The sequence below is a fragment of the Erysipelothrix urinaevulpis genome, assembly GCF_009828835.1.
GTDB classification, from domain to species: Bacteria; Bacillota_I; Bacilli_A; order Erysipelotrichales; family Erysipelotrichaceae; genus Erysipelothrix; species Erysipelothrix urinaevulpis.
The window spans coordinates 288,358-334,936 of the sequence record NZ_WTTB01000002.1; the positions used below are offsets into that span (position 1 = coordinate 288,358).

The 46,579-nt window shown below is 33.6% G+C and carries 51 protein-coding genes and 1 tRNA gene (1 of these 52 cut by a window edge); 13 read left to right on the forward strand and 39 right to left on the reverse strand.

Annotated features, from left to right (window positions below):
• On the reverse strand, window positions 1-1,111 hold the 5' portion of the coding sequence (locus GVV10_RS03445) for a pyridoxal phosphate-dependent aminotransferase (RefSeq protein WP_159519617.1). It extends 20 nt beyond the left edge of the window; 1,111 of the gene's 1,131 nt are visible here — the first part of the coding sequence; the start codon lies at window positions 1,109-1,111; its stop codon lies beyond the left edge, outside the window.
• The gene (locus GVV10_RS03450; RefSeq protein ID WP_159519619.1) at window positions 1,086-1,478 is read right to left on the reverse strand and encodes a hypothetical protein; all 393 of its coding nucleotides are present in this window, start codon (window positions 1,476-1,478) and stop codon (window positions 1,086-1,088) included. The genes GVV10_RS03445 and GVV10_RS03450 overlap by 26 nt, the downstream gene beginning before the upstream one ends.
• Window positions 1,479-1,539: 61 nt before the next feature.
• On the opposite strand from GVV10_RS03450, the gene GVV10_RS03455 reads away from it, so the two are divergent.
• From GVV10_RS03455 to GVV10_RS03465, 3 genes are all read left to right on the forward strand, one after another.
• Window positions 1,540-2,814 (forward strand): D-alanyl-D-alanine carboxypeptidase family protein, encoded by a 1,275-nt coding sequence (locus GVV10_RS03455; RefSeq protein WP_159519621.1) that lies wholly within the window; start codon window positions 1,540-1,542, stop codon window positions 2,812-2,814.
• Window positions 2,815-2,902: 88 nt separating this feature from the next.
• The gene (locus GVV10_RS03460) at window positions 2,903-3,619 is read left to right on the forward strand and encodes an ABC transporter ATP-binding protein (protein WP_159519623.1); all 717 of its coding nucleotides are present in this window, start codon (window positions 2,903-2,905) and stop codon (window positions 3,617-3,619) included.
• Window positions 3,616-5,292: a hypothetical protein gene (locus tag GVV10_RS03465; protein ID WP_159519625.1), complete on the forward strand. Its 1,677-nt coding sequence runs from the start codon at window positions 3,616-3,618 to the stop codon at window positions 5,290-5,292. The genes GVV10_RS03460 and GVV10_RS03465 overlap by 4 nt, the downstream gene beginning before the upstream one ends.
• A 29-nt stretch (window positions 5,293-5,321) precedes the next feature.
• On the opposite strand, the gene trmD is transcribed toward GVV10_RS03465, so the two are convergent.
• From trmD to pyrR, 7 genes are all read right to left on the reverse strand, one after another.
• Complete coding sequence (gene trmD / locus GVV10_RS03470) at window positions 5,322-6,035, reverse strand: tRNA (guanosine(37)-N1)-methyltransferase TrmD (protein WP_159519627.1); 714 nt, start codon at window positions 6,033-6,035, stop codon at window positions 5,322-5,324.
• Window positions 6,035-6,532, reverse strand: a complete 498-nt coding sequence (gene rimM, locus GVV10_RS03475) for a ribosome maturation factor RimM (RefSeq protein WP_159519629.1) — start codon at window positions 6,530-6,532, stop codon at window positions 6,035-6,037. Before rimM ends, trmD begins: the two co-directional genes overlap by 1 nt.
• Before the next feature lie 37 nt (window positions 6,533-6,569).
• Window positions 6,570-6,818, reverse strand: a complete 249-nt coding sequence (locus GVV10_RS03480) for a KH domain-containing protein (protein ID WP_159519631.1) — start codon at window positions 6,816-6,818, stop codon at window positions 6,570-6,572.
• Window positions 6,819-6,820: 2 nt separating this feature from the next.
• On the reverse strand, window positions 6,821-7,093 hold the full coding sequence (rpsP, locus tag GVV10_RS03485; protein ID WP_159519633.1) for a 30S ribosomal protein S16: 273 nt from the start codon (window positions 7,091-7,093) through the stop codon (window positions 6,821-6,823).
• A 72-nt stretch (window positions 7,094-7,165) separates the two neighbouring features.
• Entirely contained in the window at window positions 7,166-8,104 is a 939-nt protein-coding gene (locus GVV10_RS03490; RefSeq protein ID WP_159519635.1) for a 3'-5' exoribonuclease YhaM family protein, read from the reverse strand.
• Window positions 8,094-10,067 (reverse strand): glycosyltransferase, encoded by a 1,974-nt coding sequence (locus GVV10_RS03495; RefSeq protein ID WP_159519637.1) that lies wholly within the window; start codon window positions 10,065-10,067, stop codon window positions 8,094-8,096. Before GVV10_RS03495 ends, GVV10_RS03490 begins: the two co-directional genes overlap by 11 nt.
• A gap of 56 nt (window positions 10,068-10,123) precedes the next feature.
• Window positions 10,124-10,630, reverse strand: a complete 507-nt coding sequence (pyrR, locus tag GVV10_RS03500) for a bifunctional pyr operon transcriptional regulator/uracil phosphoribosyltransferase PyrR (protein ID WP_159519639.1) — start codon at window positions 10,628-10,630, stop codon at window positions 10,124-10,126.
• A gap of 83 nt (window positions 10,631-10,713) precedes the next feature.
• Here pyrR and GVV10_RS03505 point away from each other — a divergent pair.
• A tRNA-Trp gene (locus GVV10_RS03505) sits at window positions 10,714-10,787 on the forward strand.
• A 160-nt stretch (window positions 10,788-10,947) separates the two neighbouring features.
• Here the strand turns inward: GVV10_RS03505 and GVV10_RS03510 are convergent.
• From GVV10_RS03510 to GVV10_RS03520, 3 genes are all read right to left on the reverse strand, one after another.
• Window positions 10,948-11,211, reverse strand: a complete 264-nt coding sequence (locus tag GVV10_RS03510) for a hypothetical protein (protein ID WP_201289976.1) — start codon at window positions 11,209-11,211, stop codon at window positions 10,948-10,950.
• Window positions 11,212-11,288: 77 nt separating this feature from the next.
• Complete coding sequence (locus GVV10_RS03515) at window positions 11,289-11,756, reverse strand: DUF4352 domain-containing protein (protein WP_159519643.1); 468 nt, start codon at window positions 11,754-11,756, stop codon at window positions 11,289-11,291.
• A 66-nt stretch (window positions 11,757-11,822) separates the two neighbouring features.
• Window positions 11,823-12,839 carry a serine/threonine-protein kinase gene (locus GVV10_RS03520; protein WP_159519645.1) on the reverse strand — a complete coding sequence of 339 codons (1,017 nt, stop codon included), beginning with the start codon at window positions 12,837-12,839 and terminating at the stop codon, window positions 11,823-11,825.
• Between the two features lie 34 nt (window positions 12,840-12,873).
• On the opposite strand from GVV10_RS03520, the gene GVV10_RS03525 reads away from it, so the two are divergent.
• On the forward strand, window positions 12,874-13,296 hold the full coding sequence (locus GVV10_RS03525; RefSeq protein WP_159519647.1) for a hypothetical protein: 423 nt from the start codon (window positions 12,874-12,876) through the stop codon (window positions 13,294-13,296).
• 72 nt (window positions 13,297-13,368) lie between these two features.
• Here GVV10_RS03525 and nox read toward each other — a convergent pair whose 3' ends face one another.
• Complete coding sequence (gene nox, locus GVV10_RS03530; RefSeq protein ID WP_159519649.1) at window positions 13,369-14,703, reverse strand: H2O-forming NADH oxidase; 1,335 nt, start codon at window positions 14,701-14,703, stop codon at window positions 13,369-13,371.
• Between the two features lie 215 nt (window positions 14,704-14,918).
• Here nox and GVV10_RS03535 point away from each other — a divergent pair, with 215 nt between their 5' ends.
• Together GVV10_RS03535 and GVV10_RS03540 are read left to right on the forward strand one after the other, a co-directional pair.
• On the forward strand, window positions 14,919-16,088 hold the full coding sequence (locus tag GVV10_RS03535) for an amidohydrolase family protein (protein ID WP_201289977.1): 1,170 nt from the start codon (window positions 14,919-14,921) through the stop codon (window positions 16,086-16,088).
• Between the two features lie 85 nt (window positions 16,089-16,173).
• Window positions 16,174-16,698: an ankyrin repeat domain-containing protein gene (locus GVV10_RS03540; RefSeq protein ID WP_201289978.1), complete on the forward strand. Its 525-nt coding sequence runs from the start codon at window positions 16,174-16,176 to the stop codon at window positions 16,696-16,698.
• Window positions 16,699-16,718: 20 nt separating this feature from the next.
• On the opposite strand, the gene GVV10_RS03545 is transcribed toward GVV10_RS03540, so the two are convergent.
• The 6 genes from GVV10_RS03545 to GVV10_RS03570 form a co-directional block, all read right to left on the reverse strand.
• Window positions 16,719-17,540, reverse strand: a complete 822-nt coding sequence (locus tag GVV10_RS03545) for a hypothetical protein (protein WP_159519655.1) — start codon at window positions 17,538-17,540, stop codon at window positions 16,719-16,721.
• Window positions 17,537-18,064, reverse strand: coding sequence for a VanZ family protein (locus GVV10_RS03550; protein ID WP_159519657.1), 528 nt, complete (start codon window positions 18,062-18,064; stop codon window positions 17,537-17,539). The genes GVV10_RS03545 and GVV10_RS03550 overlap by 4 nt, the downstream gene beginning before the upstream one ends.
• 90 nt (window positions 18,065-18,154) lie before the next feature.
• Window positions 18,155-18,754 carry an NAD(P)H-dependent oxidoreductase gene (locus GVV10_RS03555; protein WP_159519659.1) on the reverse strand — a complete coding sequence of 200 codons (600 nt, stop codon included), beginning with the start codon at window positions 18,752-18,754 and terminating at the stop codon, window positions 18,155-18,157.
• A gap of 29 nt (window positions 18,755-18,783) precedes the next feature.
• Complete coding sequence (locus tag GVV10_RS03560; protein ID WP_201289979.1) at window positions 18,784-19,206, reverse strand: MarR family winged helix-turn-helix transcriptional regulator; 423 nt, start codon at window positions 19,204-19,206, stop codon at window positions 18,784-18,786.
• A 63-nt stretch (window positions 19,207-19,269) separates the two neighbouring features.
• On the reverse strand, window positions 19,270-20,418 hold the full coding sequence (locus GVV10_RS03565) for a hypothetical protein (RefSeq protein WP_159519663.1): 1,149 nt from the start codon (window positions 20,416-20,418) through the stop codon (window positions 19,270-19,272).
• A gap of 16 nt (window positions 20,419-20,434) precedes the next feature.
• Window positions 20,435-21,262, reverse strand: a complete 828-nt coding sequence (locus GVV10_RS03570) for a Cof-type HAD-IIB family hydrolase (protein ID WP_159519665.1) — start codon at window positions 21,260-21,262, stop codon at window positions 20,435-20,437.
• Window positions 21,263-21,395: 133 nt separating this feature from the next.
• On the opposite strand from GVV10_RS03570, the gene GVV10_RS03575 reads away from it, so the two are divergent.
• The 4 genes from GVV10_RS03575 (at window position 21,396) to GVV10_RS03590 (ending at window position 25,776) form a co-directional block, all read left to right on the forward strand.
• Window positions 21,396-22,091: an ABC transporter ATP-binding protein gene (locus tag GVV10_RS03575; protein ID WP_159519667.1), complete on the forward strand. Its 696-nt coding sequence runs from the start codon at window positions 21,396-21,398 to the stop codon at window positions 22,089-22,091.
• A 688-nt stretch (window positions 22,092-22,779) separates the two neighbouring features.
• The gene (locus GVV10_RS03580; protein ID WP_159519669.1) at window positions 22,780-23,709 is read left to right on the forward strand and encodes a hypothetical protein; all 930 of its coding nucleotides are present in this window, start codon (window positions 22,780-22,782) and stop codon (window positions 23,707-23,709) included.
• Window positions 23,710-24,180: 471 nt separating this feature from the next.
• Window positions 24,181-25,134, forward strand: a complete 954-nt coding sequence (locus GVV10_RS03585; protein ID WP_159519671.1) for a GHKL domain-containing protein — start codon at window positions 24,181-24,183, stop codon at window positions 25,132-25,134.
• 9 nt (window positions 25,135-25,143) lie between these two features.
• Window positions 25,144-25,776 carry a DUF421 domain-containing protein gene (locus tag GVV10_RS03590; protein ID WP_159519673.1) on the forward strand — a complete coding sequence of 211 codons (633 nt, stop codon included), beginning with the start codon at window positions 25,144-25,146 and terminating at the stop codon, window positions 25,774-25,776.
• Window positions 25,777-25,814: 38 nt separating this feature from the next.
• On the opposite strand, the gene GVV10_RS03595 is transcribed toward GVV10_RS03590, so the two are convergent.
• From GVV10_RS03595 to GVV10_RS03610, 4 genes are read right to left on the reverse strand one after another with little or no spacing between them, the layout of a single operon-like run.
• The gene (locus GVV10_RS03595; RefSeq protein ID WP_236261857.1) at window positions 25,815-26,093 is read right to left on the reverse strand and encodes a DUF503 domain-containing protein; all 279 of its coding nucleotides are present in this window, start codon (window positions 26,091-26,093) and stop codon (window positions 25,815-25,817) included.
• A gap of 22 nt (window positions 26,094-26,115) precedes the next feature.
• Window positions 26,116-27,123 carry a hypothetical protein gene (locus GVV10_RS03600; protein WP_159519677.1) on the reverse strand — a complete coding sequence of 336 codons (1,008 nt, stop codon included), beginning with the start codon at window positions 27,121-27,123 and terminating at the stop codon, window positions 26,116-26,118.
• A complete protein-coding gene (locus tag GVV10_RS03605) occupies window positions 27,120-27,911 on the reverse strand; it encodes a permease prefix domain 1-containing protein (RefSeq protein ID WP_159519679.1) in 792 nt (263 codons plus the stop codon). The genes GVV10_RS03600 and GVV10_RS03605 overlap by 4 nt, the downstream gene beginning before the upstream one ends.
• Window positions 27,912-27,950: 39 nt before the next feature.
• A complete protein-coding gene (locus GVV10_RS03610) occupies window positions 27,951-28,295 on the reverse strand; it encodes a PadR family transcriptional regulator (protein WP_159519681.1) in 345 nt (114 codons plus the stop codon).
• A gap of 114 nt (window positions 28,296-28,409) precedes the next feature.
• On the opposite strand from GVV10_RS03610, the gene GVV10_RS03615 reads away from it, so the two are divergent.
• A complete protein-coding gene (locus GVV10_RS03615; RefSeq protein WP_159519683.1) occupies window positions 28,410-29,117 on the forward strand; it encodes a CorA family divalent cation transporter in 708 nt (235 codons plus the stop codon).
• 33 nt (window positions 29,118-29,150) lie between these two features.
• On the opposite strand, the gene GVV10_RS03620 is transcribed toward GVV10_RS03615, so the two are convergent.
• From GVV10_RS03620 to GVV10_RS03690, 15 genes are all read right to left on the reverse strand, one after another.
• Complete coding sequence (locus tag GVV10_RS03620; protein ID WP_159519685.1) at window positions 29,151-31,049, reverse strand: heavy metal translocating P-type ATPase; 1,899 nt, start codon at window positions 31,047-31,049, stop codon at window positions 29,151-29,153.
• Complete coding sequence (locus GVV10_RS03625; protein ID WP_159519687.1) at window positions 31,042-31,347, reverse strand: ArsR/SmtB family transcription factor; 306 nt, start codon at window positions 31,345-31,347, stop codon at window positions 31,042-31,044. Before GVV10_RS03625 ends, GVV10_RS03620 begins: the two co-directional genes overlap by 8 nt.
• A 103-nt stretch (window positions 31,348-31,450) precedes the next feature.
• On the reverse strand, window positions 31,451-32,518 hold the full coding sequence (locus GVV10_RS03630; protein WP_159519689.1) for an endonuclease/exonuclease/phosphatase family protein: 1,068 nt from the start codon (window positions 32,516-32,518) through the stop codon (window positions 31,451-31,453).
• Window positions 32,519-32,618: 100 nt separating this feature from the next.
• Window positions 32,619-33,053 (reverse strand): GNAT family N-acetyltransferase, encoded by a 435-nt coding sequence (locus GVV10_RS03635; protein ID WP_159519691.1) that lies wholly within the window; start codon window positions 33,051-33,053, stop codon window positions 32,619-32,621.
• A gap of 23 nt (window positions 33,054-33,076) precedes the next feature.
• Window positions 33,077-33,829 (reverse strand): ABC transporter ATP-binding protein, encoded by a 753-nt coding sequence (locus GVV10_RS03640; protein WP_159519693.1) that lies wholly within the window; start codon window positions 33,827-33,829, stop codon window positions 33,077-33,079.
• Window positions 33,826-34,716, reverse strand: coding sequence for an ABC transporter permease (locus GVV10_RS03645; RefSeq protein WP_159519695.1), 891 nt, complete (start codon window positions 34,714-34,716; stop codon window positions 33,826-33,828). Before GVV10_RS03645 ends, GVV10_RS03640 begins: the two co-directional genes overlap by 4 nt.
• A gap of 2 nt (window positions 34,717-34,718) precedes the next feature.
• Window positions 34,719-35,678, reverse strand: a complete 960-nt coding sequence (locus GVV10_RS03650) for an ABC transporter substrate-binding protein (protein ID WP_159519697.1) — start codon at window positions 35,676-35,678, stop codon at window positions 34,719-34,721.
• A gap of 286 nt (window positions 35,679-35,964) precedes the next feature.
• On the reverse strand, window positions 35,965-36,783 hold the full coding sequence (locus GVV10_RS03655; RefSeq protein WP_268892247.1) for a ZIP family metal transporter: 819 nt from the start codon (window positions 36,781-36,783) through the stop codon (window positions 35,965-35,967).
• An 85-nt stretch (window positions 36,784-36,868) separates the two neighbouring features.
• Window positions 36,869-38,095, reverse strand: coding sequence for an MFS transporter (locus tag GVV10_RS03660; RefSeq protein ID WP_159519702.1), 1,227 nt, complete (start codon window positions 38,093-38,095; stop codon window positions 36,869-36,871).
• A 110-nt stretch (window positions 38,096-38,205) separates the two neighbouring features.
• Window positions 38,206-39,363, reverse strand: coding sequence for a helix-turn-helix domain-containing protein (locus tag GVV10_RS03665; protein WP_159519704.1), 1,158 nt, complete (start codon window positions 39,361-39,363; stop codon window positions 38,206-38,208).
• A gap of 102 nt (window positions 39,364-39,465) precedes the next feature.
• Window positions 39,466-40,311 (reverse strand): GNAT family N-acetyltransferase, encoded by an 846-nt coding sequence (locus GVV10_RS03670; protein ID WP_159519706.1) that lies wholly within the window; start codon window positions 40,309-40,311, stop codon window positions 39,466-39,468.
• Between the two features lie 196 nt (window positions 40,312-40,507).
• Window positions 40,508-41,737 (reverse strand): aminopeptidase, encoded by a 1,230-nt coding sequence (locus GVV10_RS03675; RefSeq protein WP_159519708.1) that lies wholly within the window; start codon window positions 41,735-41,737, stop codon window positions 40,508-40,510.
• Window positions 41,738-41,812: 75 nt separating this feature from the next.
• Window positions 41,813-42,409: a histidine phosphatase family protein gene (locus tag GVV10_RS03680; RefSeq protein ID WP_159519710.1), complete on the reverse strand. Its 597-nt coding sequence runs from the start codon at window positions 42,407-42,409 to the stop codon at window positions 41,813-41,815.
• 13 nt (window positions 42,410-42,422) lie between these two features.
• Window positions 42,423-43,265 carry a GNAT family N-acetyltransferase gene (locus GVV10_RS03685; RefSeq protein ID WP_159519712.1) on the reverse strand — a complete coding sequence of 281 codons (843 nt, stop codon included), beginning with the start codon at window positions 43,263-43,265 and terminating at the stop codon, window positions 42,423-42,425.
• 4 nt (window positions 43,266-43,269) lie between these two features.
• Window positions 43,270-43,815 carry a GNAT family N-acetyltransferase gene (locus GVV10_RS03690; protein WP_159519714.1) on the reverse strand — a complete coding sequence of 182 codons (546 nt, stop codon included), beginning with the start codon at window positions 43,813-43,815 and terminating at the stop codon, window positions 43,270-43,272.
• A gap of 190 nt (window positions 43,816-44,005) precedes the next feature.
• On the opposite strand from GVV10_RS03690, the gene GVV10_RS03695 reads away from it, so the two are divergent.
• Window positions 44,006-45,481 (forward strand): hypothetical protein, encoded by a 1,476-nt coding sequence (locus GVV10_RS03695; protein WP_159519716.1) that lies wholly within the window; start codon window positions 44,006-44,008, stop codon window positions 45,479-45,481.
• 45 nt (window positions 45,482-45,526) lie between these two features.
• On the opposite strand, the gene GVV10_RS03700 is transcribed toward GVV10_RS03695, so the two are convergent.
• A partial coding sequence (locus GVV10_RS03700; protein ID WP_201289980.1) for a Spy0128 family protein occupies window positions 45,527-46,579 on the reverse strand: 1,053 nt, incomplete at its 5' end.

Genomic DNA, 46,579 nt, shown 5'->3' on the forward strand with positions numbered 1-46,579 from the left:
AACTTTCTAAACGATCCATCCCTTTTCGCAATTCTTCCATCGGAAGACCAAACGACAATCGCATAAACCCATCCGTCCCAAAATAAACTCCTGGAATTAAAACTAAACCAACAGTTTCTGCAAGTTGGCGACCAAATTCAAAAGAGGTTAGACCATACTCTTTAATAGAGAAGAAAACATACAAACCACCTTCAGGTTTGACATAGTTTATCCCCATTTCTGTTAAGCGTTGGCAGACATAATGACTCCTAGCTTTAAACGTCTCAACCATTTCAACCATTTCAATCTCAAGTGCTTTCTCAGCACCTTTTTGAGAAAGTGTCGAAATTCCTGTCACCATGTTTTGATGTAATTTGTGCATAACATCCATTACGTTCTCTTCCGCTAAAACATACCCTATTCTCCATCCTGTCATGGCATGGGATTTTGAAAAACTTTGAACAACGATAATTCGGTCTGTAAGATTTGGATACTCTCGCATTGATGGGTAATCATCACCAAAAACCATCGCACGATAGACTTCATCAATAATGAGATAGACTCCAGGGTTTTCTTCTAAAAACAATTTCATTGCCTCATTGGATTCCTTTGAGAAAATAGTACCCGTTGGATTATTAGGCGTCGTAATAAGAAGCGCCTTAGTTTTGTCACTTACATGGGCATCTAACATTGCTTTAGTAATTTGAAAATCATGAGTGCTCGTATCCAATAAACAAGCTTTTGCCCCAACTAATTGAACCTGTGTTTGATACAAAGGAAAACTTGGGATCGGCACAATCACTTCATCTCCATATTCAAGGATCGACCACAACGCTAACGCTAATGACTCCGTCGCCCCGTTGGTTATGATACAGTGATTACTTGTATAATTTGTCTTATATAATTTGTTTTCATGACTCACTATTTTTTCTCGAAGTTGATTCAGACCCATTGCCGGTGGATAATGAGTTATATTATCATCAAGTGCCTTCTTGGCAGCATCCTTAATTTCAATCGGTGTATCAAAATCAGGTTCACCAATCGTCATGAATAATGTATCTTTTTGATCTTTATACCGTTCAGAGAACGCTCTGATTCCACTTAACTCAATTTGCTCTAGTTCTAATTTCATCAATATACCCCCAGTCTTTAATTGTATCTATCGCAAGTAGATTCACATCATTACCATTAATATTTAGTTTTGTTTTTCCATGATCATTTTCATACTGACCTAACCACGAATTAAATTGGCCAAAACAACGACAAACAATTGTCGCTACCCAACGATACCCTTCAAGCTCCCCGACCACGACGATATCTTTAGGATCCATCAATTCTATTTTCTCTCTTAATTCCTTAATTTTACTTGGTTCAATTGTTTCATAAAGATCCATTAAATCAACATTTTTATCATCATCTCTCAAGTCAATCGTATCAAATGGTTCATCAAGAAATGATAAATCTAATGGACCATCCGCAATAACAAGCAATTTTCTCATACAAAGCCCTCCATAATTTGGTATACTTATTTTAGCACATTTTTCAAAGGAAGTGACATCTATGAAACGCATATCATTATTAATCATAAGCTTCATTATTTTTCTTTCATTTACACCAGGAATAGTTCTTGCTGAAAGCGACGATATAATTCCACTGGATGAACAAGGTATTAGTAGCAAGCATTACATTCTCTACGACCCACTCACCAAAACAGTCTTGAGTCAGGCTTTAAGCCACGAAAAAATTGCACCTGCTTCAATTACAAAAGCACTCACGCTCATTACTGCATTAGAGCTTATTGATCAAGACCCTTCATCGATTGAAATAAAAGTTCCTGCTGCTGTTTACGACGGACTAACCCCTATCGCATCAATTGCTGGTTTTGAAATCGACGAAGTCATTACACTCGAAGATGCATTTTATGGTCTTATGTTGCCTTCTGGTGCAGATGCTAGTCGTATTATTTCTTGGTATTTAACCCAATCTCCTGAAGGTCTCGCTAGTGAAATGAATAAAAAAGCACAAGCGATTGGAATGAAAAACAGTCTGTTTATGAATACATCTGGCTTAGACCAAGATAATCACTATTCAACAGCTTATGATTTAGCACTCTTGATTGATTACGCATTACAAAACGAAGACTTTAAGACGATTTACGATGCTGAAAATTACACAACCTCTAAAACCTCACACCATCCTGAGGGTATAAAATTAGTTGATCGTAATTTAGAATATGCACGTAAGGATAAAAACAATTATATTTTGGGAGCAAAATCAGGCTATACCGAAAATGCACAACGCTCCTTATCCAGTTACGCTCAAAAAGATAATAAGCAACTTATATTCATTAGCACTTATAACACAAACAAACTGGCCAGTGAAAACGGTCCAGTAGAAGACGCTAACTTAGCTTATGCCCGAGCATTTGAAGACTACAAGAACATAACAATTCTTTCAAAAAACACCGTCTTTGACACTCTAGCAATCGAAAATGCCAAAGCATTTGAATACCTTTCAAGTGAAGATATTAACATTTATATCCCCAAAGATTTAGATCCAAACGATATTAAAATAGAAATAAAAGATCAACCCCACAATTTGGTTGCGCCGGTCGAAGCCAATACTTCTATGGGAAATTTAGAAATATCATACAATGACAAAGTGGTCTATCGAACCCCTTACACCAATCAAGATTTGATTCCAGTTCGTTTATTATCAGTTATTTGGGATTTTTCAAAAGTTTTATTTATCATCATTTCTCTGGCTCTATTCATTGTTTTTGCTTTCTTATATATACACTCAACAGTTCAGAAATATAAACACTTTAACCGTTAGGCATAAGCTTAACGGTTTTTTATTGTATAAGTCCTAAAGTAATGCTAAAATGTTGTTGTATGTCAGTAACACAACAGGAGGAAAGAATATGATTGAATTAACAAATTTACGTAAGGTTTATGGGAAAGACCACGTGGCTGTCGATGACTTAAGCCTCGAAATTAAACCTGGTCAAATCATCGGTTTTATCGGACCAAATGGTGCAGGTAAAACAACAACGATTAAAATGATGACCGGAATCTTGAAACCCAATAACGGAACTGTCACCATCAACGGCTTTGACATTTCACAAAATCCTATCGAAGCAAAAAAAGCATTTGGTTATGTTTCAGATAGTCCAAATTCATTCTTAAAATTAAAAGGAATTGAATACTTGAATTTTGTGGCTGATATGTACGAAATCGACAAAGAAACTCGTGTACAACGGATCGAGCAGTACACAAAAGCATTGAAAATCGACACTGTTCTTCAACAAAAAATAGCGTCATACTCACACGGTATGCGTCAAAAAATCATGGTGGTAGGAAGTTTAATCCATGATCCTTACCTATTAATTTTAGATGAACCTTTGACAGGTCTAGACCCTCAATCAGCGTTCACGCTCAAAGAAATTATGCGCCAACGAGCAGACCAAGGTAAGATCGTCTTTTTCTCAACTCACGTTTTGGAAGTTGCGGAAAAGCTATGTGATGAAATCTCAATCATTAATCATGGAAAAATCGTCTATAACGGTACATTAAATTCACTTAAAGATGAATACGCTAACCTTTCGCTTGAAGAAATTTTCTTAGAGGTTACAGCATGAAAAAAATACTAAGCCTTTCAAAAGTCATGTTAAAGAGTTCATTTGGGGCTCAGTTTAATGATAAAAAAGAGCTCACTAAAGGAAGGAAAATCCTTAGAATAATTGGAATGGGAATTTTTGGAGTTTATCTGGTTGGTATCACATTTTTTATGACACAATCAACGATTGAACAACTCGTTGCAATTAATCAAGAGTCATTATTAATTTATACCTCTTTGAGTGGATTAAGCATTTATTTGTTTGTGACGTTACTCATGTCGATTCCAACTATTTTATATTTTGCGGATGACATTGATAGCTTACTCCCAATGCCCCTCACACCACGCCAAATATTATCAGCCAAATTATTCACGATTTACATGATGGGGTTAATCTCTTTATCATTTTTATACTTACCCCTTGGTTTTAATTACTTTTGGCAAGTTGACCGCTCTGTATTTTTCTTAATTAATTATGTAATTGTTGGATTATTATTACCGATAATTCCAATGATGATTTCGAGTTTATTTATCGTTTGTTTGTTCTCCTTTATCCCTAAGGTCAATAACAAGGATGCATTTACTTATGTTACATCAATCTTTGCATTTGTACTCATTTTTTATTTTAGTTTTTCTTCTGGAATGAATGGTGAGCAAGGTGCTTGGGTTGCAACAATTGTTAGCAGCGATGGACCTTTAATTAACTCTATATCAAACCTTATACCAAACATCACGATGTATGCGCGCTTTATTACTCAAGGAAATCTATTATTAGGTCTACTAGGCCTTTCAATCTCACTCGTAATCTTCCTTGCTACCCTGTTCATCATGGAAAAAATATATTTCAAAGGATTACTTGCTACAGGTGAAGTTGGAAAATCTAAGAAAAAAATTAAACATAGTACACTTAAAAAGCAAAGCAGAACACGAACACCGTTTAAAGCTTTATTCAATGCAGACATGAGAAACATCTTTCGAACACCTGCATTAGCCATTAACTACCTTGTCGTCTTGATTATTTTCCCAGTTTCGATTGCAATTCCGCTTGGAATTGGGTTTACAAAAGAAGCAGGTACTGGCGAAGTGCTCATGATTTTAGAATTTATCCAAGAATACTTGCGTGGAATTGAACCTATGTTAGTTTTAATGGGAACTGTTGTTATTAGTTTTACACTTTCATACTTTATGAGTTCCATGTCAACCATTGCCTCAACATCATTTACACGTGAAGGCGAAAACATGTTACATTATCAAGTGTTTCCCATCAATTTAGTCGAATACATGCATGTGAAAATGGTTGTGGCAAATATAGTAACAGTCATTCCTGGAGTGATTATAAGTTTCGCTATTTTATTTATTTTAAAATTGAATCCAGTCTTGTATGTCGTTTCATTGTTTGCGAATTTACTTGCAACAAATTTAAGTACTCTTGAAGGGATTCTCACCGATACACTCGCCCCTAAATTAGTATGGGAAGATGTGACTCAGGCCTTGAAGCAGAATTTCACATCTGTCATCCCTGTGTTTACAACTTTTATTGTCTTGGGTGGATTAGGATTTGTCCTCTTTAAAAACCCTAGCGTGATAACTGCAGCGATCCTTATGTTAGTTGTCATCATCATTGAAATAGTTCTATATTTACTCATTAGTAAAAAGACAATTTTCAAACTAGAAAAAGCAATAGAAGCAATCTAAAAAAAATAACACTGCATGTTGATGCGGTGTTATTTTTTTAGTTTTTCCATTATTTTTTGTTCTTCCTTTGTAAAGTCTCGTCCCTCTAAAAGATCGGGTCTATTCATCAATGTTTTCTCTAACGATTTCTCTAACCTAAATTGACGAATATTTTCATGATGACCGCTTAATAGAACTTCTGGCACTTCTTTCCCTTCATAAACTCTTGGACGGGTATAATGCGGATACTCGAGGAGTCCGTTTGAAAACGAGTCATCTTCATGTGATTCTTGAGTGATTACACCGTCAACAAGACGAATTATCGCATCACTTACAACCATCGCTGCCACTTCACCACCGGTAAGGACATAATCTCCTATCGATAGTTCCATATCGATATAATCTCTAATTCTTTCATCAAACCCCTCATAATGACCACAGATCAAAACGAGATCTTTTTCTTCTGATAAATCATAAGCCATGGCTTGATTTAAGGTTGGGCCTTGTGGTGATAAAAGAATGACCTTGGAGTCCTTTGTTCGCACTGATTTTAAGGCATCTAAAACTGGCTGACACATTAAAACTAAACCAGCACCACCTCCGAAAGGATAATCATCTACACGATTGTGTTTATCTTCAGTAAATGCACGCATATCGACGATGTTCAGTTCAACCAAATCTTTAAGTCGGGCTTTTTTTATGATTGATGTTTCAATGAAGCCTGTAAACATGTCTGGAAAAAGAGTTAGAATGCTTATTTTCATTACAAGCCCTCCAACCAATCGATATCCATACGATTTTCTTCTAGATTTACTTTTTTTACAAAGCGATCCACATAAGGAATCATCAGTTCTCTATCGTTTGTCTTTACTTTAATAATAGGATGCGCTGGCATATCTAATATTTCTGTAATAACACCAATTTTATTGTTTTCAACAAAAACATCCAGTCCGACCAAATCAACAAAATAATACTGGCCTTCAGGTAAATCATGCAGATCCTGATAATCTATCTTAATCAACGCATTCCTTAAATGATCAACCTGGTTAAGATTACTGATACCTTCGAATTGGACAAGAAAGATATCTTTATGTTTTCGCATTGATTTTAATGTGTATTCAACAAGCGAGTCATTAACTTCAACAAAAACCGACTCCCCAATCTTGAATCGTTCTTCGATAAACTCCGTATAAACACTGACGCGTAATTCCCCCATAACGCCATGGGGCTTATTTATTCTTCCAATTACAATTTTTTCCATAAATTTCCTTTCAAAAAAAGGATGTTGTTAGACATCCTTAATATGATTCAAACTTAATATTTAAACGCTTGTCTAAAACTCTAGATCCAATTGACATTGTTTGGCGAATGGCTTGTGCCATAAAACCTTGACGACCAATTAGACGAGCAATATCTGCGCTTTCAGCATAGATTGTTAAAATGATTTCATTTTCATCTAAGCTTGCTAATCTTTGGACACTCAAACTCTTTTCGTCTTCCACAAGTGGAAGCACTAAATCGTAAAGAACATCTTCAATTGTTTTCATGATTACTTCTTAAGTTTTTCGTCATGGAAACGTTTCATAATACCGTTTCTTGATAAGATACTACGCACTGTGTCCGATGGTTGCGCTCCAACATTTAGCCATTTCATAGCTAATTCTTCGTCAACCTTCACAACTGCTGGTGACGTAGTTGGATCATAGTATCCAATAATTTCGATAAAACGACCATCACGTGGTGCACGTGAATCTGCCGCTACAATACGGTAGAAAGGTTTTTGTTTTGAACCCATTCTTCTTAAACGTAATTTAACTGCCATTTCGTAATTCCTCCTAGAATATTTATTTTTACTTTATTAGTATAGCATAACTCAATGCGGTGTCAAGTGTTTTTACTTAACACCTTTTGCTTTATAAAAATTTCGATTTCCTAACGCAAACATTCTTGGACTAAAACTTCCCTCTTCTTGATCATCATAGAACTTTTCAAACATATTGGTTCGAGCGTCCATGTTATCAATGAAGTTCAGCATCTCGGCTTCTTTTGTTAACGGAACAACAGGTGAACCGTATTCCATCTCTCCGTGATGGGATAAGAGTAAGTGGCGCAACAAGAGTGTTTGTTCAGTATCTTCAAGCCCCAAATTACGAGCAATGTGAACAAGATTCGCATGCATGATTGAGATGTGACCCACAAGTTTACCTAACGGTGTGTACTCACTTAAAATCGGTGCGCTATATTCGTCAATTTTACCCATGTCATGAATTAAGACTCCCGCCATCAATAAGTCACGATTATAAATTGGATAGAGTTCACAAATTGAATTTGCTAATTTTGCCATACCATAGACATGACTTGCCAACCCTCCTACAAAATCATGGTGATTTCGAGTCGCCGCTGGATATTGAAAGAACTTATCCCCATAAAACGCAAAACATCCGACAACTAAATCCTTTAAGATAGGATCTTCAATCGATTCGACAAATCCTGCAATTTCCTTTTTTAAAAATGTAATATCATACGAAGATGATTGCACAAATTCACTAAGATCAAAAGCATCTTGATCCAAAGACTTTGCCTGGTGAACGCGTAATTGTAAATTTTGTCGATACATCAGTACATCAGCATCAACCTCAACAATCATACCAACCTTTAAGATTTCTTCTTGTTCTGGCTTAACATCCCATAGTTTTCCTTCAATTTCACCAGTGTTATCTTGGAAATTAACTGATAAATAAGGCGCTCCATTTTGGGTCACACCTTTTGTGACTTGTCCAACTAAAAGAGCAATCGTAACACGTTCTCCTTTTGTAAATTCTTTAATTTTCATTCTCAAACTCCTTCATAATCTCTAAAACCATATCATAGTCATAGCCTTTTGATAAGGCATGGCGTATGACTCGGTTCTTCACTTCTTTTCCTTCATAGCGTCGCTCAAATCTGCTTTGAGCTTTAATCATTAAATCTCTAAGACTTTCTAACTCAAGTTCTTTTCCATAATCATCTGTTAAGTTATTAAGTATTTGACCAACATCATCAAAGCCATAACCCTGACGGACTAAATGTTGTTTTAAACGATCTTCACGTTGGCGAATTGACCCTGATGTTTGAGCTTGCATAAAGTTTTCTGCCCTTCTTACACCACGTTCAATATAGTTGTCATAGTCCTCGTTCTCTAAAATAGATAAGACTTCTTCTTCCTCATAACCTCGTTTGATCATATCTTCTAATATCCAATGATTTCCTCTGTTTTGATCCCGTAAATAATCAACACGATCATAAAGATATCGTTCATCATCAATAAAGCGTCGCTTCTCTAATAATTGAATAACGACCTTGATTTGATCTGGACTTAGTTCAGTCTTTTTGCTTAAGTACTCACTCATTTCAAAACTTGTGAAATCTTTCATACTAATTCTCTTTAACGCTAACTGATAACCTTCATAAATATTTTGATCTGCTTGTATTTCATCAATCTCATGACGAGACATTTCTTGACCAACCTCCAATTCTCTTTTTTCAAAAAGGATTGGGTCAACATACATTATTTCTTCATTCCCTTTTGAATCAAGTGTAATCGATACTTCATCACCCAAATCTTCAATTTCCGTAATTTCATAACGACCATAAAATACATCTAAAGCTTTTTGATAAACGTCTAATACCGCTAAACCAAACGCTTCACTGGAAAAACTTCCTGCTTTATTTAAAGCATTTTGTCTAAATACAGGTTCTAATTCTTCTTGGTTCTCAATATACTCCTGTGCTTTCACAACAAATTCATCACATGTTTCAAATAGAAACCCTGTTTCTTGATCAATAATAATTCCTTCCAAGGGTTCATCTGGGCGTGCAAAGACAGGCTTTCCACACGCCAACGCTTCAATAAAGGTTAAACCTTGAGTTTCTGTTAAGGACGCTGAGGTAAATGCATCAGCAATGTGATAGTAATACGGAACATCATCGGATGGAACAGCGCCAATAAACTCGACATCTTTTGATAGACCGCGTTTCTTCACATCAGCTTGTAAATCATCCATTGAAGGTCCTGCACCCACAATCAATAAGCGTGCTTTAGTCTTTGTTTTCAGCAAGGCATCAAACCCTTCAAGCACTACATCAATTCCCTTTTCTTTTGCTAATCGTCCAATATAGACAAAATGAAAAATACCCTCTTTAACATATTGAGATTTAATATCAAGAAGCTTTTCTTCATCAATATTTCTAAACCGTTCTAAATCTAATCCTGTTGGAATCACAACAATTTCTTTTTTAATGTCATAACCCATAAGCATCAACTTCGTTTTTTCAGAAGGTGCAATAATAATTTGTGATGATTTCGATAATGACCGACTCATTTTCGCTACCGCTTTTTTGGAAAATTGATCCATAATCTTCGATCCTAGAATATTGACATAATGAGTATAGTCTTCATAAGTTGTATGATACGTAGAAATCAGCGGAATACTCAACGTATTGGAAACATAGCGGGCAAATAAACCCACCCCAAATTCTGAGTGAACATGAATGACATCCAAATCCATTTCTTCAATAAAATCCATTGCTTGCATATGGAGTGGACTCGACATCACATAACCATATAAAAACTTTAACTCTACACCTGGCAACCTTAAAATGTTATTGTCATACGATGTTTGAGTAATAGAGGGCTGATTCGTAACGATATAAACCGTGTGTCCCAACTTCTCCAATGCATTTTTCAGTGTCTTAATCGATATAACAACTCCGTTTATATCAGGTTCATAGGTATCCGTAAATAATCCAATTCTCATTATTTCCCTTCCTCTCTTGAAATAAAACCCCTGTTCATATCATAGGGGTTTTATATTTAGAATAATAAAACTGCTTCGTCTTTATCATCTTCCACAAGTTTAACCCGAACTTTTTCATTTAAACTTGTTGGAATATTTTTCCCCACAAAATCAGCCCTTATTGGCAACTCACGATGACCACGATCAACAAGTACTGCCAACTGAATTTGACGTGGACGACCATTGTAGACAATGCCATCCATCGCTGCCCGTGCCGTTCTTCCTTTATATAAGACATCGTCAACTAAAACAACCACTCGATCTTGGACCGAAATTGGTAAACGAAATGCTTCACTGTCTGATTTCATATCATCTCGCCAATAACTAACATCTAAAGAAGCCACTGGCACATCTACATTTTCAAATTCTTTTAATAGTTTTGCCATTCTGAATGCTAAAGTTGCACCCCGAGTTTCAATCCCAAGTAAAACGACCTTCTCTAACCCTCTATTTTTTTCAATAATTTCATGGCACATACGTACCATTGAGCGTTTGATTGCATGCTCATCCATAATGATTTTCATATATAAACACCTCTTTAAATATTATAGCAAAATCATCTTGAAATTGATATATCGTTATGTTATTATTTATAGGCAGCAAATACAGGGGTATAGTTCAATGGTAGAGCAACGGTCTCCAAAACCGTTAATGTGGGTTCGAGTCCTGCTACCCCTGCCAATAGATAATCAAAGCCACTCTAGAGTGGCTTTTTTCATAGCTAAAGTAAAATAAATACATACAAAACACATACAAGTCAAAAATTTAAAGATACTACCTGAAGATAAAACATAGAAAAGCAAGTTGAATAAGTATCAACCTGCTTTTTGTAATAACCATCTCATTCTTTCTTCATCTTGGCAAACGCAACAAATGTTAAAATCATTTGGATAATGACAAACATAAAGTAAAATGGAAATAATAGCATCGCAACTCCATACATAATCCCAGAAGTTAAAGCAAAGCCTCGACGCCCCATACTCCAAGCTAAGACATTAAATAAAAGAGCAATTCCAGTCGCCAAAATATGTGGAAGGATAAGAGCCGAAGCAATAGCAGCACCTGCCTGCTCAGCTGAACTCCCCGCACCTAAATTTCCTGCCATATAGTAAATAATATAAATTATATAAAGGACTGTTAAAATACTAGAAACTAATAAAAGTTTGTTTTTCTTGTTCTTTGTCATTTTACAATAAATTTAAGAGGATCTTTACTGCTAAAACTTGGTTTATAATAAGCATTCAATGCCTTTTCATCGCCTGTAACAACGAACCCCTTTTCTCCTCTCATCTTTTCTCCAGGAAGGATATCACCATCTAGATTACCATCATTATCTCCCCAAATATTTACTTCCTTTTCTCTACCCTCGTCATCCTTTAGAGTTATATCCATAATTCCAGCAATATATACCGATTCATCACTTGTATTTTCAAATGTAAAATCTAAAGCAAGCCACTCTGTACCTTCTTCAGGTTTCAAAAATTCATCCCCTTTAACTGTTCTCATCGAATTCAATGTAATCTTAATGTCATCGATGACTGCGGTTTCCCCAACTTTAAATTCAGTTTTTACAGGTTCTTTTTCACGCTCTTCACTAGCACAAGCACTCATTAAAATAAGTACTAAAAGAGCAAGCAATATTCTTTTCATATTGACCTCCGTTCGTTATAAACTATATCAATATCTGAAATCATATTGGTATGCTGAGAGCATACATTATAAAAAAGGAGATAAAAACATTAAAATTACAAATACTAGAAAGTAATACATTCCGATTAGCATAAAATTTGTGATGAACTTATGCTTCTTAATATTTCTTGGCGCAAAGCGGTGAACATTAAGATAATTTGTGGGAATAAACAAAAATGGAAGCATGAGAAAAGCAAATCCTATTTTCGCAGAAAGATGATTCTTAGGACCATTGCCTTCACTACCATCTTCAGCAACCAAAACTAAAAGAATAAAAATGATATACACAATACTTGCTATAATTTTATTCTTTTTAATTCCTCGTCTAAATCCTGGTAATGCATATTGGGACTTACCTAGTTTAATTCTTTCCAAATCTAATTTTAATTCATTAACATCACCGTAACGCTCGTCTGGATTGATTTCCATACATCGATCAACAATAGGCTTCAAGGGGTTTTTCTTAGATATCGGTTGATTTTGGTCTCCTGTCATAAGATACTGAGCTAATGCACCAAAACTATAGATATCACTTCTTTCATCCGTCCTTGAAAAACCATATTGTTCTGGCGCAGCAAATCCAACACTGCCAAACATATGCGTATCTTTATTCCTATGTTTATTTTCATCAATTTTAGCAATATCAAAGTCATTGATAATAACATTTCCATTCAAGTAATAAATATTATCAGGTTTCAAATCACGGTGAATGATCTCATGGCTATGGAGAAATAGTAGTCCATCACAAATCTGCAATAACACATTTAATAACATATCATGGTTATTAATTGGTAATATATCCGATAATGTGATATCTCCTATATACTTCTCGTGAACAATAATCTTTGTTTCATCTCGATCAACTTTATATATTGGGACAATATTAGGATGACTGTATTTTAAAAGAATTTGATAAATATTTTCATTGTCATGCTGATAATATTCTTTAACAACATGTTTAAAGCTATCAGTCTCAATTAAATAGATTTTCTTAGCATAGTTTTCTTTTATTAGTGTTTTTGCTTGTTTTGTGTTATTTTTCATATAAACATTGTATCATAAGATTATACTAAGGGAGATGATTGAAATTAAAAACGATACCGAAAATTTGCTACATGCCTTAAAACATTCTTCAAGAGATGATTTAGACACAATTGAAAAAAACATCAAATCTCTATCTTTTCTAGACTTATTGAATAGTTTTTATCAAGATTTAAACTATAACAAAGCAGATGTAATACAGCAAACCACCATAGATCGCACCTATGCCTATCAGATATTTGATGGTTCAAAAAAACCTGGTCGCGATAAAGTCATTCAGCTTTGCCTCGTAGCGAAATGTAATGTGGAGAATACTAATCGTATTTTGACATTGAGTGGTAATGCGCCTCTCTATCCAAAAGTAAAACGGGATTTATACATTATTTTTTGTATCAATAACCATTACTGTGTTTCGGAAACTAATTACTTGTTATATCAAGAAGAGTACGGTACTTTATAATTTAAGTATCGAACTTTTTATATGAAAAAGACCCTCACGTTAACGTGAGAGTCTGAAGGGGGGGGGGATATTTTATTCGCTTGCTGAGAGTGCAGCCATTGTAATGTAATTATATGGCTGGTTAAAATGTGGCAAGAAAAAAATGTCTAAGAGTTGAATTTCTTCAATCGTCACTTCTTTCATAATTGCGAGCGAGAACATATGGATGGCCATTGATATATCCGTATATGAAGCAAGTTGAGCTCCTAAAAGACGACGAGAGTTTCGATCATATAAAATCTTAATCATGACGTCATTGTTATCATCCATGAATCCTGGTTTTTGTAAATCTTTAAATTCTGTTGAAACGACATCAAAACCTGCATCTTTTGCAGCTTGAGTGTTTAAACCGGTTGAAACCATGTTGTATCCATAAATTGAGATTCCATTTGACCCTTGGACACCTAGTGATTTTAAAGGCGTACCTCCAACATTATGGCCCGCTACAATACCTGAACGAACTGCGTTTGTAGCCAGTGCGATATAGGTCGTTTTTTGAAGTGCATTGGAGTAAATTGTTGCACAATCTCCAACCGCATAAACATCATCATCACTTGTTTGTTGATGTAAATCTACAAGATAAGCACCATTATCAAAAAGTGTTAAATGATCTTTCCCTAATTCGTTGTTTGGTCTAAATCCAATGGCAAGAATAACAAGTTCAGCATCGTAGGTCCCTTTATCAGTTACCACATGCGATACTTGGTCATCGCCTTTGAATTCCACAACTTTTTCACCATAATTTAATTTGATACCTTGCTTTGACATTGCTTTGTTCATTTCATCAGAAATCTCTTCGTCGTAATATGAACTCAAGCACGTATTTGCTGCTTCAATAACACGAACATTTTTTCCGCGTCGTCGGGCAGCTTCTGCCATTTCAACTCCAATGTATCCAGCACCAACAACCACGACATTATTAACATGTTTCTGATCAAGGAGTGCATCCACTTTTTGTGAATCTTGGAATAGTTTTACAAAATGGATCCCTTCTTTATCATTACCTTCGATATGAGGCGCAATCGGAATTGAACCGGTTGCTAAAATTAACTTATCATAATCAATGCTTGTCTCGTTATTATCTTTATCACTATAACGGACTTTTTTATTAGTAAAGTCAATTTCTTTTACATCGGTTTCCATCTTAATGTTTGCACCTTTTGCAATGAAGTCATCTTTATTTGTATAGAACAACGCATCCGATGACGGAATTTGATGCCCTACCCATAAAGCCGTTCCACATCCTAGATAACTAAGGTTTGTATTTCGATCTAAGATTGTCAGTTCACAGTCTTTATATGTATCCAACAGAGTATTTGCAGCAGCTATTCCTGCATGATTCGCTCCAATCAAAACAACTTTTTTCATTTACTGTCTCCTATCTTTATGTATAAATTCTACAAATCGTTTTATTACATCTTTATTATCGTTTAAAAAATCCTTTCCAAGCGGAAATTGTCATGAATGAAGTCGTGTATGCTATAAATTAACACCTTAACACAAAACTTTCACATTCACTTTATTTGCTAGTCTTTCGTTAATTGTTTACAATTTTCTTAAAGAGAGAGGAAAGGATGATCGTTATGTGGTATACAAATTTACGTTTAGAAGAAAGTCTAAGCAATAATCAAACAAATACAACTTACATGTCGCTTTTTATCGAACAGGGTCTTATTAAAGACATTAAAGAAGGCTTTGTTGAGGGGGGCGTTGATATGAATGGCTATTTAGCATTGCCTGCCTTAAAAGATCACCACATTCATTTAGATAAGATTCATTATGGCGGTCCTTGGCAATCAGTTATCGATCTAAATTCTGTTGAAGAACGAATTAAAGAGGAAGAACTTTTTTTGAATGATTTTTTAGAAACAAGTAAAGAACGAGCTCAAGCCTTAATCGATCTCGTTTGTTCTTTTGGAGCAACTTATTTAAAAGTTCATGTTAACGTCGACCCCATTATTCAGTTACAAAATCTAGAAAAAATTTACTCAGTATTAGAAGATAACCGTTACAAACTAGACTACGACCTTGTCGTGTTCCCTCAACATGGCTTTCTAAAATCTGTTCATCTTATAGAAGAAGCCTTAGCATTACCCTATGTAAGTACACTTGGGGGTGTTGATCCAGCAAGTTTAGATGGTGACGCCATTCAAGTATTAGATACGACCTTTTCTTTAGCAAAGAAATACGATAAAAAAATTGATATTCATTTGCATGACCGGGGAACTTTAGGTTTGTGGCAAATCAACGAGATTATTAAACGAACTCAAGCACACAGTTTTGAAGGTAAAGTCGCAATTAGTCATGCCTATTGTCTAGGCGACTTCAATGAACAAGATTTGAAGGCAACGCTTCAATCATTAAGTTCATTAAACATCACTATTAATACAACGGTTCCGCTTAACACTTCAAAGCCTCCTTTGCCTCTTTTAGATAAATATAATGTTAAGTGTAATATCATTAACGATAACATTAATGATCATTGGTCCCCTTTTGGAAGCGGTGATTTAATTGAGCGAAGCAGTCGAGGAGCCGAGGTTTTTCAAAGAGTTGATGAGTTTGGCCTTTCACAAAGCCTAAAATATGTCACCGGAGGTGTAACACCTCTTGATAAAAACGGCGTAAGACAATGGCCTGTTTTAAATGACGAAGCAAGTATTTTATTTACCAACGCATCATGCAGTGCCGAGCTTATTGCCCGTATAAAATTTGATCGAAAAGTTATGGTTAAAGGAACTTTAATCAATGAATAAGGTATTTATATTTTTATCACTTTTCTTAATCATACTGGTGTTTGGAATATATTTTTATACAAATCATAATAAGGAGGACGTTATTGTGTCAAACACACAGAATATAAACACTCAGAACAAATCAGATGCTTTAATGATTGCTGTTCAAAGTAATGATATTGAAACAGCAAAATATCTTATTGACCAAGGGGCAAACGTTAATATGCTCGATTCACTCCACGACACGCCATATCTTTATGCAGGCGCTGAAGGTCGTCTTGAGATTTTGGACTATATGTATCAAAATGCTGAAATTGATTATGATATCCGTAATCGTTATGGCGGAAACACATTGATTCCTGCTGCCGAAAAAGGTCATATTGACACTGTTCGTCTAATTTTAGATTATGGAAAAGAGCCCATCGACCTTCAAAATAATTTCGGATATACCGCACTAATTGAAGCTGTAGCATTGGGGGATGGTTCTGAAGTATATCAAGATATTGTAAAGTTACTCATAGAACATGGTGCTGATCCGACTCTTCAAGACAATAGCCAAAAAAGTGCCATTGATTATGCTGAACAATACAACTATACATCTATATTAGAAAGTCTAAAATCTCAACAATAAAAAAAACACGAAGCCAAATTTTATCCTTGACTTCGTGATTTTAGTATATTTTTTAGGATTATAGAAATAACCATGACGATTAATAACGTTAATGTAAACGGATTGATAATTGATATATTGACCTGGGCCGCAAGTCCTGGATCTATCTTATTTAAAAGCCCCTTCGCAATCAATGAGGTGCCAAGATTCAGCAGGAATGCTAAGCCTGCAATCAACCCAAAGGATTGAAGTATTTTCTTTAATTCCCTATTGATAAAAATGATTAATACCATCGAAACCATGGTGATGATACCGCTCATCAACCGAATGTCTTTTATATTTGCAAAGAAAAAGTCAATGGCTTTAATCATTTTAAGTTTATCAGGTCCAGTTTTTTCCTTTACAGTTTCTAAACCTTGACGATAAGCATCATCAAAATCTATTCGTTTCACGACTTGATCTATAATGATTTCACTGTATGCTGGATTGATTAAATCTCCAGTTAACCCGACTATCTCTTTATTATATTCTTTTAAAACACCTTGGACATCCTCATTGATCGATGTATCAATTTCTTCTCTTGCAAGGTCATGAATGATAATTAATGAATATTTATCAATTAATGAATTCACGGCAGGATCTTCTTTAATTTTCGTTTTTAGCGTAAGCACAGATTCTTCCTGTTGCAAGGGAATAATGGCATTAATTTCTGCGACTAAGCGATCAATTCCTTGATCAATAGCCTTCTCAACTAAAGCATGAGACGCTTCAGTGCGAAGATCATTCACAGTATACGTATTAATAAATACCACCATTGAAAGTGATGCGAGTAAAATAATAATTGATGTCATAATTTTTTTCATATTTTATTCTCCCCTTTTAGTTCATTTAGCAGCGGTTTTGCGATAATAAAGTATAGCATATAGCCAATGACTCCACCGATCGTATTGGTTATTAAATCTGTGATATCACTTGATCTTGATGTGTTAAACATCTGTAAAAATTCGATAAGTAAACTAAACATCAATGAATAGACCGTTATTTTAGGAAAGGTAACTTTTTTATGTTTAAGTTCACTTTGAACTATTGGGAATAAAAAACCAAACGGCATAAACATGATTATATTAAGTAACACTTCGCGCATTGCCGGCCCTCGAGAATTGATAACATCACCGAAAGCTTCAGTATGCAATGAAAAAGAAAAACCTGATGACCAAAGATGACTCAAGGGTCTAAACGGCATTAACGTAACGGCATAAACACCAATCAAATAAGCGCTAAAAAGAAAGAGCAGCACCTGTTCTTTCCTATCTAATCTTGCCATTTTGGGTCTAACACCATAAAAAATAATTAAAAGAATGACCACATAATCTAAAAAATACCTCATCTCATCACCTAAACCTGTGCTAATTATACCATATCTAAAGGATACAATTGTAAAAAGAAAATGAAAAAGGAGCATCAGCTCCTTTAATTATTATTTAACTTTATTGGCAATTTCAAGAGTTCTAACAGTTTGATGATAAACTGCATCTTTAACATCTTCAATCATTTGACCATTTTGATCCACCGTAACACTTGTTCCGTATGGATTTCCACCTGCTTTATAGATTACTTCATCTGTATATGCAGGTGGTACTATAATTGCACCCCAGTGCATCATACTTGTATAAAGAGAGACAATTGTTGCTTCATGACCGCCGTGCATATTGCCAGCACTTGTCATTGCTGAAACAACTTTATTCATTGTTTTACCTTGACTCCAAATTGGACCTTGAATATCAATGAATTGCTTTAATTGTGATGGAACATTTCCAAAACGTGTTGGTGCTGAGAAAATAATAGCATCTGCCCATTCAATATCATCTGATGAAGCAAGTGCAACATCTTTCATCATTTCAGTTGTATTTTTCCAAACTTCATTCCCTTGAACTACTGCGTCAGGTGCTAGTTCTTGAACTTTTACAAGTCTGACATTTGCCCCTTTTTCTTCGGCTGCTGCCTTGGCCCATTTTGCCATTTGATAATTTGTTCCACTCATTGAGTAAACAATAATTGCTAAATTTGTATTTTTCATACAATCTCCTTTTCAAATATATTGAAGTTTCAGATCGATAAACCTAGTTTTTTTAATGATTCTATCATTGTTTTCTTTTCATCATCATTGAGCACAGAAAATATTCTAACTAAATCTTGTTTATGTTTTATAAAAACATCGTCCATTAAATTTAACCCATTCATCGATAAACTTATGTGAAATACACGGCCATCGACATTGCATTTTCGGCGCTTGATTAAATTTTTAGTTTCAAGTTGTTTTAGTGTATAAGCAATACGACTACTGGATATTAGGATTTTTTCAGCAATCTCTTGCACTGGCAGCTCCCCTTTATGATACAGGACTTCCAAAATACCAAACTCACTTGGACTTATACCTAGTTTTTTTATTTCTTTTTCAACAGCTTGTTCAACTGATTTCATCGCTTTTGACATGACAACAAATAGTTTTAAACTTAAGGTCTCGTCCATCTTCTTCTCCAATCTAGTTTGATAATATCTAAAATTTGAGATACTTTCAAATCATATGCTCTCTTATAAGATAAATAATAAATTTAGTGTTTGATCATAGACTGCATAGCCAACTTCCTTATGATGAATTTTACCGGTAACATCTCTAACAATCAGCCAATCTTCATAAAGATCTGCTTCAAAATCCTCTGTCCAAGAACTAAAAACATAGTAATTTGAATCAAAAGCTATAAATGTATCTTTGAGTCCATGTTCGATTGGATGATAGTCTCTGTCAATAAACACAGTGTTGCCCTCATCGAAATAAACAAATTCATTTTGAACAAAGGCTAAGTCCATCAATTGAGGAACTTGCGTATAATTAAATGCTTTCCCTGTTTCTTGATATTCTCCATGTTCAATTTTACATGATTTAACCACTTTGTCTTTAAAGTTATAGTATAAATATCCTTGATTATTATTTTCAAAAACAAACTCATACGCCTGCAATTCTTTTATTATATCTAAACTTAATTCTTTCGCTTGATCTTTGAGTGATTCAATTAATGTTTTTATATCGATTGAACAAATAACATCGTTTGACCCTTGATTATTGTGGAAATTAATTTCCTCTTCGTAAGGGTCTTTATTATAAGGTACATGCATGAGATGAATCGAATTGTTATGCTTGGATAAAAAATAATTATACTTTGTAAAAAACGAATCCTTAAGGCGATGATCAAGTATCTCATAGCTCTCTTTGCTCAAAACATCATGGAGATAAATATGTTCTTTTTCCAGATCATAATGCCATGTATCCGCTTCAAAAAATCCTGCTTCACGCGCATTTTTAACCAACACATAGTTTGGTGATAAAACCAAAACTTCTTCATCCTCTTTTGTTTGATACAATTCTTCCTTTGAATTTTTTATCCAATCAATCACACCCACAGACAGGACATCTTCGTTAAAATATTCATAAGTTAAAAGAGAATCATTAAGATAATCAATGCGAAGGCTGTCAAGGTCCCCTTCTTCAAACTGTGTTAACACTTTATATTCGTTTTGTTTCACATAACAAATGAACACTTTTGCTTGATTTTCTCCTTTAACTAATACAATCTTTTTATCCTGGTCTGAATAAATCGGAACAATTTCTTCCAAATCTAAGTCTAAGTCATCTCGAAGACGGACAACTTTAATTTCTGTATTTCCTAATTTTTGTATATTCACGTTTTTTCCTCTTTTTCTATTTCAATAAAAACTTTGCAATTCCTTGGTCATCATTGGATTCACAGATATAGTCTGCATAGTGCTTAACTTCTTGAGGTGCGTTTTCCATTGCAACCGATACAGAAACTCGTTTGAGTAAACTGATATCATTCATACCATCACCAAAAGCTATGGTCTCTTTGTTATTAGTTTTAAGGTAATCTAAGAGGTGGTCGAAGGCTTGCCCCTTGTCTGCACCAATCGCTGTGTATTCATAATAAAACGACCCAGTAAATCCACACGTGTACTTTTGAATGAATGGCAAAGCCAGGTCATCCTGAACTGTTTGTAAATACGTTTCGTCTCCTGCTACCAATACTTTATAACAAGGGCTCTTCACCCAGTCTTGAAGGGAAGCCTGTTCAAAGAGCAAGAACCCTCCACCTCGAGACTCATATTCAATCACGTTAAATGTTAGATCCCCTTCAATTTCAATTGTTTTAAACACATCTTCAACAACCATATACCTATCGTCATTTAGCATTGGGATGACGTCAAATTGTTCTAAATGAGCCAGTATTTCTTTGACTTCATTAATTTGTAAGTATCGATCCCAAATAATTCTATCTTCTTTCATCGAGTACAAACAAGCACCATTGTAAGAAATAAGGTAACCATCAAAACGATCCATTTCTAATTCAAGTGCATAATCATACATTCCTTTTGTTGGTCTCCCTGAAGCTAAGACAATCCGTGTTCCTGCAGCTTGCATTTTTTTTAGAACGTTTTTTGTTTCATTGTCAATTTTTTTATCTGAATTTAACAAAGTACCATCCATATCCATTAATATCATTTTATACATCATACTCTGCTCCACTTCTATTTTAGTTGTTCATATTCTATTATAGCAATAAATCCAACAATTTAATCGCTTATTATTGATGATTAGAGGATATTATTGTATCATTGTCTTAGTTAAGTAAGTAAAGGGAGAACATATGAAACTTATAATTGAAAATTTAAATAAACGTTTTGATCAACACCACGTCTTGAATGACGTGAATTTTTCATTTGAACAAGGCAAAATTTATGGTTTATTGGGGCGAAATGGTTCTGGTAAAACAACGCTCTTTAATTGCATAAGTCAAGAAATCAAGTGTGATAGCGGAAGAATCTACTTTGATGATAATCAAGACATCACAAATCAAGATGTTGGTTTTGTTTATACAACCCCCATGTTACCAGACTTTATGACTGGCTATGAATTCATGGTGTTTTTTGCCGATATACACGAATCTAAAGGATTAAATAGAAATGATATCGATGTGTATTTTGATCGTATTCAATTTACAACAGATGATCGCCATCGTTTAATTAAAGATTACTCGACTGGGATGAAAAACAAACTTCAGATGTTATGTTTAATCTTAATTAAACCAAAAATCTTATTATTGGATGAACCCCTCACCTCTTTCGATGTTGTTGCATCTATGGAAATGAAAAAAGAATTAATAAACATTAAAGAATCGTGCATTATGATTTTATCAACTCACATCCTGCAAATTGCAACGGATATCTGTGATAAAATTGTAATTCTTCATAATGGTCAATTAGAGGAACTTGAAGTTGATCGTTTAAGCAATGAAGAATTTGAAGCTGAAATTATGGAGAAACTAAACCATGAATCACAATAAAACTATCCAAAAGATCCATGATCGCTTAGGCGTGAACACGTTCTTATATTATTTAAGTAAATTTTTTCTTACAAAACCCTTTGTTTCTCCTTATGTCTATTCAGATTATTCAAAAAAGGATAGCTATGTCAAAGTCTATAAGGTTTTGTCAATAATTAAATTGTTTGTTTTTAAATTTTTTTATATGCTAATGGTGCTATTCATTGCCTCTACCCTTGACTCACTCATCAAGTCGATGTCTTTCTTTAATCAAAGTTGGCTAAATTTAAACCAGAAAAATATTCTTTTTTCGGTTTGGTTAACGTTTTTATATTTAGGTAATTATGAGAGTAAAGCCTTGCAGTTTTCCAAAACAAAAAAACTTTGTCTCTTATCCTTTAAAATTCCTTTTTTAGAAGTGTATCAAGCGAGCTTATTTCAAATTTTCGTCGATCGAATCGTGTATGCTTGTATTGTGTTTTTTGCATTTATAATTCTAGGTAAAAGTTTCCCCCTTGCACTAGCAGGTGTGATATTTGTAGCGTTTTTTTGTTATTATGGCGAAATTGATACTCTCTCATATTTCCACAAACACAAAAAGGGTCGGACAACCTTATTAAAAACAGGACAAATGATTCTCTTTAGTTGTTTTATATTTTTATTGTCTTTATCAAAATTGAACACTTATCTAAAATTTTCAATCGCTTTGATGAGTATGTTACTTTACATCTTACGAAAACAACATGATTATCAACAGTTAAAAACATCAGAATTTATCAATACAATTATGATACAAAATATTCGAAATGCGGATGAACTATTAGCGACAGTCAGTAATCAGTCACTTACTCATGTCCAAGTGGATCAAGAGGTAGATGTTGAGGCAAGTCAATCTTATCTGACTCAATCAAAAGGCTATTCATACTTTAATAATTTATTTATGAATCGACATCGACGGATTTGGTTAAAACCTTTAAAAATATTAACATTTCTTGTTTTTTCCTTTGCATGTTTATTAACTGGTCTACTCTTTTATATACAAAACATTGACCCGAATGCTAAAGCAATTTTGGGCGATGGTGACGTGTTTGAATCAGTCTATTTTTTATTTACCAAAGCTTTTCTACTCTTTTATTACTTTACGAATATCGGTGAAAAAATCACACAAGCTTATTATATAAACGCTGACTATAGCCTTTTACATTATTCTTTTTATCGTCGTAAGGAAGTGATTTGGAGACAGTACCTCTCAAGGGTTAAATCCTCTATCTACATTGGAATTGTTCCTGTGATGACCTTAACAGTCTTCTTAATCATTTGGAAAGTTATGGTTCCAAGTTCCAGTACCCTTAACCTTTTCTCATTTATTATCAATCTCTTCATCATTTCAATGTTTTTTAATCTCCATTACTTGTTTATGTATTACCTACTTTCTCCTTTCAATTTAAAACTAGAGGCTAAATCTATTCCGTATAATTTATCAAAAATTATCATTTATCTCTTTGTATTTAATAGTTCAGAATTTCTTGCGAAACCCCAAAGTTTTATTTATATGAGTGTTTTCTTTGTTTTATACACATTGTGTTCAATTGTATTGGTTCGTCTATTTGCTCATAAAACATTTACATACAAAGATTAAGCGTGACAAACCGTCATGCTTTTTTCAACTTTCGTTGCAATTGTATACATTTTGTTGCACAATAAGAGTAAGAGATGATGATAATCACCATTAGGAGTTGGTATTATGACAATAATCGCCTATACATTTTTATTATTATACCTATGGGCATTCCCTATATACATCAGTTACAAGTATTTGAGAACTGATCAGTCAAAATCAATGAGTTTCATTAACATACTGAAGTTATCGTGTTCATTTTTAGTGAGTGTTTTTTTGATTAAGTACGTTATCAAATACTACTTCATTTTGTTTTTTATTGGACCTGTTTTCACCCTTATCGGTTACATAAATTACAGATTAAACAGTGATAAAAACTCTAATTTTATTCACCTAAGTCTTGCGGTTGACCTAAGCTTTCTACTGCTGTTTCTTCTTATGTTTTTTTCAACATTATTTGGTTTGATAACAAATGAGAGTGCTATTTTCTTTATGTTTTATGGGTTAAAGACTGTATCAGTTCTTTTGTTACTTGTCTTTGTGATTGGCATCGGAGTGATGGCGTGGTTATATAAAAAAATATTACCACCTCTTCAACAAATTTCAAATAAAACAACTAAACATCACTTATTAATTTTAAACGCAGTAAAAATATCATACAGTTCTTTGGTTGTTGTCTTTTTGCAAGAAAATCTTAGTACATTCAAGGGAGATGTTTACATCATAATTATTATTGCAATTATTTTAGGGTTATTCCTCAATCATTATCTGTTTTCTTCATTATTAGACTATATCAGGTTAACGGTCGATAGTGATAATTTAACGATCTTACAGGATCATTTAACAAGTGATCGAATTCGTAAAGATGATTTAAATCAAATGGAGCAAAACATTCAATCACTCAGGCATGACTTAAAACAATTGGCGAATCACTTTGAATCGCTTGATCGTGACTCTGATTCTTATCAACAGATGTTAAGTGAGCTAAATGAAGAAATTGATAAAAACACGAAAGATCAAATTAACTTCAGCGATCATGAATTATTAAATACTTACTTATATAACTTTAATAAGTTGTGTCTTAAATCCCACATTGATTTTAAGTGCCTCCTTATCTGGGACATTACGAACATTGATCCGTTTGAGTCAATTCGTCTTTTTTCAAATCTTCTAACGAATTCTTATGAAGCCGTCAGTAAACTCGAACACTCAAAACGCTCCATTACTATTCACTCTGCAATTTGGAATGACAGTTGGCTTGATGTCAGTATAAAAAATCCTTTTGATCATGCCATTAATAAAGGTTTAAAATCAAGTAAATTAAACCACGATGGTTTAGGTGTCAATCAAATAAAAAAAATTGTAGAGGAACATGATGGTTTGATTAAATTTGAAGTATTTGATCAACAGTTTGAGGTTCTTATTTCCATACCGATCAACAATTAGGAGAAGATAATGGATTATATACATGTTACTATAAAACTTATGATTGGAATTACTTATGCAATTATGATCATGAAATGGTCAGGGAAAGGGAATCTTGCGCCGCTTTCACCATTTGATCAAATCAATAATTATATTCTTGGTGGCATTGTCGGGAGCGTTCTTTTTAATAAATCAATTCAAATTATAGATTTTATTTTTGTTTTAACGATTTGGGGTATTCTAACTCTATCGATTACATATTTGCGAAAAAAATCAGCCGTTGTTCGTTCGTTAATCGATGGACAAGCGATTGACGTTATTGAAAATGGAAAAATAATTCGTTCAGGAATTGAAAAAGCAAAAATCAATCTTCCAGACTTATATCTAAAATTAAAAATTCAAAATGTTTATGATATTAAAACCATTTCAAGAGCAACCATTGAACAAAACGGACAAGTAACGTTTATTAGTAAAAGTAATGATGATAATACAATTATCCCACTCATAATCGATAAGGTCGTTTATTTTGATAACTTAAAGCATGTTGGGTGCACTGTTGAAAAACTCGAGCAGTTTGTTAAGATTAACGGCTTTAATTCGTTTGATGATATTGCAGGGATTGAGTGGAATGATGGTTCCTATAGAATTATAGAATTTATTTAGTAAATACAAAATCGGTGATTGTTGAAAATCACCGATTTTTATATGTCATAATAAACATCAATAATATCATAATTGAATTGATGTTCTATAAAGTTTAAACACCTTTGAATGATCTGTTCACTTTGACGTTTTGAACTAGATACATTCACAATACCAAGAATAAGTTCATTGAGATTGTCATGCTCTGCTATTTCTGAAATAGATACATTAAACTTCTGTGATGTTTTAGCTAAAATTGCTGAAACTATCCTCCGTTTATCTTTTAACGAGTGGACTTGAGAATCTCTTAACGATAGACTTACCTCTACTGCACACATTAACAATCAACTCATCCTCCTCTCATTGTGATTGCTCATCAAAGAATTTAAGAATCATCTTGACTTTACCATCATAAACTCGATAAACAAGATCATTATAGCCAACATCATCTTCTTTAAGAGAGAGTTCTTTTTTTGTTTCATTGACGAAATAGTATTTGTTATTATTTTTCATCATTTTAAATATAACATTTGAATTATCAAGATTTTTTAATTCCAAACTACCTATTTCTTCTAACGAATCGATAAAATCATAAACCTTGTCTTCCTCAAACCACATCGAAGCAAGGGTACTATCAATCATTTCATACCCACTACTTTCATCATGAATTTTACATGTTTCTCTGAAACAGATTTTTGATTTTGATTCCTGGTCAATCGTATATTCATTGAAGAGTCGAACATCATCATTTATTTTATATGTTTTACCATCGACCGTATAGAACTCAAACGTATTACTAAAGTAATAATCTTCAACATCTTTAAAAACATTGTATTTTTGTTTTGTTGGACTTTCTTTTAGAATGGACACTTTTCCGTCCTTCTTATTCATTGGGTTGTTTTTAAAAGATTCGCCATCATAACTAACCATGATATTTTCTTTAGCATTATTAATGGCAAGAAATGTTCTTGCATTGTTTGGATCATCTTCATGGTAGACAGACGTATCTTGATAATCATTGAAATAAAGTAAAATATTATTTTCTTTTTCTTTTATGATGAAACTTCCCGCCATTTCCCCAAAAGTTTCATTATGAATAGGATTTACTTTACTTTGATCATTTCGCCATAAAAAACCTGTTTTAGAAATCCCCATCCAAACATAGTAGTCATCTGTTTCATACAATCTGTATTGTACTTTTTTTGTTTTAAACTCATGCAATAACGTTCCAGATTTTAAATTATTTCTCTCAAATTCCAAATCTACCACCTGTTGAGGATGGAGTCTATACTCTAAAAGCCATAAACTCATGAAGATAAGAATTGCTCCAACACTAAAATATATGATTGATTTTCGTGTTTTACTCATGGTTTCACCCCAATCAAGTTAGGAATATCATCAATTTGAACTTGTTGCTTTAATTCTGAAATACTGTCACCAGAATATAATGTAAATTTGAGGTCATCCAGTTTTTTACCATCTTTGATCGTTAAAAAATACTCACCATGTAAATAAATAATTGTCTCTTCTTCAAAACCTTGATAATACTGATTCGGCACCTCAATCTCTACACCACTATTACACCCTTCTTCAGAACAATAATTATAGGGATAATAGTAGGACTGAGTCTTAAATGAAACACGTTGTAACGAAAAATTCGGGGATTTTCTTAGGATAAGATCATCTGAATCGTGGCTCCAAAGAATACGGTCAATTTTTATCACATCATCTCCTAAATTAATTTTAATATTGACTTTGTTGCTTTCTAGATGTTTTAGTTCAATTATTTGCTGAGTGAAGTTATTCATGATCTTTAGATCATCAATTCTCTCTTTATAGATTCTTCCCAGTGGCCAGAGAATCTGAGTGATAAATACAACAACCCCAACCATGAACATGAGTCGCGAAACAATGACCATAAGATCATGATGGAATTTATATATTTGATTAAATTCCATAGCAGTTTCTTCTGCTGAACCCATTTCTAAAATTGTTTTTGTTTCTGCCTCTTCAATCGAGAGTCCTTGGTCTGTTAAATTATCTATTTTAGACTCAATATGATCGAGTAATTCATTTTTGATTCGTTCATGGTAAAAATAGTTTTTTACATTTTTTAATATATTGTCAATATATTGTTGTTTTGGACTGATACCCATAAATTACAAGCCCCCTTTACTCTATTTTTATTGATTAAACTAATCAAATGTCATTCTTTTGCCATCAACAACCATTTTGACGGATTCTGAAAATTCAGTCCATGTTTCTTTGTCAACTTGCAATTGTTTCGCACCGTCTTTTGTAATCTGATAATATTTCCTTTTTCGACCATTTTCCATCGTTTTTGTGTAAGACTTCAAATAACCTTTTTTCTCTAATCGGTGAAGAATTGGGTATAATGTCCCTTCTTTCATCTCGAAAATATTATTTGAACGCTTTTCTAATTCCTGAACAATCTCATAACCATAACGATCTTGTTCATTAATTAACGATAATATCATTAACTGTGATCCTGTCCTTAACCATTCTCTATTGTGCTTCATGATTTACACCTACCTTGTCTCTCTATGTATATTATACATTGCTAGCCTATGTATTGCAAATTTTAAATTATTTTCAATGTTATTTTGTTATAATACTTATAAGAGGTGAGTTAAATGAAGGCTTTGAAATATTCTAATAAAATGTGGATAGAACGGTCTAATAGTAAGGATTACACCGTACAGCTATCCTTACCAATTTCGAATAATATTTACTGTGTAAACTTGCTGGAAACTCAATCAATCGTGAAGGATTCCCACGGTGAATTATTTGATGATATGTCGTTGCAAGATGTTCTTGTTGAGTTTATTAGTGAAACAATTGAAGAAAAATCAAAAATAAAGGGGCTATTGTCTATTCAAGAACAGTCAATTGATGGTGCCGTCTCTAAAGAGGAACTTGAGACACTGCTCAAACTTAATCAGGATGTTCATTATTTAAAAGCTACCTTAGCATCATTAGAGAACATTACCACTTTTATCTATGAGACCAATCATTGTCTTTTGGATGTTGATCATCTAAACGTGAAATTAAGCGTTGAAGAAATAACATACGAACTTGAAACAATTCAATCGGAAATCAATTCATTGATTGATATTTCTGACTTAATCTATTCTCAAAAGCAAAATAATTATGTTAAACGACTAAGTATTTTGACGATTCTGTTCTCAATACCGACATTTATTACCAGTTTTTATGGCATGAATATCGCTTTACCCTTTCAAAGCCATCCTTATTTACCTATAATTTTATTAATCTTTAGTTTAATCCTTATGTCTTTAACTATATGGTTAATCAGACATTTAGAAACTGATCAAACCTGAGTTCTCTATTAAAAAAACTAGATTCGATTGAATCTAGTTTTTTTGAGTTTGTTTCAACATTCTTAATCCATTTAAAATAACAACAAGTGTACTGCCTTCATGGATTAATACCGCTCCTGACATGTTCATTAAACCAAAGACGTTACCAATCACAAGGAAGAGGACTACGGCCATCGCGAATATTATATTCTGAATCACAATTTTTCGTAGTCGCTTGGATACTTTATGGGTGATTTCAATATTCTTTAAATCATTTTTCATTAACACAGCATCAGCAACTTCAATTGCAATATCCGTTCCTTCTCCCATCGCTATCCCAATATCCGCCATAACAAGGGCTGGTGCATCATTCACACCGTCCCCAACCATCGCTACAATTCCATAGGTTTCTTTTAGGTTTTTAACTATTTCTGATTTGTTTTCCGGTAATACATTTCCTTGAACTTCGTCTATGCCAAGTTCGCGAGCGATTGCTTCGCCAGTCATCGTTGCATCGCCAGTAATCATAACTGTATGAATATCATTCCCTTTAAAATAATCGATCGCTGTTTTTGCTGTTTCTTTTACTTTATCTTTAATCGCTATTAAAGCAACAATTTGATTATTTTCAGCAAAGTATACAACAGTATTCCCTTCACGCTCATAGCGTTTAGTATAATCGTTTATCTCCTGGTTTGTATTTGTGAATGAGCTTGGTTTACCAATAAGGTAATCTTTATCTTGATATTTGGCACTCAGTCCTACACCGATGATATTCTCAACCTCAAGCTCTAATTCGGATGCGCTTGATAAATAAGACAATATTGCTCGTGCTAGGGGATGATTAGATTGACGTTCCATCGATGCAATCATAGCTTCGTAATGTTTAATCTCTTGTTCATTGTATTCATTTACGAATTTTATATTTGTAACGCTTGGTCTTCCTTCGGTCAAGGTTCCCGTTTTATCAAAAGCGATGGCTTCTAAGTCAGATAAATTGGATAAATAAGAACCCCCTTTAAATAGAATTCCATTTTTGGCTAAATTAGAAATCGCTGATAGAGTTGCAGGAATATCTGTTGCAGCTAACGCACAAGGTGCTGCACTAATTAGGAATACCATGGTTCGATAGAAACTAATATCATGTCCCCATTTAAAACCATAAATACCCAAGAGATAAAATACAGGCGCCAGGATGAATACCCAATTAACATAAATTGGTTCAAGGCGTTGGATAAATGCAGCCGTTTGAGATACATCTGTTTGTGTTTGACTTACAAGTTCCATAATTTTAGCAAAAACAGTGTCACTTGAGGCCTTTGTTACTTCCATCGTGATTGTTCCTGTTCCATTAATAGTGCTACCAAAAACTTGATCACCAACTGATATTTCAACTGGGATACTTTCACCTGTAATGGATGATTGATCAATTGAGGTGTTACCTGTTAAGACTTTCCCATCTGTCGGAACTTGATCACCATTTAAGACAGTGAGGATATCTCCTACTTTTAAGTCATTCACATCCACAATTTCTATTTCACCATTGTCCGTATTTCTCCGGGCAGTTGTTGGATTCATTTGTAAAAGACTGGTTATTTCTTTTTTACTTTTATTCTCTGCATAGTCTTCTAAAAAATGAGCGCCTGCAAAAATTAAAATAAGTAACGCCGCTTCATTATATTCTCTCAAAATCAAGGCACCGACTGCCGCAACAGTCATCAACAAGTGAATGTTTGGCGTAAACTTTTTTTGCTCTTTTGTACGCTGAATCGTATCTTCAATCCCTTCAAAAATAATATGATGACCTGCCAATATAATTGATAAGAGATTGAGTACTAGTTTTATTGTCATATTTTTCATAAATAAGCCAACAATAAACAAAATTAAACCCAACATAAAATATTGAAGTGATGTAAGACCGATTGATTGATGGTCATGATTATGGTTACTCATTGCAATTTTCCTCCTTTAAATGTGCTTTTGTTAAATCAAGTAAATCAATAACGTGATTATCTGATAGAAAGTATTTCATTTGCTTTCCATCACGATAGCGATTAATTAAGTTTGTATTCTTTAAATTTTTTAGCTGATGCGATATATAGCTTTGTTCCAACTCCATCACCTCACAAATTTCTGTGACCGATAATTCTTTATTTCTTAACAAAAATAAAATTTGTAATCGGTTGGGATGGGCCAATGCTTTAAAAAATTCTGTCATTGTTTCTTGAATGTCTTTATCTAGTAAATGCATTGTTATCTTTCCACCTTTCATATTAACTATCTTTCATATATATAATTTATCATATGATTGGTGATTTGTCAATTAAGATAAAAAAAAACACTTTTCAAAGTGTTTAGTTTAATCTGAAATTCAAAACAACAGGATGATGATCAGAATTTTCAAATTGTAAATTATCATAAGTTTTAATCGCCATAATATCAATGTTATCTGAAACCAAAAACCCATCGATAACCGCTACAAATGTTTCATCTTTTTTGTACGCCTTATCAACAGCTCGTACAGTTGGCGCTTCTTTTGTATTCGCCCAATTAAATCCTTTGGGCGTAAAGTCATCAGGAAGTTTCATGATCCATTCAGGGTAATCATCCGTCCAAGTGAAATTTTTAGAATCAGTGCCAGGTAGTTCATGGTTAAAATCACCACCCAAGATTACATAATTACCTTTATTGCGTTCTTTAATTAAAACTCTTCTCATTTGTTCTAATTGTTGAGCTCGAACTGTTCCCCCTTTATCAAATGCTGAAAAATGGGCATTTATGATAACGAGTTCTTTATCATCGACATCATATCGGGTAATGGTAAATGCTCTTTTTAAGTCAAAAAGTTGTTTAATCCATGGTTCTTTACCATCAAATGACACTCTTTCAGACTTAAGTGCTTGAAAATCAGATACTGTCAAAATTCCACTTTCTGCATGGCCCATCGGATGTGTGATGGGAATTGGCACAAATTTCACTTTATAATTATAGGCAAAGTAACCATTGTTCTTGTTCTTCATAAGAACATCGAGTTGATTGACATCGTAGCTCCGTTTACCTTTAGTATCCACTTCCTGATAAAGTTCAAAATCAGGATTAAGATTAAGGATAAATTGATCGATTGCTTGAATATTCTCAATGACTTCTTCTTGAGTATCGGCACCTGATCGACTGCCCCCATCCATGAAAAAATCTTGATCTTTACCAAGGCCTCCATAGCCGATATTAAATGTTGATATTGAGTATTCTCTCCCTTTTTCAACCATAATTGACTCACTTTTATTAATACTTTCTAATGGTGTTATCAACGCAGGACGATAATCATTTATTGCGGCAAATCCTATAAATGCAATCAATAAAAGAATTAAAATCCCACCAGTAAGAGCTAAACCTTTTAATATTTTCTTTTGATGCTTCTTCATAGACTCCTCTTTTCAACTTATTTATTGACTAATAATAGCATAAGTATGTGTAATATATGTGTATTATAAGCCAATAAAAAACTTACTCTAAAATAAGTTTCTATCGTGTTAAAATAACTAAATTTTCTATTTCCTTAAAACCATGTTTTTTATAATAGTTATAGGCTGGAGTATTTTTATCCGTATTTAAGAGTATACTTTCAATCTTATCTTCTTTTAAATCATTGATTATAGCATTCAAAAAAGCATCGCCATAACCTTGGCGCTGGTGATTGTAATCAATGCAAATTTCATCGATGTAAAGCTCAATACCTTCGATCCAAGGTTTTAAAAATCCAACACAAAACCCTACAATCTCATCATCTTTGATGAATACATAACTTCGTGAGTTCCCCATTTGGTAGGCATTTTGAAAATAGTGATAAACCTTTTGATTGTTATCAATTTTATCAAACCAAGGTGCTTGGGTAAAGGTATTGATATAAATTTCAACACATCGATGAATCATTGTTTCTTGATATCGTTTGATTATCATAATTATTCCTTTCTATCAATAAATTAAACATCTTCTGAGAAAAGCTTTCGCAAGTCATTGATACTTAGTTTATCCTTTTCTTCTTTATTTAAGTCCAACGCGACTTTCCCTTCTTTGAACATCACTAATCGATTACCATAGTCCAGTGCATGTTGAAGGTTATGAGTAACCATTAGGGTTGTTATATTCATCTCATCAACCAATCGTTGGGTCAATTCCATTATTGTTTTAGAACTTTTGGGGTCAAGTGCAGCTGTATGTTCGTCCAAAAGAAGCACATCAGGTTGACTTAGACTTGCCATGACTAACGCAAGCGCTTGCCGTTGCCCACCACTTAGCTGTTTGGCTTTAACGTCAAATTTGTCTTCTAATCCCATTTCAAGGGTTTGAACCTGTTCTTTAAACAGTTGTTGGTTTTGACTAAATAATGAATTTAAATTGAACAGTTTCCCTTTATTTTGAGTCAAGAGAAAATTTTCCATAATTGTTAAATTAGGAGCCGTACCTTGCTCAGGATTTTGGTGTACACGAGCAATTTTTTGATACAATTTATGTTTTTTTATCTGTTTAATCGAAGATTTATCAAGCAGTATATCACCCTTATCTATTTCAATTTCATGGGTAATTAGATTTAAGAGCGTTGATTTTCCAGACCCATTCGCTCCTATGATAACAACAAAATCATTGGGGAAAATTTTTAAATTCAACCCTTGGTAAACTTGCAAAGTAGAGTATTCAGTTTTAAAACATTTATCAATTTCTCTTATTTCAATCATGATGCTTTCATCTTCTTTCTTAATTGAGTGCTCATTGGATTATCATTTATCAATAACGCACTAATAAAAATAATAACGGTCGCCAACTTTAAAAGTTGTGGATTCATATTTAATCGTAGAGCAATCGCTATTATAAAACGATACACAATTGCTCCCAAAACTGCAGTTGTAGTTTTTTCAAGCTTAAATCGTTTGAAAATTATGGTTCCCAAAATAACCGAAGACAATCCAAGAATCATCATCCCTGTCCCCAAGCTAATGTCAAAGTACCCTTCAACAGATGCCGCTAAACCACCACTTAAAGCAACTAATCCATTCGCTAAGCCCAGACCTATAATTTTAACCCAACCTTTATCATGACCTAAACTGGTGATTAAGTTTGGATTATCACCGGTTACTTTAAACAAATAACCGAGATTCGTTTTAAGTATTTTATCAACACATACTTTAACAACGACAACAACAATGATCATTGTAATTAGTTGTGAAAGACGACTGAATTGACTTGGTAAAGCTGTCTGAATTGGTGTAAATATATTATCAAACTGGAATAGTGGAATATTAGAACTTCCTTTAGCAATCATTAAATTAATTGAATACAATCCACTCATCACTAAGATTCCACTTAATAATGCACTGATTTTCATTTTTACATGAAGAATCCCTGTCACAGCACCTGCAAGAACTCCAGCAAGAAACGACACCAATAAAGCAAGCCAAGGGTTGATACCTTTCACAATTAAGATAGCACTGACCACAACTCCCAATGGGAATGTTCCATCAACACTCAAATCCGGAATATCTAAGACTTCATACGATAACATGACCCCGATGGCTAAAACGCCATACAACAATCCTTGCACTAACACATCAGTTAAAAACCCCATGGTTATCGACCACCTGCTCTTGCTAAAATTGATTCTGGAATCTCGATATTTAACTGTTCTGCCATTTTTTCATTAATTAAGAGTTCTGTGGTCTTGGAAGTTTGGACCGGAATCATGGAAATGTCTTTATTATTTAATAAAATATCATGAATCATTTCTCCGGCTTGTTTTCCTAAATTAAAGTATGAAACAGAATCAGCAGCAAATATCCCTTGTTCAAACTGACCCGATTCAGCCATAAATACTGGTTTATTTTCTTTTGCAAAACGATCAACAATTAATCCTGCCGCATTTGCTATCATATTATCATTAACAATAAACGAGGCATCCGTTTGACTTGCTAATTGACTTGCAGCTGAAGAAATCTCATTCGGACTACTAATTCCTTTATCAATTATTTTAATATTCAATTTTTCAGCTATTTTCTTAACTTCTTTTATTTGATTGACACCATTAATTTCACTTGTATTAAAGACGATTCCAACCGACTTTAAATTTGGTAGAATTTCTAGCATCAGTTCTACTTGTTGTTGAAGGGGAGGTAAGTCACTGACACCTGTCACATTCCCTTCTGGTTTTTCACTATTCGATAATAAACCTGCAACGACAGGATCTGACACTGCAGAAAACACTAAGGGAATATCCGTTTTTTTCAGATGTGTTAATGCGGTCTGGGCAGCTGGAGTTGCAATGGCGAAAATCAAATCCACATCATTGTTCACAAATTGACTCACTATCATATTGGCGTTACTTACATCCTCATTCGCATTTTTAACATCAAGTTGAACTTGATCTATTACACCTAATTCTATCAGTCCTTGTTTCATTCCTTCCAAAGATTCATTCAGTGCTGGATGTTCGGCCCATTGAATTACACCAATTTTAAGGTCCTTCTCCTTTGCTTCGCTTGAACACCCGACTAACATTAACATTATCAATAATACACTCACTATTTTTTTCATTAAATTTTCCTCCTGTATGGTTTAAACAACAAAAAAGCCGTATCTACACGGCTTCTTAAATTTAATGAACTAAATTCAATTTATTTTCTTAAGCCCTGTAGATTATAGTAACACAAAATGGTTAATATCCACGATGGGCATTAACCAGTTAACTATAATAGTAGCTCAATTGTTGGGCATTAAGTTTTATATTTTGTATAGAGATCATTGTATCCCAACCTTTCTTGAAACAAGATTATCATTATTTTTCTGTAATTACAAGTATTATTTTCAAAACTTATCGTAACTATCCTAAAGCTACATCTAATATCATCATAACAGTAAAACCAATCATACAACCGATTGTGGTAATATCTGATTCAAGATTATCATTTCCTCTGTGTGCTTCAGGAATCAACTCTTCAACCACAACATAAATCATAGCTCCTGCTGCAAAAGCGAGAGCAAACGGTAAAATAGGTTCCATCATTGTAACCGCAACAGCCCCCAATACCCCCATAAAAGGTTCGACAACGCCAGATGCTTGGCCGTATAAGAATGCTTTTTTTCGTGACATTCCTTCACGTCGAAGTGGTATTGAAACTGCTGCCCCTTCTGGAAAATTCTGCAGACCAATCCCTATTGCTAGAGCAATTGCCCCTGCCAATGTTGCATCACCTGTTCCTTTCGCGACCGCGCCAAAAGCTACCCCAACAGCAAGACCTTCAGGAATATTATGCAATGTTATGGCTAAAACAAGCAAGACTGAACGTTGCCAACTAGTTTTGATGCCTTCGGCTTCACTCATTTTTCCACCCAAATGAAGATGCGGAATTAACTTATCAGCTAAAAATAAAAACAAACCACCCGATAAAAAGCCTAAAGCGGCTACTACAACTGCATTTTGACCAATCGATTCTGCCATGCTAATGGACGGTGCTAAAAGCGACCAGAAACTCGCAGCAATCATAACGCCTGCTGCAAATCCTAACATTGCATTTAAAACGTTTTTCTTGATATCTTTAAAAAAGAAAACTGTGGCTGCCCCTAATGCTGTCACACCCCAAGTAAACAACGTCGCCAACAATGCTTGTAAAACTACTGGTTGATCAATAAACCACTTCATCATATCTTTACCACCCTTCTTAAAACATTGTTAAATATTTCTCTTATAGTTTACCATTAAATCTAGACGAAGGAAAAGTTTTTTATCATGAGTTCGTTGAATAATTATACAATTTGGAAACTCCATATTTTTGTGGAAGTATAAAAAGAATAATCGCAAGCAAATAAACACCTTGAACTAAGACCATCACCATTGAATATTCAAAATAATCACCTAAAAACCCAATTACAACTTGACCAATCATCATCGACACATTAAACATAACAGAATATATTGTATTGACTTTGGCACGATGGATGGGATTAAGCCGTTGTTGAACTGCAGTCGTTCGAATGTTTGCAGAGTTCATTCCAAGTATCCCCAACACAAATCGAATGAAACACATTCCAACAAAGGGTACAAAGAAAAAAAGGGAATCTAAAATAACAAAGGTAAAGTAAACAACAACCGCTATTTTATACCGATCTTTATCCTTAATCGTATAGACATAATGTAATAATCCACCAAAAAGATAACCTGCTGAACTTGTAGCCATCATAAAACCATACTGATTTAAATTCAAAGTCTTTGAAGTTGCAAAATAAGGGTACCAAAGCGTGTTACTTGCACTTGTAAACATGACTAATGAAAAAAACAATAAGACTGCTATGAGCGAGGAGTCCGTTTTTAAATATTTGAAGCCGCTTTGGATATCTTCTAAAAATCCTATGTTTGAAACAGAACGATCTTCATCATAAACAAAGTCAAATTTAATTTTACTTTCGATAATAATATCGATAAAAGAAAAGAATGTATAGATAAAAAACATCATCGAAAGACCAAACTTTCCATAGATAAAAAGTGCTAATGGAGAAACAATAACCTGTGCCAAAGGATAAATTGTCGACATAATAGCAAAGCCTTTTGAAAAATTTTCTTTCGCAATGAGTTGTGGCGTAATACTTTGTGATGCAATCTCAGATACAATACTAAAGATTGAAATGAGAAGAATAATTCCCAAATATAGCAAAAAATTAAAATCAGTGACTTTCACAATTATGCCTGCTAAAAAATAAATGACAAGTAATATTTTTTCATTGTGTAAAAGCACTTTAAGTGGATCATGTCGATCAATATAGGGTCCAATCAACAATGGAAAAACCAAATAAGGTATCATGGCTAACGTTGTAAAAACTCCTGATAAAAACGTAGATTGTGTTTGATCAAAGATAACCAATCCAAACGCTAAATTTAACCCAATTCCTCCCAGTGCAGAAAGAAATGTCCCTGCAACAAGTAATTTAAAATTTTTCGACCATAGACTATTTTTCATAAGAAAACCTCCTATATCAATTGAATAACAAAACAACAATTGATACAAGAGGGTCTTATTGGGAAAATTACGCCCTATTTTAATGTCTAATTATAAAATATCGCCAATATTTAAGAAACATTGTATTTTTTGATTAAATTTAAAGAAGCTTTGTAACGCGCCTGACTTTGATAGGCTTCACTTAAGTACTTAGCGTAAAAGCGTACATGTCCAAACAAACGTTTACTTTCATAGTAAAGCATGCAACGCTGTAGATGTTCAATATATTCTTTTTCTTTATTGAATTGTTCAGTTTGGATGATGTATTTCAAAAATCTATACTCATCTTCATTAAATCCAGCTTGATTTTTGTATATTTTTGTATAATATTTTTCAGCTTTTTCTGAATCACCACTCATGACATAGGCAAGAATCATTTTGGTGTAAAGTCGAAATTCATCACAGCCAACATGCTTTTCAGCTAGCTTAAAATGACGCAAAGCTTGATCATAGTTATCCATCATTAAATAGGTCGCACCAATATTGTAGTTCGAAAAATAGACATAGTTATCAATCTGTAACTGCTTTCCTAGCCGTTCTGACACACGATAATAGTCTAACGCTTGCTCTAATTGATTTATATTTGAATGGGACCCTGCCATAATCAATATAGCTTGAAACATCCCAAAAGCATTACCATTCATTGAGTAACTAGAATAAGCAATTTTTGAAAAATTAATACAATCATGATAATTCCCTAAGAAAAAATGGGCATTCATAAGATAATAGGCAGTGGTCCCTGAATTATCTAATATGAGCGTTGCTTCTGCTAATTTTATTAGGTCTTCAAATTGTAATGTTTCTTCATAGAGTTCACATTGAAGAAAACTAAGTAATTTATGTTTAGTTGTCCGAATACTTTCTAATGTTTCAATGTCTTTATTACGATAGGCTATCAGGATTTGAGCTTCAATTGTGCATGGAGAATACAAAAGCTTTGGCGCTTTTTCTAATAATTCAGAAAACAGTTGGTCAAATTCTTCTTTTTCAAATTCAATAAATAGCTCTTCTAATTTTGAAAAACTTTGCTTAAATTGAATCGTTTCTTCATTTTCATGAATATATGAAATTCCCAATGCTTCAAAAAGCAAGGTAATTATTTCTTCACTTGCGTCTGTTAAACCACTCTCTATTTTTGATAAATAGGAAACTGAACATATCCCTTTGGATAAATACTCTTGGGTAAGTTTTTGGCGTTTCCGCTCACTTTGTAGTAAATACGAAATCACGTCAATCGACTCCTCATCTTATATTTACTTTATTCTAACACAACCATTTACTTAATTGTACAAAAACCTGTACATTAAAAATTCTTTCGGATGAAAGAGCCTCTAGATAAATTTGTAACCGCTGCAATACGGCAAGGTTTCAGGATCAAAAGTTTGATTCAAAGTGATGATCGTTCCAGAATTTATAATCATTTCATACTCATAGTCAGCCATCCATGGATCATCATCTTTACAAATAAGTGTTGTGAGTGAAATATTATATCTCTTATTCAACGTTTCAACCATCTTAATAACATCATTTAGATTACCACCCCACTCGATCACTGTAGCATCATCATCACCAAAGGCATAAGTTAAAAAGGAACCATTTTCTAAGGTGAATGTTACAGGACTATACCCTTTCAGTCTAGCAATCGGTTGGCTTTCCAAGACCATGGCCAATTCGTTCACACCATAATCAAAGGTGTCACTATTACTTAAGGTAGTGTATATTTTATTTAAACCTTTTAAATCGTTTTTATACTCAAGCAACTGAATATCTTGATGATTTTTTTGTGTTGGTATACTGTACCTTTTAAATCGCCCAAAATCGACAACACCATTTTCACGATAGACCTTTCCAGCACCTGAGACAAGGATAAAATCAATCTCTTGTTGTTTTAAATCCTCAAGAACGTATGGAAACATGTCTCTCATCAAACCCTGACCTTGAAAATCCTTAATGGTAAAGATCGCCCCCAATGCTACACCACTGTAATTGTCATAACGTATCGGTGAAACACCAATAAATGATACAATTTTCCCAGAGATTTCTTGCACATAAGAGAATTTTTCTTGGGTAAGAAATAGTGATGGAAACAATTTAACCATTGATTCCTTGGGTTGAAAGGTTTGATCAACTAATTTTCTCACGTGTTCAAAGTCTTTTGTCTCAATTTTTCTAATCATCATGTCACTTCCTTTTCAAAGTGGATATACTTCAATATTTGTTTATCGAAATCCTTAATAATATCATATGCCAATCTATTTACCTTGTCTAGACTAAGCTTCTAAATCGTTATTCTAACTCATAAAAAAGCTATCTTTGCCCCTACCACACGAAAGGTGATTGGAGGTTAAAGACAGCTTTTAATATGTAAGAAATTTATACCAAGGTTAAATTTCCATTTTCCATAATTGTGATCATTGTTCCATCAAATTTACGACCGACAATTTTCATATCTTGAGTTCCAAACATAAAATCAACATGAATAATTGATTGGTTAATGCCTCGTTCTAATAGTTCTTCAGATGACATGAGTCCACCTTTTTCAATTAAAGGATAACCTTGTCCCAAAGCGATATGACATGAAGCATTTTCATCAAACAGCGTGTTATAAAATAAGATACCCATATTAGAAATAGGAGAATCATAGGATACGAGTGCAATTTCACCGATTCGTTTTGAATTATCATCCGTTTGTAGTAATTTAGTGAGTGCTTCTTTTCCAATTTCAGCATCATAATCTACAACATACCCATTTTCAAACTTTAACCAAAACTTATCAATCAATCGACCATTATTATTCAAAGCGATGCTATTGTACACTATTCCGTTAACATTCATTCTATCAGGGGTTGTAAATGATTCCTCGGTCGGAATATTCGCATTAAAGTTAACACCGTTTAATGCTGGCTTAGCGCCACCGCCCCATTGATGACCCTTCACAAGGCCTACCGTAATATTTGTTCCCATAGCATTGGTAAAAGTTAAAGATTCAAAGTCATACTCATTGAGTTTGTCATTTTGACCTTTTAACATTGCATTATGATTTTCCCATTCTTTAATAGGGTCATTATCTTCACTAACTCGTGAAGCTTTCAAGATTGCTTGATAAAGTTTATCATATGCTTCCTCATCATCAAGTTTTGGGAATACTGCTTGAGCCCACGAGACACTTGGGTAAGCCGCGACAAGCCATTGTCCTTTGGAACTCATTGTATAATCTCTACGCTTTGTCATAGCTTTACCATATGCTTGCATTTTTTCAGTAACTTTTGAACTGTCGACATCATCCATTAAACCTGGATTCGGACTTCTCAATGCTAACAAACATAAATCTTGTTCAATTTGCCATAATGACTCATCAATTTCCCACTGCTTAACATCTGTTAATGTCCCTACGTCTTGATTCAAATAATCTAAACGAGTAATTGCTTCACTTGTAAATTTAACAATCACTTGTTTGGCTTTTTTTCCGTAAGCTTGTTCTGTGATAAGCGTTACAAATTCATAATGTTCTGGTGCAGCATTAATTAAAACTGTCTGACCTTCCTGCACATTCAACCCTACACTTACCAATAAATTTGCATATTTCTTATCGAGTTCATTCATTTCTTTATCCTTCTTTCTTTATTATTGTCTATTATAACACTCATTGTACTTTCCTTACATTGAAATCCCTATTTTTTAAATCTTGCCAATGTCACTGTATGTTTGAAGGTGTTCTTTATCATTATAGGATTTAATCTTCCATATTTGATTATAGTACTCTAATTTATTAATGCAGCCATTAACTAAACCTAAAGTCCCAGACTTTAAAGCCCCATCCGAAAGGATTTCTAGTAATTCATTCAACACTTTACCATGTGCCACTAATATAATTCTTTGTCCTGAGTAACTTTGGATAATCTTATCTAGACCTTGCATGATCCTCTGTTGAAAATCAATCATTTTTTCCTGATTTGGGAACTGACCATTTTCAAGAAGTTCATTTCGTTCATGGATCAATAACCCTTCGCCATCACCGAAATTCATTTCCTTAAATTCATCCATTCTTATGATTCTTAAATCAAGTTCTTTTCCAATGACTGACGCTGTTTCATATGCTCGGTTTAATGGACTTGTAATCAAACAATCCCATGGCTTTTCATTTAGGTAATTTGCACAATCTTGAGCTTGCTGTAAGCCGATCTTATTCAATGAAATATCCTTACTTCCTTGTAAACGCCCCACTGTGTTCCATTCCGTTTCACCATGTCTTACAATCCAAATTTCTGTTTTCAAATTTAACCTTCTTTCATTCTATTCTATATTTCATTTCAAATTGTCGTATTTTTAATTTAAATCCAAATTCTTTTAAAAAACATTCAAGCCCACGATCACGCTTATCACAATTAATTATTCTTATTTTATCACAGTGAATCACGGTAATAAGATGCAACATCAATTCTGTTGCAATTCCTTTTCTTCGTTTGCTATCAATCACAGCGAGTTGTGAAATATTTCCTGTCTTTAAATCAATGATTGCATAAGCTACGCTTTGGCCATTCAATCGATAAACATAAAAACTCAAAGTCTCTTCTGCTCTGATGATTGCTTGCACGTCATTTTGCCAACTTGGTTTATAATCATTAAATTTGGTGAGATTTAAAATATCCGCCAAGGTGGTTTTTTCCACATGATTTGATGTTTGTCCTTGCTCTATGGCATAAGATAACTCATAGGTTACTAGCTCTTTCTCAATGATAAATCCTAAACTACTATAGGATTTTATGGCTTGAGTGTTGCTTGTGATAACTTCAAGACTGTAATCATTGAAATTAGATTTCTTTAAACTGTCCACCGTATATTTGAGTAAAACTCTACCCAATCCTTGTCCTTGGTAGGCAGGAATAATTCCTGTACTAATATCATAGACTTGAGCGGGCTTAGACGTATCAGTTCCATTTATAACAAAACCGACTAAGTGATCATTTTCAACGATACCAAATGAAAGATCAGCAGTATAGCCTCGATAAAATAGCATCGTCAAAAATGCTTCATAGGTCATATCCATCGGAACAATATAATCAGAAAAAGCATTTTTAAAACAATCAAATATAACCTTTTCATCAAGTTCACAAAGTCTTATACAATGCATAAGCTCACTTCCCCTGCTTAAACCAATCTTCGTAAGTCATCCTCATAAAGATATCATCCGCCATTTTATCGCCATCAAATATTAATGTTTTCTCGCTTGATACCTTTTTGAAACCTACTTTTTGATAAACATGGATTGCCCGTTTATTGAAAGAAAAAACATCTAATTCAACACAGTTCAATTTAAGTGTTTCGAAAACATAATCAATGCTTGTCTTTATAGCCCAAGTCCCTAATCCTTTAACACTTTTTTCTAAGTGGAAAATTACAATTCTAAAATTCATTGAGTGGGCTTTAGCATCGTATTCATTGAATACCACCTCACCAATAATGGTTCCATCAGGATGAACTATAAAAAAATCTTCACGTTGTAAATCCATTAAATTATGAGTGAAATACTCATAGACCTCAGATTCATGATAGTTCTTTTTTGAACCTGTAAGAAATACAACCTCGTCATCCAGTATTTTTAAATTATTATCATAATAGTTCCTAAAATCTTCTGCTCGAGCTTTTCTCATCGCGTATCCTTGATATCGAAATATTTTCATGATTAATCTCAACTTTCTCTATAACTCCAATAGTACGATAAACAAATTCCGATTTCAATTTATTCTAAATATTTTCTAACATGATGGTAGTTTATCCTTCTTTCATGTCCTTTAAGCTAGTTTTCGTTTCTTTTCTAGTTCCTTTATATTTTATGTGCTAAAATACAGCTACATTATAAGGGAGACAATCATGAAAGAAGGAAATGTTAAGATTATACGTCATTTGTTTTTAATCGTACTTGCTATAGCACTTTTATTCAGTCAGCGTCTATCGAATACTTTTGCTTTTATAGACGATGGAGCAAAAACTTTAGATATATACTCAAATGGAAACGTTGAAATCATTGAATTTGAAGGACAAGAGATTAATGGTGCGCCGCTCAGACTTCAAGAAGATAAAGGTTACAATGGTATGCTTATTTCATACCGCGGAGAAATCATTGAATTAAGTGATAATTTTACATTTAATTTTGATCATCATTATGGTCAAAGTTTAAGTTTAAATTATGATTCTTATGATGACGCTTTTTATCTGTATCGGACCTTTCAATATCTAGATGGGCACAGTATATTTAAGATACTTGCTTTTCTTGCAATGATTGTTTCAATTCTATCAATCATCTTACTTTCCTTTGACTTAAAGAATCAAAGTGATCATGAGCGAGATGTTTTTAAACTAAGTTTATCTCGACGCACATACCAAATCATCAGGCAGTCAATCATAACAAGCCTTGTTTTATGTTTTTTCTATCAAATTTTTAGTGATTTACTTCCAAGCGTTCATTCGTTTATAAATAACCTTAGTGACCAGGAATTTCTATTTTTATTAATCGCTTTATTTTTTATAATTTTCTTCTTTACCCTAATTATAAACTTTAAAACTCATAATTATAAAATAGTTTTTGATGCGAAAACGGTATCCGTTTATCGAGGGAATAGGCTAAAATTCCAAGAAAATAAGAACGATATCAGAACTGCTGAAACCTTACATCGAAATTCTAATTCTTTGTTCTACAAAAAATATCAACGACTTGAACTTATTTTGTTTCTATTAGATTCAAATAACGCTTATGTTAAAGTGAATCTAAAAGCATTTGGAATCGATGATTATAACCAAATTGCCAATCGTTTTTTAACAGAGAACGATGCTGATATTATAGCCGAAAACGATCATATTTTTTCTGAAAAAAAGCAGTCTTTCAAGTTAAAAGGACGTCGACGTACCCACCCATTTTTTACAGCACTCTTGCTCGTTTTTTATGTCATAACCATTCCTCTTTACTTTTTTTGGTTTACTTTCTCAGATGCACTTCAATCAACAAACCTCTTCCTTCTTCTTGTTATTCCAATCACATCACTCATCATTCTTTCAATCATTGCATTTATTCAACGCGATAAGTTTTTATTCATCAATGTATCTAGAACCTCTTTAACCATCAATGACAACCGTTACAGTCTTATCGATGTAAATAAAATTTACATTTCCCGTCCGCATGAAACAGGTTCTAAAGCCAAAGAGATTACAATCATCTCTCCCTTTGAAAAAATTGAATGGCAAATAAAAGAACCGCCAGTTAAAACTAGATTTAGTAAAACAAATGATACATACTTTGACTTAGTCAATAGTTTAATTACAATTATGCCAAATGCTGTTGAATACATATAATTAAAGCCTTCGTTTCAAAATAAAACGAAGGCTTTTTGATAGTTATTATTTGTTTTCTTTCTTATTAAATCCTAAAAGTATCATCCCTAGCAATGTAAATAAATAAGGGGTAAGACGTGTCGATTGACCAGTTGGAGGTAGTTTAGGTTCTGTCTTTATTTGATTAACAAAGGTGTCTCCATTTTTAAACAACACTCTTGCTTCAACTTTGTCCTCAATTATTTCTGTTTTTATCTCAAGGTCAATGACTTTATCATCATAGCTTATACCTTTTTGATTTCCTTTAACTTCGCGAACTTGGTACTTAAACGTTCCTGCCTCACTAAACTCAAGCTCAGTAAAGTTTATACTACCATCTTCTGCATTACGCACTGATTCAAGTAGATTCCCTTGACTATCCAACAATTCAAATTCAAATTGATTAGCTTTTAGGAGCCCACCTAGGAGTTTCTTGTTGAGGGATACTTGAACAGACGCTGGTTTTGCTTTGTAAGTATTTATAAAACTTTGATCACTTTGTGTTTTAATAGATCCACTTAACTGACCCATTCCATCATCAACTACTTGAATATCCAGGTCAATGACTTTGTCATCATAGCTTATACCTTTTTGATTTTCTTTAACTTCACGAACTTGGTACACAAACGTTCCTGCCTCACTAAACTCAAGCTCAGTAAAGTTTATACTACCATCTCCTGCATTACCCACTGTTTCAAGTACATTCCCTTGACTATCCAACAATTCAAATTCAAATTGATTAGCTTTTAGGAGCCCAGCTATGAGTTTCTTGTTGAGGGATACTTGAACAGACGCTGGTTTTGCTTTGTAAGTATTTATAAAACTTTGATCACTTTGTGTTTTAATAGATCCACTTAACTGACCCATTCCATCATCAACTACTTGAATCTCCAGGTCAATGACTTTGTCATCATAGCTTATACCTTTTTGATTTCCTTTAACTTCACGAACTTGGTACACAAACGTTCCTGCCTCACTAAACTCAAGCTCAGTAAAGTTTATACTACCATCTCCTGCATTACCCACTGTTTCAAGTACATTCCCTTGACTATCCAACAATTCAAATTCAAATTGATTAGC

Bases quoted from the DNA above. Each gene is read 5' to 3' on its own strand.
- GVV10_RS03635 (WP_159519691.1), bottom strand. From the start codon at position 33,053: ATGATAATCAAACGATATCAAGAAACAATGATTCATCGATGTGTTGAA.
- GVV10_RS03480 (WP_159519631.1), bottom strand. From the start codon at position 6,818: ATGAAAACAATTGAAGATGTTCTTTACGATTTAGTGCTTCCACTTGTG.
- GVV10_RS03645 (WP_159519695.1), bottom strand. From the start codon at position 34,716: ATGGGGTTTTTAACTGATGTGTTAGTGCAAGGATTGTTGTATGGCGTT.
- GVV10_RS03520 (WP_159519645.1), bottom strand. From the start codon at position 12,839: ATGAAAAATAACACAAAACAAGCAAAAACACTAATAAAAGAAAACTAT.
- GVV10_RS03545 (WP_159519655.1), bottom strand. From the start codon at position 17,540: ATGAAAAAAATTATGACATCAATTATTATTTTACTCGCATCACTTTCA.
- GVV10_RS03630 (WP_159519689.1), bottom strand. From the start codon at position 32,518: ATGAAGAAGCATCAAAAGAAAATATTAAAAGGTTTAGCTCTTACTGGT.
- GVV10_RS03575 (WP_159519667.1), top strand. From the start codon at position 21,396: ATGAAACTTATAATTGAAAATTTAAATAAACGTTTTGATCAACACCAC.
- trmD (WP_159519627.1), bottom strand. From the start codon at position 6,035: ATGAAAATAAGCATTCTAACTCTTTTTCCAGACATGTTTACAGGCTTC.
- rpsP (WP_159519633.1), bottom strand. From the start codon at position 7,093: ATGGCAGTTAAATTACGTTTAAGAAGAATGGGTTCAAAACAAAAACCT.
- GVV10_RS03690 (WP_159519714.1), bottom strand. From the start codon at position 43,815: ATGAAAATATTTCGATATCAAGGATACGCGATGAGAAAAGCTCGAGCA.
- GVV10_RS03525 (WP_159519647.1), top strand. From the start codon at position 12,874: ATGATTGAAATTAAAAACGATACCGAAAATTTGCTACATGCCTTAAAA.
- GVV10_RS03655 (WP_268892247.1), bottom strand. From the start codon at position 36,783: ATGAAGTGGTTTATTGATCAACCAGTAGTTTTACAAGCATTGTTGGCG.
- GVV10_RS03460 (WP_159519623.1), top strand. From the start codon at position 2,903: ATGATTGAATTAACAAATTTACGTAAGGTTTATGGGAAAGACCACGTG.
- GVV10_RS03670 (WP_159519706.1), bottom strand. From the start codon at position 40,311: ATGATTAGAAAAATTGAGACAAAAGACTTTGAACACGTGAGAAAATTA.
- GVV10_RS03605 (WP_159519679.1), bottom strand. From the start codon at position 27,911: ATGGGTATCAGTCCAAAACAACAATATATTGACAATATATTAAAAAAT.
- nox (WP_159519649.1), bottom strand. From the start codon at position 14,703: ATGAAAAAAGTTGTTTTGATTGGAGCGAATCATGCAGGAATAGCTGCT.
- GVV10_RS03650 (WP_159519697.1), bottom strand. From the start codon at position 35,678: ATGAAAAAAATAGTGAGTGTATTATTGATAATGTTAATGTTAGTCGGG.
- GVV10_RS03510 (WP_201289976.1), bottom strand. From the start codon at position 11,211: ATGGCAGGAAATTTAGGTGCGGGGAGTTCAGCTGAGCAGGCAGGTGCT.
- GVV10_RS03515 (WP_159519643.1), bottom strand. From the start codon at position 11,756: ATGAAAAGAATATTGCTTGCTCTTTTAGTACTTATTTTAATGAGTGCT.
- GVV10_RS03625 (WP_159519687.1), bottom strand. From the start codon at position 31,347: ATGCATTTACTAGATAAAGACATTCAAGAAACAATGACAGAATTTTTT.
- pyrR (WP_159519639.1), bottom strand. From the start codon at position 10,630: ATGAAAATCATTATGGATGAGCATGCAATCAAACGCTCAATGGTACGT.
- GVV10_RS03580 (WP_159519669.1), top strand. From the start codon at position 22,780: ATGAGTATGTTACTTTACATCTTACGAAAACAACATGATTATCAACAG.
- GVV10_RS03590 (WP_159519673.1), top strand. From the start codon at position 25,144: ATGGATTATATACATGTTACTATAAAACTTATGATTGGAATTACTTAT.
- GVV10_RS03585 (WP_159519671.1), top strand. From the start codon at position 24,181: ATGTTTTATGGGTTAAAGACTGTATCAGTTCTTTTGTTACTTGTCTTT.
- GVV10_RS03550 (WP_159519657.1), bottom strand. From the start codon at position 18,064: ATGAGGTATTTTTTAGATTATGTGGTCATTCTTTTAATTATTTTTTAT.
- GVV10_RS03685 (WP_159519712.1), bottom strand. From the start codon at position 43,265: ATGCATTGTATAAGACTTTGTGAACTTGATGAAAAGGTTATATTTGAT.
- GVV10_RS03610 (WP_159519681.1), bottom strand. From the start codon at position 28,295: ATGAAGCACAATAGAGAATGGTTAAGGACAGGATCACAGTTAATGATA.
- GVV10_RS03615 (WP_159519683.1), top strand. From the start codon at position 28,410: ATGAAGGCTTTGAAATATTCTAATAAAATGTGGATAGAACGGTCTAAT.
- GVV10_RS03620 (WP_159519685.1), bottom strand. From the start codon at position 31,049: ATGAGTAACCATAATCATGACCATCAATCAATCGGTCTTACATCACTT.
- GVV10_RS03675 (WP_159519708.1), bottom strand. From the start codon at position 41,737: ATGAATGAACTCGATAAGAAATATGCAAATTTATTGGTAAGTGTAGGG.
- GVV10_RS03595 (WP_236261857.1), bottom strand. From the start codon at position 26,093: ATGTGTGCAGTAGAGGTAAGTCTATCGTTAAGAGATTCTCAAGTCCAC.
- GVV10_RS03660 (WP_159519702.1), bottom strand. From the start codon at position 38,095: ATGAAAAATAGTCTATGGTCGAAAAATTTTAAATTACTTGTTGCAGGG.
- GVV10_RS03560 (WP_201289979.1), bottom strand. From the start codon at position 19,206: ATGGACGAGACCTTAAGTTTAAAACTATTTGTTGTCATGTCAAAAGCG.
- GVV10_RS03570 (WP_159519665.1), bottom strand. From the start codon at position 21,262: ATGATGTATAAAATGATATTAATGGATATGGATGGTACTTTGTTAAAT.
- GVV10_RS03495 (WP_159519637.1), bottom strand. From the start codon at position 10,067: ATGAGAATTGGATTATTTACGGATACCTATGAACCTGATATAAACGGA.
- GVV10_RS03465 (WP_159519625.1), top strand. From the start codon at position 3,616: ATGAAAAAAATACTAAGCCTTTCAAAAGTCATGTTAAAGAGTTCATTT.
- rimM (WP_159519629.1), bottom strand. From the start codon at position 6,532: ATGGAAAAAATTGTAATTGGAAGAATAAATAAGCCCCATGGCGTTATG.
- GVV10_RS03450 (WP_159519619.1), bottom strand. From the start codon at position 1,478: ATGAGAAAATTGCTTGTTATTGCGGATGGTCCATTAGATTTATCATTT.
- GVV10_RS03600 (WP_159519677.1), bottom strand. From the start codon at position 27,123: ATGAGTAAAACACGAAAATCAATCATATATTTTAGTGTTGGAGCAATT.
- GVV10_RS03555 (WP_159519659.1), bottom strand. From the start codon at position 18,754: ATGAAAAATACAAATTTAGCAATTATTGTTTACTCAATGAGTGGAACA.
- GVV10_RS03455 (WP_159519621.1), top strand. From the start codon at position 1,540: ATGAAACGCATATCATTATTAATCATAAGCTTCATTATTTTTCTTTCA.
- GVV10_RS03695 (WP_159519716.1), top strand. From the start codon at position 44,006: ATGAAAGAAGGAAATGTTAAGATTATACGTCATTTGTTTTTAATCGTA.
- GVV10_RS03490 (WP_159519635.1), bottom strand. From the start codon at position 8,104: ATGAAAATTAAAGAATTTACAAAAGGAGAACGTGTTACGATTGCTCTT.
- GVV10_RS03535 (WP_201289977.1), top strand. From the start codon at position 14,919: ATGTGGTATACAAATTTACGTTTAGAAGAAAGTCTAAGCAATAATCAA.
- GVV10_RS03640 (WP_159519693.1), bottom strand. From the start codon at position 33,829: ATGATTGAAATAAGAGAAATTGATAAATGTTTTAAAACTGAATACTCT.